The 49498-nt window shown below is 55.9% G+C and carries 44 protein-coding genes, 1 tRNA gene and 1 riboswitch; of the genes, 29 read left to right on the forward strand and 16 right to left on the reverse strand.

Annotated elements, in window-relative coordinates; translation table 11 throughout:
* Positions 1-192: 192 nt before the first annotated feature.
* Positions 193-705, reverse strand: a complete 513-nt coding sequence (locus HMPREF2804_RS09695) for a mycothiol transferase (RefSeq protein WP_070628160.1) — start codon at positions 703-705, stop codon at positions 193-195.
* Positions 706-934: 229 nt separating this feature from the next.
* Here HMPREF2804_RS09695 and HMPREF2804_RS09700 point away from each other — a divergent pair, with 229 nt between their 5' ends.
* From HMPREF2804_RS09700 to HMPREF2804_RS09720, 5 genes are all read left to right on the forward strand, one after another.
* Entirely contained in the window at positions 935-1195 is a 261-nt protein-coding gene (locus HMPREF2804_RS09700) for a HigA family addiction module antitoxin (protein ID WP_013397843.1), read from the forward strand.
* Between the two features lie 267 nt (positions 1196-1462).
* On the forward strand, positions 1463-2875 hold the full coding sequence (locus HMPREF2804_RS09705) for an FAD-dependent oxidoreductase (RefSeq protein WP_070628162.1): 1413 nt from the start codon (positions 1463-1465) through the stop codon (positions 2873-2875).
* Positions 2876-3068: 193 nt separating this feature from the next.
* Positions 3069-3767: an isochorismatase family protein gene (locus HMPREF2804_RS09710; RefSeq protein ID WP_070628164.1), complete on the forward strand. Its 699-nt coding sequence runs from the start codon at positions 3069-3071 to the stop codon at positions 3765-3767.
* Positions 3764-4531 (forward strand): SDR family oxidoreductase, encoded by a 768-nt coding sequence (locus HMPREF2804_RS09715; protein WP_070628166.1) that lies wholly within the window; start codon positions 3764-3766, stop codon positions 4529-4531. The genes HMPREF2804_RS09710 and HMPREF2804_RS09715 overlap by 4 nt, the downstream gene beginning before the upstream one ends.
* A 21-nt stretch (positions 4532-4552) precedes the next feature.
* Positions 4553-5683: an isochorismate synthase gene (locus HMPREF2804_RS09720; protein ID WP_070628168.1), complete on the forward strand. Its 1131-nt coding sequence runs from the start codon at positions 4553-4555 to the stop codon at positions 5681-5683.
* Here HMPREF2804_RS09720 and HMPREF2804_RS09725 read toward each other — a convergent pair.
* Positions 5646-6704: a 4'-phosphopantetheinyl transferase family protein gene (locus tag HMPREF2804_RS09725; protein ID WP_070628171.1), complete on the reverse strand. Its 1059-nt coding sequence runs from the start codon at positions 6702-6704 to the stop codon at positions 5646-5648. The genes HMPREF2804_RS09720 and HMPREF2804_RS09725 overlap by 38 nt on opposite strands.
* A gap of 107 nt (positions 6705-6811) precedes the next feature.
* Between HMPREF2804_RS09725 and HMPREF2804_RS09730 the strand changes: the two genes are divergently transcribed.
* The gene (locus HMPREF2804_RS09730) at positions 6812-8125 is read left to right on the forward strand and encodes a ribonuclease H family protein (protein WP_070628173.1); all 1314 of its coding nucleotides are present in this window, start codon (positions 6812-6814) and stop codon (positions 8123-8125) included.
* Positions 8126-8299: 174 nt separating this feature from the next.
* Here the strand turns inward: HMPREF2804_RS09730 and HMPREF2804_RS09735 are convergent, their stop codons facing one another.
* From HMPREF2804_RS09735 to HMPREF2804_RS09750, 4 genes are all read right to left on the reverse strand, one after another.
* Positions 8300-8590: a WXG100 family type VII secretion target gene (locus tag HMPREF2804_RS09735; RefSeq protein ID WP_004005567.1), complete on the reverse strand. Its 291-nt coding sequence runs from the start codon at positions 8588-8590 to the stop codon at positions 8300-8302.
* A gap of 271 nt (positions 8591-8861) precedes the next feature.
* On the reverse strand, positions 8862-10352 hold the full coding sequence (locus tag HMPREF2804_RS09740; protein ID WP_048754133.1) for a sensor histidine kinase: 1491 nt from the start codon (positions 10350-10352) through the stop codon (positions 8862-8864).
* A gap of 6 nt (positions 10353-10358) precedes the next feature.
* Complete coding sequence (locus HMPREF2804_RS09745; RefSeq protein WP_013397834.1) at positions 10359-11063, reverse strand: response regulator transcription factor; 705 nt, start codon at positions 11061-11063, stop codon at positions 10359-10361.
* A gap of 60 nt (positions 11064-11123) precedes the next feature.
* A complete protein-coding gene (locus tag HMPREF2804_RS09750) occupies positions 11124-11390 on the reverse strand; it encodes a hypothetical protein (RefSeq protein WP_013397833.1) in 267 nt (88 codons plus the stop codon).
* Between the two features lie 175 nt (positions 11391-11565).
* On the opposite strand from HMPREF2804_RS09750, the gene HMPREF2804_RS09755 reads away from it, so the two are divergent.
* The 5 genes from HMPREF2804_RS09755 to HMPREF2804_RS09775 all read left to right on the forward strand — a co-directional run bounded on the left by HMPREF2804_RS09755 (position 11566) and on the right by HMPREF2804_RS09775 (position 16013).
* Positions 11566-12105, forward strand: a complete 540-nt coding sequence (locus HMPREF2804_RS09755; protein ID WP_239664661.1) for a DUF3027 domain-containing protein — start codon at positions 11566-11568, stop codon at positions 12103-12105.
* A 229-nt stretch (positions 12106-12334) separates the two neighbouring features.
* Positions 12335-13039 (forward strand): iron-dependent transcriptional repressor DtxR, encoded by a 705-nt coding sequence (locus HMPREF2804_RS09760; RefSeq protein WP_013397831.1) that lies wholly within the window; start codon positions 12335-12337, stop codon positions 13037-13039.
* Between the two features lie 666 nt (positions 13040-13705).
* Positions 13706-13889: riboswitch (cyclic di-AMP (ydaO/yuaA leader) on the forward strand.
* Positions 13890-13891: 2 nt separating this feature from the next.
* Positions 13892-14545, forward strand: coding sequence for a C40 family peptidase (locus HMPREF2804_RS09765; protein ID WP_048754131.1), 654 nt, complete (start codon positions 13892-13894; stop codon positions 14543-14545).
* A gap of 284 nt (positions 14546-14829) precedes the next feature.
* Positions 14830-15627 carry an L-threonylcarbamoyladenylate synthase gene (locus tag HMPREF2804_RS09770; protein ID WP_053089321.1) on the forward strand — a complete coding sequence of 266 codons (798 nt, stop codon included), beginning with the start codon at positions 14830-14832 and terminating at the stop codon, positions 15625-15627.
* Positions 15628-15764: 137 nt separating this feature from the next.
* The gene (locus HMPREF2804_RS09775) at positions 15765-16013 is read left to right on the forward strand and encodes a hypothetical protein (RefSeq protein WP_048752649.1); all 249 of its coding nucleotides are present in this window, start codon (positions 15765-15767) and stop codon (positions 16011-16013) included.
* Between the two features lie 18 nt (positions 16014-16031).
* Here HMPREF2804_RS09775 and HMPREF2804_RS09780 read toward each other — a convergent pair whose 3' ends face one another.
* The gene (locus HMPREF2804_RS09780; RefSeq protein ID WP_070535395.1) at positions 16032-16994 is read right to left on the reverse strand and encodes a DUF4031 domain-containing protein; all 963 of its coding nucleotides are present in this window, start codon (positions 16992-16994) and stop codon (positions 16032-16034) included.
* A 64-nt stretch (positions 16995-17058) separates the two neighbouring features.
* Between HMPREF2804_RS09780 and HMPREF2804_RS09785 the strand changes: the two genes are divergently transcribed.
* The 4 genes from HMPREF2804_RS09785 to HMPREF2804_RS09800 all read left to right on the forward strand — a co-directional run bounded on the left by HMPREF2804_RS09785 (position 17059) and on the right by HMPREF2804_RS09800 (position 20372).
* A tRNA-Arg gene (locus HMPREF2804_RS09785) sits at positions 17059-17131 on the forward strand.
* A gap of 313 nt (positions 17132-17444) precedes the next feature.
* Positions 17445-18275 (forward strand): DUF6318 family protein, encoded by an 831-nt coding sequence (locus HMPREF2804_RS11140; protein WP_065425141.1) that lies wholly within the window; start codon positions 17445-17447, stop codon positions 18273-18275.
* Between the two features lie 197 nt (positions 18276-18472).
* Entirely contained in the window at positions 18473-19309 is an 837-nt protein-coding gene (locus HMPREF2804_RS09795; RefSeq protein WP_246824259.1) for a DUF6318 family protein, read from the forward strand.
* Positions 19310-19532: 223 nt separating this feature from the next.
* Positions 19533-20372, forward strand: coding sequence for a DUF6318 family protein (locus tag HMPREF2804_RS09800; protein WP_048754128.1), 840 nt, complete (start codon positions 19533-19535; stop codon positions 20370-20372).
* Positions 20373-20481: 109 nt separating this feature from the next.
* Here the strand turns inward: HMPREF2804_RS09800 and HMPREF2804_RS09805 are convergent, their stop codons facing one another.
* From HMPREF2804_RS09805 to HMPREF2804_RS09815, 3 genes are all read right to left on the reverse strand, one after another.
* The gene (locus HMPREF2804_RS09805) at positions 20482-21183 is read right to left on the reverse strand and encodes a TANK-binding kinase 1-binding protein (TBK1-binding protein 1) (protein WP_239664660.1); all 702 of its coding nucleotides are present in this window, start codon (positions 21181-21183) and stop codon (positions 20482-20484) included.
* Between the two features lie 189 nt (positions 21184-21372).
* Entirely contained in the window at positions 21373-21906 is a 534-nt protein-coding gene (locus HMPREF2804_RS09810; protein ID WP_070535398.1) for a GNAT family N-acetyltransferase, read from the reverse strand.
* A 235-nt stretch (positions 21907-22141) separates the two neighbouring features.
* A complete protein-coding gene (locus HMPREF2804_RS09815; RefSeq protein WP_070628174.1) occupies positions 22142-22990 on the reverse strand; it encodes a VOC family protein in 849 nt (282 codons plus the stop codon).
* Positions 22991-23136: 146 nt separating this feature from the next.
* Between HMPREF2804_RS09815 and HMPREF2804_RS09820 the strand changes: the two genes are divergently transcribed.
* The 3 genes from HMPREF2804_RS09820 to sucD all read left to right on the forward strand — a co-directional run bounded on the left by HMPREF2804_RS09820 (position 23137) and on the right by sucD (position 28351).
* A complete protein-coding gene (locus tag HMPREF2804_RS09820; protein WP_070628176.1) occupies positions 23137-26010 on the forward strand; it encodes an ATP-dependent helicase in 2874 nt (957 codons plus the stop codon).
* A 227-nt stretch (positions 26011-26237) separates the two neighbouring features.
* Positions 26238-27404 (forward strand): ADP-forming succinate--CoA ligase subunit beta, encoded by a 1167-nt coding sequence (sucC, locus tag HMPREF2804_RS09825; RefSeq protein WP_070628178.1) that lies wholly within the window; start codon positions 26238-26240, stop codon positions 27402-27404.
* Positions 27405-27433: 29 nt separating this feature from the next.
* Positions 27434-28351 carry a succinate--CoA ligase subunit alpha gene (gene sucD, locus HMPREF2804_RS09830; protein WP_037236873.1) on the forward strand — a complete coding sequence of 306 codons (918 nt, stop codon included), beginning with the start codon at positions 27434-27436 and terminating at the stop codon, positions 28349-28351.
* 368 nt (positions 28352-28719) lie between these two features.
* On the opposite strand, the gene HMPREF2804_RS09835 is transcribed toward sucD, so the two are convergent.
* The 4 genes from HMPREF2804_RS09835 to HMPREF2804_RS09850 form a co-directional block, all read right to left on the reverse strand.
* The gene (locus HMPREF2804_RS09835; protein WP_070628180.1) at positions 28720-29928 is read right to left on the reverse strand and encodes a VIT1/CCC1 transporter family protein; all 1209 of its coding nucleotides are present in this window, start codon (positions 29926-29928) and stop codon (positions 28720-28722) included.
* Positions 29929-30212: 284 nt separating this feature from the next.
* Complete coding sequence (locus tag HMPREF2804_RS09840) at positions 30213-30713, reverse strand: Dps family protein (RefSeq protein WP_048754123.1); 501 nt, start codon at positions 30711-30713, stop codon at positions 30213-30215.
* 275 nt (positions 30714-30988) lie between these two features.
* Positions 30989-31648: an HAD family hydrolase gene (locus tag HMPREF2804_RS09845; RefSeq protein ID WP_070628182.1), complete on the reverse strand. Its 660-nt coding sequence runs from the start codon at positions 31646-31648 to the stop codon at positions 30989-30991.
* 22 nt (positions 31649-31670) lie between these two features.
* Entirely contained in the window at positions 31671-32348 is a 678-nt protein-coding gene (locus HMPREF2804_RS09850; protein ID WP_070535412.1) for an NAD(P)-dependent oxidoreductase, read from the reverse strand.
* A 176-nt stretch (positions 32349-32524) separates the two neighbouring features.
* Here HMPREF2804_RS09850 and HMPREF2804_RS09855 point away from each other — a divergent pair, with 176 nt between their 5' ends.
* The gene (locus HMPREF2804_RS09855; protein ID WP_070628185.1) at positions 32525-33124 is read left to right on the forward strand and encodes a hypothetical protein; all 600 of its coding nucleotides are present in this window, start codon (positions 32525-32527) and stop codon (positions 33122-33124) included.
* A gap of 225 nt (positions 33125-33349) precedes the next feature.
* Entirely contained in the window at positions 33350-35947 is a 2598-nt protein-coding gene (gene clpB / locus HMPREF2804_RS09860; RefSeq protein WP_013397814.1) for an ATP-dependent chaperone ClpB, read from the forward strand.
* A gap of 336 nt (positions 35948-36283) precedes the next feature.
* Here the strand turns inward: clpB and HMPREF2804_RS09865 are convergent, their stop codons facing one another.
* Positions 36284-37288, reverse strand: coding sequence for a zinc-binding alcohol dehydrogenase family protein (locus tag HMPREF2804_RS09865; protein WP_246824260.1), 1005 nt, complete (start codon positions 37286-37288; stop codon positions 36284-36286).
* A gap of 189 nt (positions 37289-37477) precedes the next feature.
* The gene (locus HMPREF2804_RS09870; protein WP_070628187.1) at positions 37478-38014 is read right to left on the reverse strand and encodes a PadR family transcriptional regulator; all 537 of its coding nucleotides are present in this window, start codon (positions 38012-38014) and stop codon (positions 37478-37480) included.
* Positions 38015-38165: 151 nt separating this feature from the next.
* Here HMPREF2804_RS09870 and HMPREF2804_RS09875 point away from each other — a divergent pair, with 151 nt between their 5' ends.
* The 9 genes from HMPREF2804_RS09875 (at position 38166) to HMPREF2804_RS09915 (ending at position 49410) form a co-directional block, all read left to right on the forward strand.
* Positions 38166-39134 (forward strand): Sir2 family NAD-dependent protein deacetylase, encoded by a 969-nt coding sequence (locus HMPREF2804_RS09875; RefSeq protein ID WP_048752674.1) that lies wholly within the window; start codon positions 38166-38168, stop codon positions 39132-39134.
* A 329-nt stretch (positions 39135-39463) separates the two neighbouring features.
* Complete coding sequence (locus HMPREF2804_RS09880) at positions 39464-40528, forward strand: excalibur calcium-binding domain-containing protein (protein WP_070628189.1); 1065 nt, start codon at positions 39464-39466, stop codon at positions 40526-40528.
* 503 nt (positions 40529-41031) lie between these two features.
* Entirely contained in the window at positions 41032-41628 is a 597-nt protein-coding gene (locus HMPREF2804_RS09885; RefSeq protein ID WP_070628190.1) for a DUF4956 domain-containing protein, read from the forward strand.
* A 195-nt stretch (positions 41629-41823) separates the two neighbouring features.
* A complete protein-coding gene (locus tag HMPREF2804_RS09890; RefSeq protein ID WP_070554592.1) occupies positions 41824-42660 on the forward strand; it encodes a polyphosphate polymerase domain-containing protein in 837 nt (278 codons plus the stop codon).
* Between the two features lie 170 nt (positions 42661-42830).
* Positions 42831-44417 (forward strand): carbohydrate-binding domain-containing protein, encoded by a 1587-nt coding sequence (locus tag HMPREF2804_RS09895; RefSeq protein ID WP_070535428.1) that lies wholly within the window; start codon positions 42831-42833, stop codon positions 44415-44417.
* Between the two features lie 266 nt (positions 44418-44683).
* Positions 44684-46450: a carbohydrate-binding domain-containing protein gene (locus tag HMPREF2804_RS09900; protein ID WP_070628193.1), complete on the forward strand. Its 1767-nt coding sequence runs from the start codon at positions 44684-44686 to the stop codon at positions 46448-46450.
* A 342-nt stretch (positions 46451-46792) separates the two neighbouring features.
* The gene (locus HMPREF2804_RS09905; RefSeq protein ID WP_013397806.1) at positions 46793-46999 is read left to right on the forward strand and encodes a DUF3073 domain-containing protein; all 207 of its coding nucleotides are present in this window, start codon (positions 46793-46795) and stop codon (positions 46997-46999) included.
* Between the two features lie 352 nt (positions 47000-47351).
* Positions 47352-48002 carry a TetR/AcrR family transcriptional regulator gene (locus HMPREF2804_RS09910; protein WP_246824261.1) on the forward strand — a complete coding sequence of 217 codons (651 nt, stop codon included), beginning with the start codon at positions 47352-47354 and terminating at the stop codon, positions 48000-48002.
* Between the two features lie 244 nt (positions 48003-48246).
* Positions 48247-49410 (forward strand): phosphodiester glycosidase family protein, encoded by a 1164-nt coding sequence (locus HMPREF2804_RS09915; protein WP_246824263.1) that lies wholly within the window; start codon positions 48247-48249, stop codon positions 49408-49410.
* Positions 49411-49498: the final 88 nt, after the last annotated feature.

The following is a 49498-nucleotide window of genomic DNA, read 5'->3' on the forward strand; positions in this document are numbered from 1 at the left end:
AGACCCCAACTACACCCCCAATTATGAAGAGCCAGATAACTGAGGATTAGAGAATCACACAAAAAGTGGTGTGGCGCTTACATTAAAAATGTAAGCGCCACACCACTTTTTGTGTACAAGAGAGGGCTGTGATGGCTGCGCCTCTATACCTGTTACAAGCTCTGATGGTCTCAGCTCTCAGGGGCATTCACCCTACGAACCACCCTCAAGAACACCCGCCGCATAGGCTGCCTGCCCCACGTGCTGGGCGGCATCGTCGATCACACTCACCAGCCGCACCCCGCGCGTCACGTGCGGAGTCCACGACGTATCAATCACGTCATCCAAATCAGCCTCGCTCAAACCCGCGATATACTCGCTCAACGCCGCGGTAGCCGCACACAAATATTCGACCAGCAACGCGGCATCCTCCACCACGACGGCACGCGCCTGCTCAGCGGTATGTCCGTAGCCCACCGTGTCGCCCAGCTCGCCCAAGTTGAAGCGGGCGTTGAACCCTTGACTATGCCACACTTGCGACTTGCCGTTCAGCTGCGCGAGCTGCACATCCATCTGCCGCCCCGCATGCCACAGCAGCCAGGCGATCGAATTCGTATGCCCACCCGCGTGCGCGTTCAACGCTTCTTTGGGCAGGGTTTTTACAAGGGCTTTCGCTTCGGCGGCGGGTCGGCTCGCAGCTTCGTGCAGAACATTGCGGGCATCCATAGCGGCTCCTTCATTCGGGGTAAACACGTCTACCACCAGTCTAGATTTCAAAGCGCAGAGGCACATCTATTTTGAGGCTATTTAAGCTGCGAAATGCAAAGCAACCCGCAGGAAGGGATGCACTTCTGCCAGTTACCGCGCCGTTTCATGCGTAATGTGCAGCAATATAATGGCCAGTGGAGAATATGTTTTAGGTGGACCGATTCAGGACCTGAGGAGGTAGAGATCGTTGACTATCACTGACAAAATTGCGCCAATTCATCCCGGAGAAGTCCTGCTGGAAGACTTTATTGAAGGGTTTGGGATTACCCAGAATAAGGTGGCGGTGGCGATTGGCGTGCCGCCCCGGCGCATCAATGAGATCGTGCACGGCAAGCGAGGAATCACAGCCGATACAGCTGCGCGCCTTGCCCGTTATTTCGGCACAACACCGCAGTTTTGGCTGAACCTGCAAACCACGTATGAGCTCGATATGGTGGAAGACCTCTGAATACCAGCTGGCAGGCGATGTGCTGACGATGAATGCTGCCGGGTGTAAAAAGAGCCTTTATGTGAATAAAGTGGGATTTCCAACGCTTTATTCACATAAAGGCTCTTTTTAGGCTGCATAAGATAAGGTAAGCAGCCCCAGCGCAGCGTCAAAAAACTTAATGTTTTCTTGCAAAAACCAGGAATAAATGCCACACGCCGCCCGTTGAAGTTTACCGGAACACCAGACACGAATTATAAACACCTCAAACTTCACCGGGAGAACACTATGACTACCGCGCGCCTTCACTTCGATATGGTCGTTATCGGCTTCGGCAAAGGCGGCAAAACCCTTGCTGGCGCCTACGCGAAAACAGGCAAGAACGTTGCCCTAATCGAGCAGTCCTCGAATATGTACGGCGGCACCTGCATCAATATCGGGTGCGTACCCACCAAGGCGCTTGTGCACCGGGCTGACGAGTTCCGTGCCCTCGGCGAACACAACGCCGACGCTGCGAACGCCGCCTACGAGAGCGCCGTGATTTTCCGCGACAAACTCACCGGTGCCATGCGCGCGAAGAACCGCGAAATCCTCGAATCGAACGCCACCGCCAAACTCATTGACGGTCACGCACGGTTCCTTTCAGACACCGAGGTCGAGGTCACCGCGGGCGAGGACAAGCTGGTCGTCACCGCCGACTGCTTTATCATCAACACCGGTGCCGTGGCGACTATCCCGCCCATCCCGGGCGCCCGCGAATCGAAGCGCGTGCTCACCTCTACCGAACTGCAGAAGATCACCCCGCGCCCGAAGCGCCTGGGCATTATCGGCGGCGGTCCTATTGGTGTCGAGTTCGCCGGTATTTTCTCCTCCTACGGCACCGAAGTAACCCTGCTTGAAGGCGCTCCCGCGCTTTTCGGGCGTTACGATGACGATGTCGCCCAGGCGGCACGCGAGATTATCGCCGACCAAGGCATTACCGCTCACGCGGGCGTTCGCGTAGAGACCGTTACCGATAACGCCGACTCCGTGACCGTGAACTACCTGGACTCCGAGGGTGCGTCCAAGCACCTTGAGGTGGATTACGTGATGGTCGCAACCGGGCGCAAACCCGCCACCGAGGGGCTGGGGCTTGAGAACACGAGCATCGAAACCACCGAGCACGGCGCAATCGCTGTCGACGAGCACCTGCGCACCACGGCACCGAATATTTTTGCGCTTGGCGACGTTAACGGCGGCCCGCAGTTCACCTACATTTCCCTGGACGACTACCGCGTGGTGCTCTCGCAGCTGCTCGGTGACGGTTCCCGCTCCACGAAGGACCGCCAGGCGGTTGCCGCAACCATCTACATGAACCCGCCGCTCTCGTCCGTCGGCCTGACTGAGCGTGATGCGCTCGCCGCCGGTCACACCATTAAGGTTGCCGCCAAACCCGTTGCCGCTATCGCCGCCATGCCGCGTGCGAAGACCCTGGAGAACCCGCGCGGCATCATGAAGTTCGTGATTGATGCCGAGACTGACCAGATTCTCGGCGCTCAGCTGTTGGTGGTCGAGTCTATGGAGGTTATCAACCTCGTGGCGTTGGCAATGCGCCACAATATTACGGCATCGCAGCTACGTGATGAAATTTACACTCACCCGTCGATTACTGAAGGCCTGAATGAGGTTTTGGCGAATGCGGTGCCTGTGAATTTGAAATAACAGGAGACTTTGGGGTGCCTGTGAGCTTCCCAACCCGTGCTGTCATGATGAGGCGGCGGGTTGGGAAGCTCATTTAGTTACGGGGTGTCTATATCTGTTAGCTAAGGATGACCTAATATAGTACTTGCAGACAGGCAAACGTTCTATTAAGAACCCCCTAAGCTGTTGTAACCCAATGGCAGGAGAAGATCATATGGCGCTACCCAAGATTGCCCCCTATTCGTACCGCGAACAGGAGCATCAAAACCGTGTAAACTGGCGGGTCGATCCCGCGCGTGCCGCGCTTCTCGTGCACGATATGCAGCGCTATTTCGTGCGCGCCTTTGAGCTGGAACGCGACGGACAACCCCTCCCAGACGCCCAAATCAACATTGCCATTGCCAATATTCGTCGCCTACTAGATGCAGCACACGCGGCGAACATCCCGGTCTACTACACCGCCCAACCACCCCGCCAGAATCCCGCCGACAGGCGCCTGCTGACCGATTTCTGGGGCGATGGCCTGCAGGACGACGAAAACGCCCAAATTCTCGACGAACTCGCCCCTACCGAAGCCGATACCGTGCTCACCAAATGGCGCTACTCCGCCTTCGTGCGTTCCCCGCTCGAAGAACAGCTCAAAGACCTCGGGCGCGATCAGCTCATCATCGGCGGCATATACGCACATATCGGCTGCCTGACCACCGCCCTTGAAGCGTTCATGCGCGATATTCAGCCCTTCATGGTCACGGATGCGCTCGCCGACTTCACCGAAAAAGAGCACCGTATGGCCTGTGAATACGCCTCGGGTCGATGCGCCCGCGTGCTTAACACCGCCGAGGTGCTGGAGCACATCAACGCCGGTGCTCTCGTCACAGCAGATGAACCGGAACTCCTAAAGGTATGCGCATGAGCTGGGTTATCGTGACCGGCGCAAACGGCGGAATCGGCGTGGCAACCGTGCACGAACTCATCAAGAATAACTATTCGGTGTATGCCGCCGATCTGGCGGAAAAACCGCACGAATCATTCGCCGCCTACGGCGACGCCATCCTCCGCTACCGCTCCGTCAACGTGAGCGACGAAGAATCGGTGCGGGCGCTCGCACGTGCCGCCGCTGAAGTGGATGAACCTATCCAAGGCGCCGTCTTGGCGGCGGGAATCGTGCACAGCAAACCGCTCTTAGACACCTCTTTTGAAGACTGGAAACGGCTGCATGCGGTCAATGCTGACGGCGTTTTCCTGTGCCTGCGTGAGTTCGCGCGCGTTATGATTGAGCAGGTGCAGACATCACCCGAGAACACGCGCTCGCTGGTGACGGTCGCCTCCAACGCCGCCCGCGTGCCCCGCGCCGAGTTCGGTGCTTACGGGGCCTCGAAAGCCTCAGCGGTGCGGGTATCGTCAAGCTTTGGGTTGCAGCTGGCGCGCCACGGCATTCGCGTGAACACGGTCTGCCCTGGCACCACCCGCACCCCCATGGTGACCGACGCCTGGAATGGCGAAGACCTCAGCGCCCTACCCGTGGCAGGTAGCCCTGAGACCTTCCGCCTGGGAATTCCGCTCGGGCGCATCGCCGAACCCGCCGATATTGCGGCGGTGAATGCCTTCCTCATCAGCGATGCCTCACGGCATATCACCATGCAAAATATTGTTGCCGATGGCGGCGCAACCTTCTAACAGACCCGAAAGGCGTTATCAGTGAGCAATAATCTTCCTGATTTTATGTTTGCCACCGGCACCCGCGTGATGCGCACCGCCGGTTCCCTCCGTCAGGTCACCCTTGAGGATGCGCGCGCCACCGCCGAATCCGCCGGTACCGCCGTGGTCGGTCTGATTCCTTTCGACCCGAACGCTCCTGCGCATCTTTTCGTGCCCGAACGTCTGCAGATCGACGACATTCCGGTGCCCGAGCACGAGGTTACACTCGCCGAACCAACGCAGATTGAGGGCCGCGAAAACCCCGGGTATCGGCAGGCGGTGGCGACCGCCGTTGAGCGTATGAAGGCGCATCAGCTGGATAAGGTTGTGCTCTCTCGCCTGCTGCGTGCCGATTATGCGCCGGGCGCCCTCGACCTTGCCGGGGTGTATAACAACCTGCGCGCCCAGCAGCCCAACACGTTTGTTTTTAGCGTTAAGCTGCCGCAGGACCACCGCGGGTTGGAACATCCATATCTGATGGGTGCATCGCCGGAACTGATTTTCAGTACGGAACCCGATACCGGGGAAGGCAGCGCCTTCAAAACGCACCCGTTGGCGGGCAGTGCGCCGCGCATCGCCGAGCATGGAAGCGCCGAGGATGAGGCTCTTGGGCAGCGGCTTATGGCTTCGCGTAAGGACCGTGGCGAGCATGCGACCGTTATCGCCGATATTCGGGCGCAGCTGGAACCCATGACCCGCCAGCTCACTATTCCGGAGGCGCCTTCGCTTCTGCAGACCCCGCAGCTGTGGCATTTGGGAACCCCCATCTCGGGCGTGCTTAAACAGGGTATGACCTGCCTGGATGGTGCGCGCGCCATTCACCCGACCCCCGCGATTTGCGGCGCCCCCACCGAGGCCGCGCGGTGTATGATCGCCGAACTTGAGCCGTTTAGCCGGGACTATTTCGGCGGGCTCATCGGCTATATGAACGCAGACGGAAGCGGCCAGTGGGCGCTCGTGCTGCGCTGTGCTGAGGTTGATGCGCAAACCGCCATCCTCTACGCGGGCGCGGGCATTGTGGCTGAGTCAGACCCGGTGCTGGAACACACCGAAACCGGCACGAAACTGGGCAGTTTCGGGCGCGCACTGGGCATTAATACGCTGCCGCAGGCGGTTCCAGCAGACGCTTAACATCCAGCGGTGTGGCGACCGAGTGCACATCCACCACGGGAACAGTGTCTTCGGTTGCCACCGCCAGCAGGAACCGTTCGGGATGCTCCGCCCGCCCCGCCGTATCCGCCGTTGGATGCGCTACCGGGCTGAGCGTCAGCACCGACCAGGTAATAAAGAACGAGCGTTCGCTATTCGTAGGGGCGTTTTCGCCCGATATATCGCGGTTTTTCGGGGTTTGATGCTTACCGGCGTCCTCACCGTCCGACGATGTTTCCTTTGTTGACGTATCTGAGTCTTCGGGCAGAGTGAGCGTGGCACGCACACTTACCCGCGGACTCACCGAAAGCTCATGTTCGCAGGGGCGATCCTGTCTGCCCGGCGCATCCAGCGGGTTTGCCGGTTCACACAGAGCGCTGACCATCGCCAAAGTCGCATCGTCGCACTCAATCTGCACCGTCTGCGGTGAAACACTTAGCCCGTGCCCGGTTGCCTTGAGCACTGCCTCCTTCGCGGTCCAGATGGCAACTCCCGCCGCCTGCTGCTGGCCTGGCGGCAGAGACTCATAGGCGGTACGTTCGTCGATGGTGAGCGCAACCCGCGCGAAACCCGGGAAAAGTGAGGCCTGAACCGCCTCAAGATCAATGCCGAGAACCACCTGCTGCTGCGCACAAAAACCACCCGCCGCCAGCGAGGGAACCTGTGACATATTGAAATTTACGCCCGCAATGCGCGGCTTACCGTGTGGTTTACCGCTCGCGCAGAGCCGACATGACCGATCCACCGTAATCGTGCGTGCACTCCGCCCCGAAATACCCAGCCGAGGCGCAGCCAGCGCCCGCATGAGGGCTTCAGTCGCCAGGTAGCTCACCGAGGCCGACGGGCTGTGTATCGACGCCGCTTTGCGCCGAGCCTGCTCGCCCACATAGTCAAGCCACGTGAACCTTAACCCGCCGGTAAAGGTGCGGGTGGGTAGGGTAAATACACTGATGTGCGTGCGTGAAACATCCGCATCCCCGGAAGATATAGAGTGGATGGTCATACCCTAAGTCTACCCGCCTGGAACCTGCGTGACGTGACGAAACCTCTAGCTTCATGAACTGGCGCCACACTCTGCGCTTTACGAGTGTGTAAGGTAAAGTCGAGAGCATGCAGAATCAGATTATTGCGGCGGCTGACGGCTCCGCGCTTGGTAATCCCGGGCCTGCCGGATGGGCATGGTACATTGACGAGAACCACTGGGCGGCAGGGGGCTGGGAGCACGGCACCAACAATATGGGCGAGATCAAGGCGGTTCTCGACCTGTTTGAGGCGACCGCCCACCGCGCCGAGAGCAAACTTCTGATCTACTGCGACAGCCAGTACGTGATTAACTCCCTCACCCAGTGGATGCCCGGGTGGAAGAAACGCGGCTGGAAAAAGGCCGACGGTAAGCCCGTGCAGAACCGTGACCTGCTCGAAGCCCTTGATGCCGCAAGCACCGGCAGGGACTACGAGATGGTCTGGGTTAAGGGGCATGCCGGGCATGAGCTGAATGAGGCCGCAGACTCCCGTGCGAACGCAGCCGCACAGGCCTTCAAAGAGGGACGAGAACCCGAAACCGGCCCGGGATTTCCCGGTTCGCCGCATACAGCAGGTGAACAGAGCCTCCAAGCCGCCCAAACTCGTGAAACCGAGAACCATGCTCACGCCCAAGACCCCGATACTCTCACTGCGGATGCGCACCTGAGCCTCGAAGACTTCACCGAAACCGAGGTGGAACGCGCACGCCAGGGGTTCGACTCCCTGAAACTTAACGGGATTCTCAAGTCTGCATCCGCCATTGCCGCCCCCGATCCGCAGGCGGTGCAGGAGCGGAAAACGAAACTTGCCGAAGCCTCCGCACGTGCCGCAGAACGCGAGGCGCAGGCACAGCAGCGGGCGCTCGCCGAGCAGGAACTCGCCGAATCAGAAGCCGAAGAAAACGAAGAATTTGAAGGCGAAGGGTTCGAGGAAGCCGAGCAGGAGAGTAACTCTCAGGGAGGCACCACAGAAAATGCCGTGCCCGAAGAGCCTGCATCCGCCCCCACGGGAACCGCCGCACCGGAACCTACACAACCGGATCCTTCCGCCCCGAACCCCGAAGATGCCGTGCACGCCGAACGTGAGCTTGAGATGCGCGGCGGGAGCATGAGCGAACCCGAGATTTCTGCGCTGCTGCACGAGCGTCTGGTGTGGGTGACCGCAACCGGTCGTTCCGTCAGCCGTGCCGACACCATCGCGTACCGTGCGCGCGCCTTCACCCAGCAGGGCAGCCCCGCCAAACAGGGCGTGCAGGTTGTCGATGATCATAATGTGCTCATCATGGCGGCAGTGCAGACGGCACGCGGGCGGGTCAATCGTTCGAGCCTGTGGCATTACGACACGGCAGCAGCCCTGAACGGGTGGCGGCTGCGGTTTAGGCAAGAGACCACCGCATCATAAGCCCGCACCGCATATCGCCCGAATAAATCGGTACAGTCCGCGCGGGAACTGACGTCACCAGATCATTTGCGCCTAAGAAAAACCGGGGCTGCCGTGAAGTCCGCTATCAATCCTTCACGGCAGCCCCGCGTGCTATCTCGTTAAAGTTCAGTGCACATAGTGCGACTCTGGAACCTAGCCCACGAACATCGCAGCGTTCGCGTTTTCAGTCTCCGCGTAGTTCACGCCCGCCCGGTCAAGAGCCTCGTTAATCTGGGTAATCGACTCTTCCACACGCTTCTGGGTGCCGCGCCAATTATCAAGCACCGCCTGAAAGTTCGTCGATGCCGAGCCCGTCCACGAACCCTGCAAATCCTGTAGGGATGCGGTCATCCCGGTAACCTCGGCGCTAATGTTAGCGACTTGAGTTTTCGCCTGAGCTGCCTTCGCCGCAATGGTTTCTGAATCGACGACGAACTGTGCCATGATATTCCTCCTGGGTAGGGTGTAAAGGTTTTTTCGAAAGCTGCCGGTCACGTGAATTCTGCCGTAGAATTCAGTGCCGTACAGCGCTCACCATCTACCCTAGAGAAACGCCTGCCGCGATGCGCCCGCGAACCTTACTGTCTGTGGATAACTGCCCGCGCGGGACATAAAAACCGGTTATCCACAGTCCGAGAGCGTCCTAAAACCGGTATGGGACGCGGTTTCTCAGCTGCGCCAACCGAACTATGACAACTATGTCCCCGCCCAGCGGTTACTGCGAAACACCGTTATCGGTCATTACCGGCGCCGGATAGAACGGCAGGCTAATCACAAAGGTCGCACCGCCTCCGGACGTTTCCTCAATATGCACAGAACCGTCGTGCTGCTCCAAAATCGCCGCCACAATCGACAGCCCCAGCCCGGTGCCGCCGGTCTCACGCGAACGCGAGGTATCGGTGCGGTAGAAACGCTCGAACACGCGCTCGCGGTCTTCACCGTGAATACCCGGGCCGTGATCGCGCACCTCAATAACCGAGAGCGGGTATCCGGGAACATCTTCGCGCACGCCAACCGCGATTTCTAGGGGCGTGCCTGCCGGGGTGTAGCGCATCGCGTTGGTAAGCAGATTGGCGACCACCTGGCGCATCCGTGATTCATCGCCGATCACGGGTGCACTTGTGGGGGCCACATCGTCGGTGAGGCCCACAAGCGAGACTTCACGATCCGGCGACGTTGCGTAGGCGTCGTTGCTGGCATCAACCGCCAGGTGGAACAGATCGAAGGGGGCGAGTTTAGATTCGCGGCGTTCGTCGATGCGCGCCAGCGTGAGCAGATCCTCGACCAGCTGGCCCATGCGCTTCGACTCGGATTCGATGCGCCCCATCGCGGTTGCCACGGCCTCCTCATTGGGCAGGGCACCCTGGCGGTATAGTTCGGAGTACCCGCGAATACTCACCAGCGGGGTGCGCAGCTCGTGCGAGGCATCTCCCACGAACCGGCGCATCTTCGCCTCTGACTTCGCCTGCGCATTAAACGAACTCTCAATCTGCGCGAGCATAGTATTCAGCGAGATTGCCAGGTTGCCGATCTCGTTGCTGGGGTTGTAATCCTCGATGCGCTGCGAGAGATCCCCTGCGGCAATCTTCGCGGCGGTCTGCTCCACGCGCGCCAGCGGCTCGAAGGTGCGGGTCACAATAACCCAGGTCATCGCGATCGCGGCGGCAAGTGTGGCAAGCCCGAACGCGAAGGTCAGCACCCCAACCAGCGCGACCACCTGGTTCGTCTGCTTCAACGGCAGGGCAATCACCATTGAAGAGGCCTGGCCATTGGTTGAAGACTCCAAAGAAATCGGCATAATACGCCAGTCGTTAGAGCCTGTCCGCGAGTTCACGGTCGTGCCGGTTTCGTGGTATTTCTTGACCTTTTCGGAATCCCAGCCGGTAAGAACCGGCTCGTTTTCCGCCTGTTGATCGGCTCCCGCTACCGAGTACAGCACGTTTCCGCGCTGATCAAGTATATAGACCCGGTACGAGCCGACCGCCCCGTCCTGCCGGGTCTGCGAGGTCCCGACGGAGGAAACGAGCGAGGAAGAACTCGCCTTCATCTCTTCGTCGAGCTGATGCACCATTTGGGCGCGCAGCGCCGAAATCGCCACGAGCGAGGTGACCGCGATAGCAAGCGCAATGAGCACCGAGGTCACCACCACCAGCTGAGTTCGCAGCGACAGCGAGTGAGGAAGACGATCAACAGGTTTCAGTGGCACGAGATACTAGCTCCGAGAACCGCGAATCATGTAGCCCACACCGCGTTTGGTGTGAATGAGCGGTTCGTGTCCTTCGCGGTTGTTGTCAATCTTGCGGCGCAGGTACGAAATGTACGACTCCACAATGGAGGAATCTCCGTTGAAGTCGTACTCCCATACGTGGTCGAGAATCTGTGCCTTCGAAAGCACGCGGTTTGCGTTGAGCATCAGGTAGTGCAGCAGGTTGAACTCGGTGGGGGAGAGGTCGATTTCCTCGTCTCCCAGGAAAACCTCATGGGTGTCAATGTTCAGGCTCAGGTCGTCCACGCGCAAAATCGCGTCGTCTTCTTCCTGAGCGTTGCGTGACCGGCGCAGAATAGCGCGGATGCGGGCGATCACCTCATCGAGCGAGAACGGCTTGGTGACGTAGTCGTCACCGCCCGCGCCCAGACCGGCAACCTTATCTTCGGTGGCGTCCTTCGCGGTGAGGAACAGCACCGGGTACGTGCGCCCCGCATCGCGCAGACGGCGAGTGACCTCAAAGCCGTCCATCCCGGGCATCATCACGTCGAGGACGATGAGGTCCGGCTGTTCGTTTTCCGCCTTTTCAATCGCTTCGCGACCGTTACCGGCGGTGACAACCTCAAACCCCGCAAACCGCAGGGATGTAGCCAAAAGCTCTAGAATATTGAACTCGTCATCAACGACGAGCAGTTTAGCTTCTGCAGACATTGTGTACTCTTCTTTCACCAGAAAAATTATCGGAAAATCTTATGTACCGGTATGCGCGTCTTAGCTTGCTCGCCTGCGCAGAACCGCCAGCACAATACTGACCATGAGCGCAAGAAAAGCGACCGGAAGCAGAATCAGCGGAATCTGACTCATGAGCGCTGGCGGATGCGCCCCCGCCCATTTCATGAGGAGCATGACGACGCCGCATATTACGCATACTACGGCTAGAATACCGCCGCCCGCACCTAGCCAGCGAATCGCTCGGGTGTAGGGAAGGGCAGCGGCGGCCTCTACGGGCTCAGAGGAAGATACGCTTTTGCTACTCATGGCATAACCGTATCAGGTTTATGGGCCTGCTCCCGCCGAAAAACGCAATATTGCGCTGTGACGGGCAGTATTCACAGCGTTTGCGCAGGTTAGGGTCTGACATGGGCGCATACGGACGAAAACATCACACGAACTCCTCGCCGTCATCGCGCTGGGAGATGCTTTAATAGGTAGTATGTCTGAACAGGTGAACCAACAGCCCGACGAATCTACCGTGCCCACGCTTGAACATGATGCCGAGACAACGGCAGCTGCGCATGACCCTTTCGTCGTTAAGGAAGATGAACTTCCTACCGGGGAACCCACCCTGGGGCCTGCGCATAGGCGCCGTCGCACCACGAAGGTTGACGATATTCTTGCGGAGGCAAAAGATATTGCACTCACCGGGGTTGAAGCTGTTGCACCGCATAACTCTATCGGTCTGGTGCATCATTTGCGCGGCGAAGAAGAGCGCTTGACTACACATCTTTTTGAGTGCACGCTGCCGGGGTACCGCGGGTGGTTTTGGTTTGCGACTCTGTCGCGGGCACCTCGATCTAAGGTCGCGACTATCTGCGAGGTCGGTCTGATTCCCGGTGATGATGCGCTTCTCGCCCCCGAATGGGTGCCGTGGGCGGATCGCCTGCAGGCCAGTGAACGTGATAACAACGGTGCTGAGGAGGCGGGCGCATCCGCTGAGGATCAGCAGGACGCCGAGGATGCCGAAGAGGTTTAGCGTGAGCTTTTGCTGAGAGCCGCCTTGATAGTTTTGCTTTTCGCGGATGTACTCGGAACGATTTTCGAGATGGATTCTAAGGCGAAAAGTTCGCTTCAAGCGACGCGCCGGGGTAATCCGTGGCAAAACTACTTAAAAAGGTACATAATAGTTACTCAGATATAGGTTCGATATAAGGCTAGGCTACGTTTGCTTGGCTGCAGGTTGTATATAAGGGGAATAAGACGGTATGACCGATCTGATTGATACCACTGAGATGTATCTGCGCACCATCCTCGAACTTGAGGAAGAGGGCATTACCCCCATGCGTGCGCGTATTGCGGAACGCTTAGACCATTCCGGTCCGACCGTCTCACAGACCGTGGCGCGTATGGAAAAGCACGGACTACTCACTGTTGAGCCCGACCGTCACCTCGAATTGACCGATGAAGGTCGCAAGAAGGCCGTTGAGGTTATGCGTAAGCACCGCCTTGCCGAGCGTCTGCTCTCTGATGTGATCGGTCTGGATATCGAGTATGTACATGATGAGGCTTGCCGCTGGGAGCACGTGATGAGCGATCACGTGGAGAGGCGCATTCTGGATATGCTCAATCAGCCTAAGTTCTCTCCTTACGGCAACGCTATTCCCGGTCTTGAAGAACTCGGCATCGACAGCGAAAAGAACGACGAACGTACTGTTCCTATGGCGCTTGCTGCCCGTGATTCCGGACCTGAGGATCGCTTCACGATTTCACGCTTCCCCGAATCTATCCAGACGGATATTGACCTGCTCAAGGTGCTTGCCGACGCCGGTATTACCTTTGGTGCTTCGGTGTCTGTGGTCGGCGGCGACAATAACGATGTAATTGTGCGTGCCGATGGCGAAGACGCCTCTATCTCGCTGGATTTGGATGTTGCGAACGCTATTGTGGTCAAGCGCGCATCTGCACTCTAAAGAATGTATCGTTCGCCAGCCGGGCGGTTGTAGAAGGCGGCTGATAGCGCGCCTTCCCGTATAGATCTCATAATTGACCGTGGGGCTTACCGTAGGGTGAGCTCCACGGTTCTGTTATGTCCTGAAATCTCGGGGGTGAGCGGGTGTGAGCCGCGGTTACTCCTTAATATATAGGGGGTGGCTGCCGGATTATACTCTTCGGGACGGTATATCTGTATCGTCGAGAATTTAGCGTGTCATAGTGCATCCATGCCGGATATGCCTTTTGCAGATGCGATGTTCAAAACCAGGTTTTGGGGGATACATCCCAGATATAGCGCGGAAGCTGCCGTAAAACGACAAAACTTTACGGTGCGACTATCAGGAGAAAATTAACGTTCGCGCAGAAAAAAATTTTAAGAGATGTGGATCAACCTTAAAGAAACCTGGGAATGCTGGATATTTGTGCCGATAAAACCCCTAAAATCCGCGGAACGCTGTATAAAACTACTAGTCAGAGGCTTATTTTAGAAGAACAAGTGTTCTTTTCGTAAAGTATTACTAGCTCGGTGTTACGGACTATTTGACACTATTGGGGTGAAAAAGGTGGCGACAAGAGGTGACAACTGAGAGTTTTCTGTGTATTCTCGTTCTGTGTCCAAATCCTAATCGTAAGAGGACACCTTTGGAGTGAATCCGCCGAGTTCTGCCAGCACTTCAAGGAACGTCTACCCATATACGGCAGAAGCGGGGGAACCACTTTTCGGTTTCTCCTTAGGGGAGAGGCCTAGGGGCTAAGTCGCGCAAGTGACCGAGTGAATCCATGCTCGCGCCCGACAGCTTACCTCGTCAGGCAATGGAGGAATATTACTAATGGCTAAGAAGATTGTTCGTAACGCAGGTATCGTTGCTGTTGCTGGTGCTGCTGTTATCGGTTCCAACATTCCCGCAAACGCATTTGCTGAGGTTCCTGCAGCAACCGACTTGAGCTACGACTACAGCAGCTACGAGTACGATTACAGCAGCTACCAGACCCCCGCAACTTCCTACGTTGCACCTCAGGCTGAGCAGCAGACCGAGTACGTTGCACCTGCACAACAGACCGCACAGGTTGAGACTACTTCTGCACAGGCACCTGCTCCTGCAGCAGATAAGACTCCTGCACCCACTACCAACAACGCAAGCCGCGACGCTATCGTGTCTGCAGCTAAGGCTGCTCAGGGTACCGGTTACGTTTGGGGCGGTCGCTCCTACGGTGCATGGGACTGCTCCGGCTTCGTCTCCTACATCTTTGCTCAGCAGGGCATCAAGCTGACTCCTTACACCTACACCATGTCCACTGAGCTTCGCGCAACCGCGAACCCCCAGCCTGGCGACATCGTGTTCACCAACGGTTACAACCACGTTGGTATCTACGTGGGTAACGGCCAGATGGTCTCCGCTCTGAACCCCTCGCAGGGTACCCAGCTGACCCCCGTTGATGGCAATGGTTACATGCCTGTCGATGGTTACTACACCGCTTTCTAATCTCATCTGAGATAGAGAAGACTTAGACAAAGACGGCACCCGTCCAATCGGATAGGTGCCGTCTTTGCGTGCTCTGGAAGGCGTATACATTCTTCTGCCTCCGGTGTCAGACTTAGTGCACACTCATGGCTTGCGTGCGGATTCTAGACGCTTAAGCCCTCACACTGCGGCTCTATGGAAGAAAAACGCGGGAGAGACCGCATCGTGGTCATGTGAGTATCTCATGATGTGACTATATAAAGATAGGCTTGCCTTATCTTCTAGGCGAGTACAATACTTGAACTATGGAAAATACATCATCATCAACTCCCATCCGCGAAGACTGGACGGGCGAGGCATCTCCAACAGCTGTAGCGACCCTCTCAGGTACCGGCGGCCTGATCGTCGCCCCCACAAAGGTTGGCTATATCCTCATGGCTACTGATGGCGAAGGCCTCGAACGTAAATTTGATGCCAAGCTCCGCAAGCGCGAAAAGCCCGGTGTCGTGCTGTGCGCATCCTTAGAACAACTCGATAAACTCGCCCAGATGACCCCAGAAATCCGCGAATTCTACCGGAAACACTGGGACGACGACATTCTTTTAGGATGCATTCTGCCCTGGCGCGAAGACGCTGAAAAGTACCTGCCGGATGAAACGACGAAGGAACTTGCCCGCGATACGCGCGCAACCAGTTGCTTCGTGGTGCGTTTTGGCACCCCCGCAGAACAGATTGTTCGTGCCCTCTGGGAGAATGAAGGGAAACTGACCTTTGCGAGCTCGGCAAACCCCTCGGGCATCGGGAATAAGGGGCGTGTGGCGGGCATTGGCGACCGCATTGAGAACAGCGTAGACGTGATTGTGCGCGGCGATGAATACGTGAAATCCATTCAACCCGATAAGACCGACGAAACACGCCACGAACAGGGCGTGATGGTCTCGATGGTCGATGCCGAGGGCAACCTAGTGCCCGAACAGCACGGTGAACGCGGCGTGACCCCCGCCCCCACCCTGATTCGTAAGGGTCTAGACTATGAAGAGATTATGCGCCATCTGAGCGACTCATTCCCCAGCTGGGATTATCGCCACGGCATGTACTACTAAGCCCGCCTCAGGCTATTTTTGGTAGGTTATACGGGGCGTGCGTCTGATGGTCGATCAGGCGCACGCCCCGTATACGTCTCTAGGCGTGAGGCGAAAATGCATTCTTGCGGGGCAGGATATGCGGGTACCATAGAAGAATGCCAACACAGTTTGAAAGCCCTAAGAACAGCTCCGACCAGGAATTTACGTACCTTGCCATTGGCATGGTGGCGGGTGCGATTCCGGGCATTGTGATCGGTCTGCTCGTCGCGCTGCCGCTCGGCAACCCGGCCATGTGGGTGTCTGTCGTCGGCGGCATAGGCATTATTATCGGTATGGTGAGTGCCCGTATGATCTACCGCAAGAAAACGAGGGCACGAAAAAATCCCCGCAGTGAGCAGGAATAGCTCATCGGTGGGCACAATTTAGTGTGCCTCCTTGGTTGGTTGTTCGCTCAACGCTGGGCGGTAGCCCTCCAGCTCGGTACGGAGGTTCAGACGCGCAGGCGCATCCCAGAGAAGATGTGCGGTGTTTGAAGCATAGATCGCTGTGCGGTTCAGAAAACCTTGCAGAATCGCCGTTCGGCCGCGAGTGAAGGCATCCAGAGTGTAATGAGCGTACTCGGCGCGAACCCCGGCGACATAGCGGGTATAACGCGGGCTATCGGCGGCGAGAATCGCAAGGTCAGCATCAAGGAAGAATGCTGCATCGGCACGGGTAAGCGCGCCAGAGGTATATTCTTCAATACCATCGGTTAATTGGTGAGAAGCCGTGAGCTCTATCAGGTGCGCAATAGCGGTAACCTCGCGGTTCGTGAGGAACCCAGTGCTTGCCAGGGGAGTGAGGGCGGTGCGTGCGAGGTCGGCACTAGCCGCCTCGTCATCGCCGGGGTTTGCCTCGTAGACGGCATCATGAAACCATGCCGCCAGAAGTACCGCCCGCGGGGTTGCGGTGTGGTGTCGTTTGTAAAGGGTCTTGAGCGCGGTGAGCATTTCCGAAAGATGCACGCTCGTGTGGTATTTCCGATGCGGCTGCTCGTAACGCTCTAGCAGATCTTCGCCCAGCGCCGTGTGTCCTGGCAGCAACGACTCCCAGGCGCGCATGAGACGCGGGCGTATTTTGTTAGGGCGTTCCCGCAATGGCACCCGCAGCCCGCTGCCTATCAGGATGCGCGTCAGCTGCGACCCGTTCACCTCGCGCGCACCTGCACGAACCAGCCCCTCGTACCGATACGCGGGAACGTCGTAGTGGTCGGCATCGAAGGCACGCGGACTTATGCCGGTTTTCGCCGCAAAATCGTGAAGTTCCGCCAAAGAAGTGTCAGAAATTAGGTGCGAAAAGACCGTGCCGTGTGCGGGCCAGACGGGCGGGTCAATAAAAATACTCACTCGTCTATTCTAGGGGCGTGTAAGATGCTAAAACCTGTGTGATGCCCGTATAATGGAACGAGTTGCCCCCGTAGCTCAGGGGATAGAGCACTTCTCTCCTAAAGAAGGTGTCGGACGTTCGAATCGTCTCGGGGGCACGGGTAGCGAACCTGCTTGATGCAGCTTCCTCGCGGAGGAGCATCAAGCGGGTTTTATTTTATCTGCAGGGCGCCGTTGCCCGTGTTGAGGGTGCAGAACACCGAAGTATAGACTTGCTTGTACGGTGTTTAATATAGCTGGAACAAATCATTCAGAATATACATTCAATATCTATTACAAGTTAGTAGAACTATAAGGTAGTGTTTTAGATATTATTAATATCACACATGAGGTTGCTGGAGTGAGCTCAGACATAATTCTATGCTAGAAGTGACCGGTTGAACATTGATGTCTGAAAGGAGACTGGTCTCTATGTCCTCTATTGTGAACCGTCGTGCGGTCTTGGGGGTGCTGGGTCTTGGCGCCGGTACCGCCTTCCTTTCTGCCTGTGGTAACTCGGTGACGGGCGGTCAAGGATCCGCTGAATCATCTTCTAGTTCTGCATCGCCAAGTCCCGCACAGTCTAGTTCTTCATCAAGCTCATCGTCGAGTTCAAGTTCCTCAAGCCCAGCAAGTTCGAGCTCCTCCAGCTCGTCAAGCTCAAGCTCATCATCCAGCACGAGCGCCCGCTCCGATTGGAGTGGTGAACCGAGGCTGGATTATGACAGCTACGAGAGCGCAGGCGTGAGTGAGACTGCTACAAAGGAACACCCGGCTCGGAACCTGAAAAGGCCCAAGAAGCCGGATAATATGAACCTGGAATCCACCGAAGGATTCTATTACAGCTTGGCGTATGCTATTGCAGCTATCGACTATGCCCTGAATATGGGGGACGATACCTATGTGCGGATGTCAGGGATGACCGAAAGCGAGCAGGAACAGTTCGCGCGGGAGCATCCTTTAGAAGATATTCGTAACCACACCTACTGGGAAAATGATCCAAGCTACAAGTACACCTTCTTGGACCCGCAGCCTCAACAGAATGGGAGCGAATACACCTGGGACTATAAACTGACTGTTAGCCGCGGTGGTTACTACGTAAGTAACGGCCAGGTGCACGATACCTCGTACTCATCAACGCCAAAGCCGGACGATAAACCTGCCTCGGAATACTACCGGGGAGCGATCACCGGAAAATACACTAACGGCGCATGGGTTCTTAGCGGATTCTTCAACGGTGAGAAGAAGGATTCTTCCTCCTAAGAGATTGATGAAGCGCTAACGAATCTGCGCTGTTCTTTGACAGGATGCTCCTGATCATTCGATGGTCGGGAGCATCTTTATGCGGCGTGTAGAACATAAAGATTCCATAACATTTTGCCGCAAATCCTGAAGTAGGCAGCCCTATACGCTTATTCTGAAAGTGACCGATAAACACCCATACATATCTATGAGAGGCAATGATGTCTTCTATTTTTACCCGCAGAAATGCATTGTTCGTGTTCGGAACCGGAGCCGGTGCGGCACTACTGAGCGCGTGCGGTGGTAATTCCACCGCTGAAAGCTCCGGGTCGGGGAGCGCATCGTCGTCTGATGTATCGCCGAGTGCCTCTTCAAGTTCAAGCTCTTCATCGTCGAGTTCAGCCTCGGCCAGTTCCTCGTCAGCTTCTGAAGCATCAAGCCCAGAGTCCTCACCATCGCAGTCTGGTGCAACCGATATTGATATGAGCGGCAGCTATGGCGGAAAAATTAATTTTGAGTCCGTTCTGGAATACGAGAAATCCGGTACATATGAGCCCGCTACGAAGGAGCATCCGGCAAAAAATGTTCCTAAACCCAAGAAACCTGCCGGTGCGGATGAGAAGTCGCTCAAAGGCCTCCACCTGAGCATCGCGTTTGCGGTTGCCGCAACGCAATACGCCTATAACACGGGGGATTACTCCCTGCTGGAGCAAAGCTCTATGTCGGAACCAGAACGCAATTACTTCTTGAGGGAAGAGAAGGAAAGACTCGATAAAACCCGCGAAGGCACATTCTGGCCGGATAATATTACGATCGAGTATACGCTCACCGAAGAGAGTCCCCGGCTTGAAGGCGATGGCGAATACATATGGGATCGTGAATTTATCGTTGAGTACGGTAAGTTCGAGGTTGTTGACGGCAAGGTTGAGTACCCTTCAGACGAAGACCACGACATGATATATCGCGATAAATTTATAGGTAATCTGACGGCGCAGTATATTAACGGAGCTTGGATAACCAGCGCGGTTGCCAATCAACCGAAGTCTAAGAGCTAAAACGTAAGTGCCCTTGCCTCTGTAAAGGTATTTATCTCCGAAGGGCTCTGTTGATCCTTTCGGACTACCTAATGTGCGTGCTGTACTGCTCTATACTCCTGTGCGACGAGTATTGCTGATGATGACGGGAACTTGTGCACTGTGCTGCGCAAAGGGGCAGTGCAAGCCTAAACTTAAACATATACCGATTTGTCCTACACTTCCGATAAGGAGAACTCTACTCATGTCTTCTCTGTTCGATCGCCGAACCGCCTTACTGGTTCTGGGCTCTAGCGCCGGTGCCGTATTTTTATCTGCATGTGCCCCTAAGGTGAATGGGATTGAGGCGACGTCGCCCGCATCCTCTAGTTCATCGTCTTCTTCCAGCTCGTCGAGCTCTAGTTCCTCGTCGAGTTCTTCAAGCTCCAGTTCGTCGGCATCACGTTCAGCGTCGTCAAGCCCGAGCCCGAGTATCGATATGAGCGGCAGCTACAAGGGCGATATTAACTTTGAATCCGTGCTCGAATACGAGAAGTCGGGTACCTTTGAGCCCGCCACCAAGGAACACGCTCAGAGAAACACCCCCAAACCCAAGAAACCGTCGACTATGAACGAAAAATCCGCTAAAGGACTGAGAGACAGTATTGCCTACGCGGTGGCGGCGGTTGAGTATGCGATTAATACGGGTGATTATTCTCTGATCCAGCAAAGCAACATGGATAAAGTGGAGCAGAACTATTATTTAGACCCAGAGACCAAAGAAAAGCTCGAAAAAGTACGCAACGGTAAACGGTGGGTTGATAACGCTAAATTCACATACACCCTAGATACCGAAGTGCCAGATTCTGAGGGTGAGTACTACTCGTGGGACCGCACTTTTTCTGTTGACTATGGTGCGTTTGAGGTCAATGACGGTAACGCAGAAGAACTTGTGCCCGGCGGCGCTAAAGTTACCAAAAAGTTTACGGGACGTCTGCTTGCCGAGTACAAGCATGGTGTGTGGGAGGTTCTAGGGGTCGTTACCCAGATTAAAGAGGAAGGTGAGGAGAGCACAAGTAGTCCATCAGCTTCGTCAAAAGTTTAGCCAACGCTGATCTCGTCTTCCGCGCGGGGTTCTGCGTGAGCCCTCTATAAAAAAGGAACCCTAATCGTGAATTAGGGTTCCTTTTTCATACAGTGAAGACGAGGGGGAGTTATTCTTCGGGTTTACCGTCTGCCTTGGCGTTTGGCCCGCCCGCGATAAAGGTGGAGGCCGCATCCTTAATGCTGCGCATCAGCTGGTATGCGATACCCGCCAGAGACAGAAGCAGCAGCGCCCAATCCACGGGTAACAGCATGTTCAGGGCGCCGGGCTGGTGCGCGGGGTCGGCGAGCGCCGCATCCAGCATAAAAATCGTGGCAATGTGCACGAGCAGGTAGCCCACCGGAGCCGCCGTGAACAGTGCCCGTAGCACCTTTGACAGGCGTGACGTGTACGCCAGAAACGCCAGCGAAAGCCCAAAAAAGAGCGCAAAAACTATGCCCACCGAACGATGCGCATACGTGTAGGCACCTAGATTGTCGCCCAGTCCGGAGGCGAAGGCGGATAGGGCTTCGGTTGAGGTGACGGGGGAGAGGTCGGGGACTTGGGCGTTCGCCAGCCTGCCGTAGCTTGGCAGCACCCAGAACGCCACATAGGCGCCCAGCAGCAGGGAAATCGTGACTGCCACGTACAGAAAGGTCTTCGAACGCTGCTGTTCGGCGGGTGCGTTCGCGCGCACGGCACGGTCATCCATGACCTGTTTGAGCTCATGAATTTTATGCTCTTGGGGTTTTCGCCCGGACTGCGGTCGGTTCTGTCCCTGCTGCGCCTGCTCGCCGTACAGGCGTTTCTTCTGACCTTGTGATAGACCCATACCTTCCATTATTGCGCAGAGCGACTGGTTGTGTCAGCGTGGGGCCTTTACCAAAAGAATGGGATTATATGCGGGGCAGGCTTCTTGATCTTCTGCCGCGCGACATTGCTTATTTGCTACCGGAAACTGACAGTCGCAAAGTCGGTTATATCCTGACATACCATACCTAGTTTTCTTTACTTGCGCGTATTACTCACCCAGACTCGCAATTGTCCTCTCTCCGCTTTCCCAGTCACTACGGATCACCGCATATCCCATGACATCGCACCTGATACCCTGAACGGTAACTCCAGCTTCTCGATAATGCGCCTCGTGAACCCAACCTGCAGAGTTAAAAGCACGACGCATAGCAATATTGTCGCTTCGTGTATTGCCCTCAACGCGGATAATGGAGCATTTGGATTCAAAAATAAGGTCAGTTAGCTTAATGAGCGCAATACTCCCGAGCCCTTGATTTCTATATTTCGCTGCCATACGCATATCTATTTCTGCTGTGGAATCTTGCAGTCCGTGCACTATGGCAATACCGACGTGCTCTCCATCGTTGTGAATAAAGGCAACACGGTTATTAGGTTCCGAGAATTCCTGCTCTTCAAACCGGCGTATGAGGCTCTCATGCGATACTTTATGTTCAAGATGGAATGGCCAATCGCTGCCGCAGAAAACATTCTCAAATGGTTCCCATTCGTGCTTTATATCTGCCCAACGAACAACACAGTTCATGTTTTTCCTAACTTATTTTTCAGCTCATATTTTGTGTTTCGAGAACGTATGAATCTCATCTTCAACACTGAGCTCACATAATAAAACATAGGAGGAATCAACCGTAATAATCTGATAGTACAGGGTATTACTTTCGGAACTTATACCACCGATTACGCCAAGGGGTTTCATGGTGGAAATTCCTTTTACTATTTACTGAGGAGTCCTCACAGTGGGGTCAGATGATGTCAGTACCCTATAGCTTGGCCAGGTCGATCTTGCCCATGTGCAGGATCTTATCGCGTGTGGCGGCGTTGGCCATGAGTTCGGCGATGTTGTGGGGGACGACCTGCCACGAGACACCCCAGCGGTCGATGCACCAGCCGCAGCGCTCAACCTCGGGCACGGCGGAGAGCCCCGCCCAGTAGCGGTCGATCTCTTCTTGGTCGCGGCAGGAGACGATGATGGAGACTCCGGGCGTGAAAGTGAAATCGTGGAAGGCCCCAGAGTCCGTGGCTGCCATCCAGGTGCCGCGCAGGGTAAAGTCGGTGAACATGACCGTACCCGCATCCAGCGGTCCGCCTTCCTCGTAACGGTATAGGGCGCCACGGCGGGAGTTATCAAACAGGGTGATCCAAGCGTCTGTGGCTTCCTCGGCATGAGCGTGGTTAGTACCGCCGAACATGAAGGATGGGATAATAAAGGGGCGCGGATCGCCGTCCGGGTCGGTGAGCATGAGCTGCCAGGTCATGCCGAAACGGTCACGAACCCAGGCATAGCGCGGGGAGAAGGGGTACTCGCCCAGCTCCATGAGTACGCCGCCGGTGCTGAGCCGCTTATAGAGCTCATCAAGGTAGGTTCGGGCTTGTTCCTCTCCGCCGAATAAGAGCGGATCAAAGTTCAGGATGCAGCTGATCGACGGGTTCGGGGCGTACTGGTTACCGCCGTTGATGAGCGAGAGCCTGAAACCGTGGATGCTGACCGTCGCCGCGATCCCGGGCGCCTGCTCGGCAATGGATGCATCGCGGAAAACATCGGCGTAGAACTGCGCTGCTTCGTCGGCGGTGCCGTCGCACCAAATAGCGGGAGTGATAACCTGATCCATCCGGTCATCGTAACATGTCTACACCGCGCGGTAGGGTACCGCTAAGAGCGAATTATGCGCGGCAAACAGGCGCGATGGGTGGGAGCGAGAGGGCAAATACGGTAGCATGGAATATCGAACGTGTATTCTAGGCAGCGAGGTAGATCATGAGCGAACCCACCAACTCCGCATCCGGCGTTGAACCTGCCGCAGATACCCTCTTTGCCGATCTCGAAAACACGCAGCCGCCCTACGATCCCGAATATGATGCCCATATTCCGCCGGAAGATACCTCCGCACCCGAAGAAGACCCCTTCGCTCACGAATCTTTTATGCCAGAGTTCAACCCTGAAGCGGTGAACGCCCAAACCGTCACCGCTCACGAGGATGCGCTCGGCGAGTTCATGCCGCCCGCCTACCGAGTGGGTGGGTACGGAAGCGAGTACAACCCCGAAGACCCTTACGGGGAGCGCACATATTCGCTCAGCACAATCGACCCCGCAACCCTGATCGACGGGCTTAACGACCGGCAGCGCGAAGCTGTTTTACACGCCGGTTCGCCTTTGCTGATCGTCGCCGGGGCCGGGTCTGGCAAAACCCGCGTGCTGACGCACCGCATCGCCCATCTGCTCGCAACCGGGCGGGCAACCCCCGGACAGATTCTCGCCATCACCTTCACAAACAAGGCCGCGGCGGAAATGCGTGAGCGCATCCAAGCGCTGATCGGCCCGCGTGCACAGCACATGTGGATTTCCACCTTCCACAGTTTCTGCGTGCGCGTGCTGCGCCGAGAAGCCAAGGCACTCGGGCTCAAATCCACCTTCACGATCTACGACTCGGCGGATTCGCAGCGCCTGCTCACGCTCATTATCAAAGAGCTGAACCTGGACACCAAAAAGTTTGCCCCCAAGGCCGTGGGGCACAGGATTTCTGCCCTCAAAAACGAGCTGGTGAGCGCCGAAGAATACAGTGCGGCGGCCGCGAATAACCCGTGGGAAAAGACTATCGCGCAGATTTACACCGTCTATACTCAGCGCCTTCGCGCCGCGAACTCTCTCGACTTTGACGACCTCATTGGCAAAACCGTGTTTTTGCTCAAGAAGTTCCCCGAAATCGCAAACTATTATCGTCGCAAATTTCGGCATATTCTGGTGGACGAGTATCAAGACACCAACCACGCCCAGTATGCGCTCGTGCGGGAGTTGGTGGGGGCGCATCCGCAGGGAAACACTCGTGAGCAGGGGCCGTACCCGGATGCTCCGCCGCCTGGCGAACTGACCGTCGTGGGCGACTCAGACCAGTCGATTTACGCCTTCCGCGGCGCTGACATTCGCAATATTACGGATTTCGAGAGCGACTACCCCAATGCGCACATTATTCTGCTGGAGCAGAACTACCGTTCCACGCAGAACATTCTCTCTGCCGCGAACGCCGTGATTGAACGCAACCCCAACCGCCGCCCCAAGAAGCTGTGGACGGCATCGGGGGAAGGCACCAAAATCGTGGGGTACGTCGCCGAATCCGAACATGCGGAGGCGCGCTACATCGCCCAAGAAATAGACCGGCTTGCCGACGAACACGGTATCAAACCCTCGGATGTGGCGATTTTCTACCGCACCAATGCTCAATCCCGCGCCCTTGAAGAACTGCTGATGCGCGCCGGACTGCCGTACCGCGTGGTCGGCGGCACCCGGTTCTATGAGCGCAAAGAAATTAAGGATGCGCTCGCCTACCTGCGCGCCCTCTCAAACCCGGACGACGACGTGAGCGTGCGGCGTATTCTCAACGAACCTAAACGCGGTATCGGTGCGAAATCTGAGACCGTGGTTGCCGATCACGCATCGGCACAGCGAATTTCTTTCTTCGCCGCCGCCCGTGCCGCTGCCGCCGAGCCGGGGAGTGTGCCGGGTTTGGGCGCTGCCGCCGTGAAAAAGTATGCTCAGTTCGTCAAGCTCATGGACGACCTCGCCCAGATTGCGCGCACCGAATCAGCCGCCACAACCCTAGAGGCGGTGCTCGAACAGTCCGGCTATCTCGCCGCCCTGCGCGAATCTAAGGATATTCAGGACGAATCCCGGGTGGAAAACCTCTCGGAGCTGCTGGATGCGATGGTCGAGTTTGAGGCGGAGAACCCCGGCGCAGACTTAGAACAGTTCTTAGAGCATGTCTCGCTGGTGGCTGATGCCGACTCGATTCCGTCCCGAGGCGCCTCCGCCGACGGGCAGACCCCGTCTGCCGCGCAGATTGCCGCCGAGGCCGCAGAAGCGAAGGCACAGGGCATGATTACCCTGATGACCCTGCACACCGCCAAAGGCCTGGAGTTCCCGGTTGTTTTCCTGACCGGGCTGGAACACGGGCTGTTTCCGCATCAGCGGGCGCTGACCGACGAGGGCGAGATGAGCGAGGAACGCCGCCTTGCCTACGTGGGGCTCACGCGCGCGATGCAGCGGCTCTATATCACCCGCTCCGAGACCCGCACGATGTGGGGCAAAAGTCAGTTCAACCCGCCCTCACCCTTCCTGGAAGAGATTCCCGAGGAGCTGATCGAGTGGCGCCGCCTGGGCGGTTTTGCCGGGTTTGGTGCCTCCGGGATGGGGGCATACGCCAACGGTGCCAGCGGCTATGGAGGCTACGGGCAGGGCGGCTATCGCGGGGCGAGCGGATACAGTTCCGGCGGTGGGCGCAATGCTGATGGGCGCGGGTTAGACGGGCGCAGCACGGGCGGCTACGGCACAGGATACGATGAATCCCGCACCCGAGCGAACCGTGAACCATCAACCGCTGAGGTCAATGGTTCGGCAAGCTACGGTTTGGCGGCCGCAGCCAGCGCATCCGGAGCGGTGCGCAACCGTTCGCGGGTGCATCAAGGCAAGGAAATTCCGCTGCTGAAGGTGGGCGATACGGTGCGCCACACCAAGTTTGGAGAGGGCCGAGTTCTCGCTCTGGAAGGCACCGGCGATAAGACCGTGGCGAAGGTGCGTTTTGCCTCCGAAGAGAAGCGTTTGCTGTTGCGGTATGCGCCGTTGGAGAAAGTCTCGTAGACCCCGACCCGTAGGGCGCATCTGAACACGTGATGCCACCCACAAAAACCGGGTTGATGTGCACCCATAAGTGCACACTAACCTATATTTCCGATAAAGTAGAGATGAGAGGATTTCGAAAGCGTTTTCGCGCGCCCGCACGGGTGCCAAGGCGCATCGTATGAACCTCATGAGACCAGGCCGTTGCACACCATGCGGCGGCATCACTTCGACGAAGAAGGACACCTGTGGACCTTTTCGAATACCAGGCGCGCGATCTCTTCGCAAAGCACGGTGTACCCGTGCTCAAGGGTATTGTTGCGACCACTCCCGAAGAAGCAAAGGCAGCAGCTGAGGAAATCGGCGGCCTGACCGTCATTAAGGCTCAGGTTAAGACCGGTGGCCGCGGTAAGGCCGGCGGTGTGAAGCTCGCTAAAAACCCTGACGAGGCATACGAGTACGCTCAGCAGATTCTTGGTATGGATATCAAGGGTCATACCGTTCACCGCGTGCTGGTCGCACAAGGTGCTGATATTGCTGAAGAATACTATTTCTCGATTCTGCTTGACCGTGCAAACCGCTCGTACCTTGCCATGTGCTCGGTCGAGGGCGGCATGGAAATTGAGCAGCTCGCCGCTGAACGCCCCGAGGCTCTCGCTAAGGTTGAGGTGGACCCGCTGGTGGGCATCGACTCCGCTAAGGCACAGGAAATTGTTGAGGCCGCCGGGTTCTCTGCTGAACTGCAGCCCAAGGTGGTTGAGGTTCTCGTGAAGCTGGGCGATGTCTTCAAGAAGGAAGACGCAACCCTCGTTGAGGTTAACCCCCTCGTGCAGACCCCCGAAGGCGATATTCTGGCTCTTGACGGCAAGGTCTCTCTCGACGATAACGCGGAATTCCGCCAGCCCGATCACGTGGCGCTTGTTGATAAATCCGCCGAAAACCCGCTGGAAGCTAAGGCTAAGCAGCACGACCTGAACTATGTGAAGCTCGACGGCGAAGTTGGCGTTGTCGGTAACGGCGCCGGTCTGGTGATGTCTACCCTGGATGTGGTAGCATACGCTGGCGAAAAGCACGGCAACGTGAAGCCCGCCAACTTCCTCGATATCGGTGGCGGCGCATCCGCTGAGGTTATGGCTGCGGGCCTTGAGATTATTCTGGGCGATGAACAGGTTAAGAGCGTTTTCGTGAACGTCTTTGGCGGTATCACCTCGTGCGATGCCGTGGCTGAGGGCATCGTGAAGGCGCTTGAGATTCTGGGCGATTCCGCAACTAAGCCGCTTGTGGTGCGGCTGGACGGCAACAACGTGGAGGAGGGTCGCCGCATCCTCACTGAGGCAAACCACCCGCTCGTGGTGCAGGCAACCACCATGGATTCAGGCGCCGACAAGGCAGCAGAGCTCGCTAACAAGGCGTAATCGCCACCGAAGGATTTATAGGAAAAACTATGTCTATCTTTGTGAACAAAGACTCTAAGGTCATCGTTCAGGGCATCACCGGCGGCGAAGGCACCAAGCACACCGCTCGTATGCTCGCAGCCGGCACGAACATTGTGGGCGGCGTGAACGCCCGCAAGGCTGGCACCACCGTTACCCACAAGGCAAAGGACGGCTCCGATGTTGAGCTGAAGGTTTTCGGTACTGTTGCCGAGGCTATTGCCGAAACCGGTGCAAATGTTTCGATTGTTTTCGTGCCGCCCGCCTTCACCAAGGCCGCCGTGCTTGAGGCCATTGAGGCTAAGATCGGTCTGGTCGTCGTCATTACCGAGGGCGTGCCTGTGCAGGATACCGCTGAGTTCTGGGCTGCCGCGAAGGCTTCGGTGGACGAGAACGGCAAGCAGATTACCCGTATTATCGGGCCGAACTGCCCCGGTATTATCACCCCTGAGGAGTGCCTGGTCGGTATTACCCCGGCGAATATCACCGGCAAGGGCAAGATCGGTCTTGTCTCTAAGTCGGGTACCCTCACCTACCAGATGATGTTCGAGCTCGCCGACATTGGGTTCACCACCGCTATCGGTATTGGCGGCGACCCGATTATCGGCACCACCCATATTGATGCTCTGGAGGCTTTCGAGGCTGACCCGGAGACCGAGGGCATTGTGATGATTGGTGAGATTGGTGGCGACGCGGAGGAGCGTGCCGCCGAGTACATCAAGGCGAACGTCACCAAGCCCGTGGTCGGTTACGTGGCTGGTTTCACCGCTCCCGAGGGCAAGACCATGGGTCACGCGGGTGCGATCGTCTCAGGTTCTTCGGGGACCGCACAGGCGAAGAAAGAGGCCCTGGAGGCTGCTGGCGTGAAGGTTGGCAAGACCCCTTCCGAGGCCGCTAATCTGATGCGCGAGATTTTCGCCAACAAGTAGCATCCCGCCCGGTTCGGGCAGCTAATAAGACCCCCGGCGGTGCGAGTATTACGCTCGCGCCGCCGGGGATTCATATATAATCAAAGTACTAATTCGCTCCTGTCAACGGCCCTCCACTATCGGGAGAGTGCCAACGGCAGGAGTTTTTCTATTGGGCTTGCGAGGGAGTGTAAAACAAAGAACCAGTCTCTCCATTATGATTACTCTTTGCGCAATGCTGTATAGCCGATGACCTGATATGCAAGTAGCTAAAGCTGAAAGACTGCTTGGATGCGCCAGTTCCGGATGTCACGCTCATGGGCGTGGCATTTCGTGTATTGCAAGGGGGCAAAGCCGATGGCTTAGAGAAAGTATGGGGCGGAATAGACCTACCCCAGCGTGGTGCCGAAGGCTAGGCCCAGCAGGTAGGTGATGCCCGCCGCGCCCAGTCCGATAAGGATTTGACGCAGCCCGCGGCGCATCGGGGAAGACCCCGAGAGCAGACCCACAATACCGCCGGTGAAGCCCAGCGCCATGGCGACGAACAGGAGCGAAAGCGCCATCGCCCAAACGCCGGAAAGCCCGAAAATATAGGGCAGAATCGGCACGAGCGCCCCGGACGCGAAGAAGCTAAACGATGCCGCCGCCGCACCAATATCCGTACCCAGCGCTACATTCTCTTCCTCGCCCTCTTCATCAGCACGATGCGACAGCGACGGGTCGCAATCACAGTCGAGGTACCCGAAACGTTCCAGTGCGCGATGATGCGCCGCCTCCTCATCCATGCCGCGCGCCCGGTAGATAAGCTCAAGCTCGTTCGCATCAATATCAAGGTCACCCGCCACGCGCAAGGTCACCTGGGTCGGCTGGGAGGCATCCAAAAGTTCACGCTGGGAACGCACCGAAACGAACTCGCCCGCCGCCATAGAAAGCGCACCCGAGAGCAGCCCGGCAACCCCCGAAAGCAGCACCATAGAGCTGGATGCGCCCGAGGCCGTAATACCGATCGTCAGCGCCAGATTCGAGACCAGCCCGTCGTTCGCGCCGAACACCGCCGCGCGGAAGTTACCCGAGAGCTTTTCACGTCCGCTGGTGGCTAGGGCGCGAATGATTTCTTCGTGAATAGCCTCGTCAGCCGCCATTTCTTCGGTGGCGTCCGGGTCTTCGGCGTAGGGGGAGCGGGATTCGGCCATTTGCGCCATTGCCAGAATAAAGACCGACCCGAAATGCTTCGCCATGAACTGCAAAATCGCCGAAGACAGTGAGGGGCGTGAGGGCTTGCCAGCATGTTCGCCGAGCATATCGCGCCAGTGCTGTTGATGGCGTTTCTCAGCCTCGGCAACCTGCATCAGAATCTCACGCTCTTCGCCCTCGGCGCGCTGGGCCAGATAGCGGTAGATGCGTGCCTCCGACTCTTCATCAGCGAGATAGCGCCGCCACCGCCGGATTTGTGCCTCACTCGGCTGGGTGACGGGGTGGTGCCGTGCCGGTGCGTGCCCGACCGCCGGGGAAGAATCTTCGGATGCGGTGCGAACCCCCTCGGCCTGGGCGGTGAGAAGATGCTCGCTCTGAGTTTTATGCGATTCGGCCGATGTCATAAATATCCCGGGTAGATTGGTGTGCAACTCACCAGCATAGGGGGTTCGTACTCGAAAATCTAGGAAAAGGTGCCGGTGCTTCTATGTTCGCTGCATCGAAAAATATCTTTCCCAGTACCCTCATTGGTACGTTTCTTCATGCGAAAAAGAATTTACAAGTAGCGTGAGAAACGGCTGTTAAGAAAACCTGAGGAAAATCAATACAGGGGATAGTTAGGACAATAAAGGTGCCGCCTCCCGCGTAGGGGAGACGGCACCTTTCGTTCTAAAATCCTGCGTGCGGATTACTTGATTTCGCCTGCGCTGTTCTCTAGGAATGCGCGAACGAACCACTGGAACTTCTCAAGCTCAGCGGTCTGACCGATCAGCAGATCCTCGGTAATGGGATCAACTTTACCGGCGAACTCGATAGCCTTGCGATGGTCTTCGATCACGCGGGTGTAGACGTCGTTGAGGGCATGCAGGTGCTCGGTCACGCGAGCGCGGCCTACGGGGTAATCCTCGTGGTTGCGTGCTGCGACCAGTGCACCGGGGAGACCGTTGGGGGCTGCACCCAGGGTTGCCATACGTTCTGCGATGTCGTCCACGAAGTTGCGAACGGTGTCGACCTGCGGGTCAATCATTTCGTGTACGGCGATGAAGTCGGGACCGGTTACGTTCCAGTGTGCGTGCTTTAGGGAAAGATGCAGTTCGTTGAGGTCGTGCAGACGAGCCTGTAGAACCTCGGAAATTTCTTTGCCTTCGTCAAGTGTAAGACCGGGTGCAGTGTATTGTGCGAATGTCATGTGAGACTCCTTCTTAGTGCGTAGATGCTGCTTCAAGGGGTAGATGGCGGGGGATTCTCACCCGCTATTTCCCCGCAAAAGCATTATCCTTAGTAAATCATTTTTACGCCCCGGAGTCAAGTTTATTTTTAGTAATTCATAATAAGGGTGGCTTTGGATGCGGTTCTGACAACGCTAAAAAATAGCCCAGATAAGGCTTAGCACACCCTGCCACAACCCTGTGCAATCAGCGAACCATCATCGTGAATACGGCGAGAAATGCGAAAATCGGGCGGCTAATCGCCTAAGGCGCGCACCGCATCCAACGTTAACTCGGTATGTAACATGCGGGCATGCCCCAGCTCGGCAGGAACCTCAAGCTCACCCGGCACTACAATCACCTTCATGCCCGCCGCCGTTGCGCTGCGCACCCCGGATGGCGAATCTTCAAGCGTCACACACCGGCTGGGTGCAACCCCCAAACGCTGCGCAGCCAAAAGGTATGGCTGCGGATCCGGCTTTGGATGCGTCGTCTCATCGTTGCCAATAATGACCGAGAACGTTCCCTCTGGGGCGGCATCGGCTGTACGCTGAGCGATCGACGTGGTTGCGTTTGTAACAATTGCCGCCGGAATCTGGGCATCGCGCACTTGGTTCAGGAAACGCTCAATACCGGGCAGAAACTCCACCTGCTGATGCGCCAGCGCCTCACGAACCTTGGCAACCAGGCGCTCATTAATCTGCTCATCCGGCAGATCAACCCCGCGTTCGCGCAGGCGGTCAAGCGTAAATTTCATGGAAAGCCCCAGGCAGTCCAGGGTGTCCTGCTCGGTCCAGGTGCCGCCGAACTCGGCCACCAGAGCAACCTTCGCGGCAGCCCACACCGGCTCGGTATCCACAAGCGTGCCGTCATGGTCGAAAAGAATTGCGGCGGGAAAAGAAGAATTATTCGTCATAGATTAAGCCTACCGGGCATTTCTAGGTAGCCCGTAGGACAACGTCATCAATCGTCACCAAAAAATCTGTCCCCGCGTTCAGTGGGTTTCCCGCAATACTGAGCAGAGCATCAGCAACATCTTCACGAGCAATCATTGGGATACCCGGAACTCGCGCAACACTCGCCACATCAAAGACCTTGACCCCACCCTTGCCAGGCTTATCTGTCAGCAGACCAGGATGCACCCGCGAAATATACGGCTGATACTTAGCAACCATTGCGTCGGCCTTTGCGCGATCCGTAAAAATGCTGCGCATCATGATCTTGCACCCTACACGCATGAAAAAAGATGCGCTCCGCAGCGTATCGCCCACTCCGTAGGCGCTCATAATAACGCAGTGCTTCACACCCGCACCCACTACCGAATCCATAATGAGCGGCAGGCGCTCCTGCATGAACGTGGTGGATAGAAACTCTCGCACCGTAGCTTTCTGCCCCAGGATGCTAACCATTACATCCTGTCCGGAAGAAATTGTGGCGAGCCGTTCAGAATCGTTCAGGGCACCGGGGACAATCATGAGGTTCTGGTGTTCCCCCAAAAGCTCCACCGTCTTATCGGGGTTACGCACATAGGCGGTAACCATGTGCCCCTCCTCTAGCGCTTTGCGGGTGAAAATGCTTCCGGTGCGACCGCTTGCTCCTAAAACCAGTATTTTCATGTAGGCTCCTATTATTTACCGCTAGGGGGCATGAGTACCCGCAAGCCCCCAATGTGCTCAGTATAACAATAAAGTTTTTGGTTAAAGTTTAGGTTTATGTGGGATTTACCGCGGAAAGCCCGCTGACATGGTGAGTGCTGTACCAGTCCGGGGCACAAACCGTTTAAGATGGCACAGTGAACGAAAAATCAGAGCACTCCGGATCGCACCCGCATGTAAACTCATTAGCTGTACGCACACCTGCCCTCATACAGGTTGCAACCCTCTACGCCGCCTACCCCATGGCATTCGTCTCTGCTGCTTGGATTACCGTCGGCCGTGCCCTCTTTGGTGCCGCTGGTGATCTCGTGCCCATTTTTGCTATCTCATTCGGTCCCGCGCTAGCCGTGATTCTGTGCCTGGGCGCGTGGTGGATGTTTCGCGATGCGCATCGTCGCGTTACCAGCGGCGAGTATGCGCGGGTTGGTGCATCCTGGGGATTCGTATTGTCCGTATGGGCCTGCTGGGTGCTCGCATTTCTCTTTGGGATGTTCATTCCCGACTACCGTGCCGGGGTGCCGGTGTCAGGAATTGGTGCGCTCGCGGGTGCCGATTATGTGGGCTACGGTGCAGGATTCGGGAATACCTTCGGAATTTTGACCTTTGCTATGGCTATTACCGCCGCCGTGGTCGCTTTCAATGCTAATAGGCGCTCGGCGCGCATGCAGCAGGGTGTTACCGACGAGGTTTTGGAGGAGCAGGCGCGACAACAAAGCCCGTATGACTTCTTGGACTGAGGCCTATCTGATTCTCGCCCCCGCGCACTAAAAAAGGCTCTTTATGTAAATAAAGCGTATTTTTCACCGCTTTATTTACATAAAGAGCCTTTTTTGGTACCGAATTTTGGTCCGGAAAACCTGCATTAACCCCTTGCATCCAAACATTGAGTGTAGTAGACTCAAGTTAGCTGTAAAAAGAAGGCGCAGGATGCGCCCCGCACAAGACACGAAAGGATAAGATTTATGGACGCAAAATTCACAACCAAGAGCCAAGAAGCGCTCTCCGCCGCTAATATGAACGCGCAGACAGCGGGTAACCCCAGCATCGAACCTGCGCACATCCTCAAAGCACTGATGGATCAGCGAGAAGGCGTTGCCGTAGCGGTTCTCAAGGCCGCAGGGCTCGATATCGACGCCATCTCGGAAGCCGCATCCGCAGAGATTAAAAAGCTGCCGAAGGCATCTGGCGCATCGGTGCAGAACGCAAACTTCAGCCGCAGCGCCCTCGCCGCTATTCAGAGCGCGCAGACCCACGCCCAGAAATTCGGTGACACCTACATCTCCACCGAAATGCTGCTGCTGGGCATCGCAAGCGGCGATAGCGATACCGCTCGCGCACTTGAAAACCTGGGCGCAACTGCCAAAGTTATCGAAGAGACCATTCCCCAAGTACGAGGAGACCGCACCGTGGATACCCCGGACCCCGAAGGCACCTTCCAGGCCCTTGAAAAGTACGGAACCGACCTGACCGCGCTCGCCCGCGAAGGCAAGCTCGACCCCGTGATCGGCCGAGACTCCGAAATCCGCCGCGTGGTGCAGGTACTCTCACGGCGCACCAAGAATAACCCCGTGCTTATTGGTGAACCCGGCGTCGGCAAAACTGCTGTGGTCGAAGGGTTGGCTCAGCGCATGGTCTCCGGCGACGTTCCCGAATCCCTGCGAGGTAAAACCCTGATCAGCCTTGACCTTGGATCCATGGTTGCGGGCGCTAAATACCGCGGCGAATTCGAGGAACGCCTCAAGGCCGTGCTCGAAGAAATCAAGAAATCCGAAGGTCAGATCGTCACCTTTATCGACGAGATGCACACCGTGGTTGGTGCAGGCGCATCCGAAGGTTCCATGGATGCGGGCAATATGCTCAAGCCCATGCTGGCACGCGGCGAGCTGCGCATGATTGGCGCTACTACACTCGACGAGTTCCGCGAGAATATTGAGAAAGATCCCGCTCTGGAACGTCGTTTCCAGCAGGTGTACGTGGGTGAGCCTAGTGTTGATGACACTATCGGTATTCTGCGTGGGCTCAAGGAACGCTACGAGGCGCATCACAAGGTGCAAATCTCGGATGCCGCCCTAGTCGCCGCCGCAGCACTTTCAAATAGGTACATTCCCTCACGTCAGCTGCCCGATAAGGCGATCGACCTGGTGGATGAGGCCGCATCGCGCCTGCGCATGGAGATCGACTCGGCCCCCGAGGAAATCGACCAGTTGCGCCGCGCCGTAGACCGTCTGACTATGGAAGAACTGGCCCTCAAGAACGAGACCGACCCGGCGTCGAAGGAACGCCTGGCGGCGCTGCGTAAAGACATGGCTGACAAGAAAGAACAGCTGGATGCGCTCAACGCCCGCTGGGAAGCCGAAAAGGCCGGTCTGAACCGCGTGGGCGATCTCAAGAGCGAAATCGACGAGCTGCGCTCACGTGCCGAGGTGGCACAGCGCGAGGGTAACCTGGCGGATGCATCCCGCCTGCTCTACGGCGAAATTCCCGCCAAGGAGAAGGAACTGGAGGAAGCTCAGCGCGCCGAAACTGAGGCTCATGGCGAGGCTATGGTCTCTGAAGAGGTCACGGCTGACGACATTGCCGAGGTTATCTCTTCCTGGACGGGTATTCCCGCCGGGCGCATGCTTCAGGGCGAATCCGAGAAGTTGCTGGAGATGGAGAAACGTATCGGTGAACGCCTGATCGGTCAGGAAGCCGCCGTGGTTGCCGTAGCGGATGCGGTTCGCCGCGCCCGCGCCGGAATTTCCGATCCGAACCGCCCGATTGGTTCCTTCCTGTTCCTGGGGCCGACCGGTGTGGGTAAGACCGAGCTTGCGAAGGCTCTCGCGGAGTTCCAGTTTGACGACGAGCATGCTCTGGTGCGTATCGACATGAGTGAGTACGGCGAGAAGCACAGCGTTTCCCGCCTGGTGGGTGCGCCTCCCGGATATGTGGGTCACGAAGAGGGCGGTCAACTGACCGAGGCCGTGCGCCGTCGCCCCTACTCCGTGGTGCTGCTGGACGAGGTTGAGAAGGCTCACCCCGAGGTCTTCGATATCCTGCTACAGGTGCTTGATGACGGTCGTTTGACCGATGGTCAGGGTCGCACCGTGGACTTCCGCAACGTGATTCTGATTCTGACCTCGAACCTGGGTTCCCAGTACCTGGTCGATCAGGAGATGCCGTTTGAGGAGCGCACCGAGAAGGCGATGCAAGTGGTTCACCAGGCGTTCCGTCCCGAGTTCCTGAACCGTCTGGACGACATCATCATGTTCGAGCCGCTCTCTTCCGAGCATCTGGGACAGATTGTGAACCTGCAGATTCAGGGCATGGGCAAGCGTCTGACCGACCGCCGCCTGACCCTGGATGTTACCCCCGCCGCCCTGGAGTGGCTGGGCTTGGCAGGGTACGATCCGGCCTTCGGTGCCCGCCCGCTGCGTCGCCTGGTACAGCGCGAGATCGGCGACCGTCTGGCGAAGGGCATCCTCTCTGGCGCTATCCACGATGGTGACACCGTAGAGGTGGATGTGAACCCGGATGTTGCAATGGACGGTCTGTCGGTGACCTCCAAGCGTGACGACTAAATCATCACAGCGCGAAACAGAATGCTAAGTTGCAGCGGGAGCGTAAACCACGCTCCCGCTGCAACTTTCCACTCTCGGAGGAGTTCGTGCTTGCAGAGCTAAGGACCGATACGCCTGTTTGCATAAGCTTCTAGATATTTCAAAATGCTGTGAGAATAACGCTGACGTTTACAACAAGATGATTGAGCCTTTACAAGTTCTTCGCCAATGGTCTGAGGCTCATAAACAAGAAGTACTTGACGCACAAGACGTGTACGATACAACGACATGGCGGCAGAATATATATGAGGAGGGGTTATCGTCTGCACGATAGCCCCTCCTCATGTTGACGGGAGTTTAAGAATAAGAAATAACGAGTTTTCCGATCATATGGGAGCTTTCAACTTTCTGATGTCCCTCACGGAAAGACTCAACACTAAGTCCTGTTAAGATCTCGGTGAGAGTACCCGTAATCTGTCCCGAGTCGATCATGTCAGCTACTTGCCTCAGCAGATCAGACTGATACGCCATATCCTCTGTTGCAAACATGGAACGAGTGAACATAAATTCTGGCGTCACAGAGATCGACTTAGGTTTAAAAGCGCCAATGTTAAGAGTCTGAGGATCGTCAATAAAAACTAATTGGCTCTGCGGATTCATGGCAGAGGCAATATCCTCTTCACGATGTTCAGTGTATGCAGAGAAAACGTAGTCGGCGCCGCCAAGATCCTGAACTTGCTGTCCCAAATCTTTGCTGTGATCCACAACGTCATCCGCTCCCAGCTTCTTGCACCATTCAACGGATTCTCGGCGTGAGGCTGATGCAATTACGCGAAGAGAAGTTCGTGCTTTTGCAAGCTGGATCACCATAGAACCGACTCCGCCTGCCCCTCCAATCACCAAAAGATTACCCGAAGTATCTTTGGTGAGACCCATATGATCAAAGAGCGTTTCCCACGCAGTGATTGCGGTAAGTGGAATGGCAGCCGCTTCCGTGAACCCCAGCGATGCAGGTTTCTTAGCGACAATACGGTAATCTACCGTCTGATATTCTGCGTTTGAACCTGGGCGTGTGAGATCACCAGCATAATAAACCTCATCGCCAGGGACAAAACCAGACACATTTTCCCCTACAGACTCGACGATACCTGCCGCATCCCAACCAAGAATTTTAGGATCTTGCTGAACTCCTGCACCCGTGCGTACCTTGACATCCACGGGGTTGATAGAGACAGCTTTCACTCGAACCAGGAGATCCTGGGCGCCCGGAACAGGGATGGGCATTTCAGCCTCAATGAGCGCTTCTGGATCAGAAATTGGTAGGGAACGTAGCATAGCAATTGTTTTCATAGTGTTTGACATAAAAATCATTCTACTGCTCGCCCTACAGACACTTTCAAGGAGGGCTAGTTACTCCGAGGAAACCACGTCATACCTATGGATGAAACATAATTCATAAGGTTTCGTGCCGAGCTGTGTTTTTATCTTTGCCCGAGGCGGGAGCATAGTTTATGCTCCCAGAACTCACTCTTTAGCGCGCGGAATCGGCCCTTACTTCTTGCGATTCTGGTAGAAATCCTTCTCGAATTTGCGTGCCCAGTCCGCAATGAGTCGGTAGGTGTCGGAGCACAGCTCTAGGGTTGCCTTCGCCTCTATCTGGTCGTCGATGGATGTGGCAGCCTGATCAAGCCGATCTGCCCACTCGCTGTAGGTATCGGCAATAGACTGCAACAGCTCGTGCCCCATCTTCTCATCCACCATGCGGATATTCGCGATGACGGAGACGAAGTTGAAGTCTACGCGCGCCGGGCTGGAGGCAATATCGTAGAGAAGCTCATGAAGACGTTCCTTGCCTTCGAGAGTAATGGAGTAGACCGTGCGCTCAGGCATAGCACTGTCTTTGACGGTGGTGCTCTCCACATATCCCTGCTTGTAGAGCTGCACCAGGTTGCGGTATACGGAGGGTGAGCTGATGCGCGCCCAACCGCGCACTCCGCGCTGGTCCATCATTTTGTTCATTTCGTAGGCGCTCATCGGGTGCTCATGCAGAGCCCCCAGGATCATAGCGTCGATAGTTGGGGTTGCCATGATACTTCCTTTCACTACTGCTGTTGCTAATAATACTATCAGTAATACTAGTCTTGTATATAGGAGTTTGTGATCAAGAGAACCCGAACAGGGAAGTAGGTTGCCCGTCCCTAACTGGGGGAGAGAAACATCCCCGACATACACTAGACACATGGAAAAATGGACCGATACGCAGAACTTTGCAGACGCGGGCGAGAAAAGCACACTCATCGCCTCCGCGCATCGCGCCGCCATTCGCTCCATTGAACGAGTCGTCACCGAAACCATCACCCCGCACGACCCTCTATACGCCGCCGAGGGCATCGAAAAAATGCTCCGCACCGGCGGCGTTCTGGCGCTTACCGGCGCCGGGGTCAGCACCGAATCTGGCATTCCCGACTATCGCGGACCCTCCGGATCGCTCCTGGACCACCGGCCCATGACCTACCAAGAATTCCGTTACGACAATGCCGCCCGACAACGCTACTGGGCTCGGTCTTACGTCGGATGGAGGCGCATGCGCCGCGCATCCCCGAACCGGGCTCACTATGCGCTCGCCGAACTTGAGCATGCGGGCGCGGTGAACGGCCTTATTACCCAAAATGTTGATGGCCTGCACGTGAGTGCCGGAAGCAAGAACGTGCTGGCGCTGCACGGCGATTTATCCTCAATTCTGTGCCTGGACTGCGGAACGCGCGAGTCGCGTGAGAGCCTGGATATCCGCCTGGGTGCAGCAAATCCGGGGTATCTAGAACGTCTCGAAAGTACCGAATTGCAGGTTAATCCTGACGGCGATGTTGAGCTCGACAACGACTATATTCGCAGCTTCCAGATGGTGGGGTGTACGGTTTGCGGCTCGATGAAACTCAAACCGGATGTTGTCTATTTTGGTGAATCCGTGCCCGCCGACCGGAAGGCTCGCCAGCAGCAGATGCTCGCGGATTCTTCGGGTGTACTGGTGGTGGGCTCCTCGGTCGCGGTTATGAGCAGCTACAAGATTGTGCTTGATGCCCTGCGCGCGGATAAACCCGTGGCGGTTATGAATGGTGGCCCCGGGCGTGCGGATGCGCGCGTCACCTATTTGTGGCGCACGGGCGTGGGGGAGGCGCTGGAAGAAATGCTGGACCGCCTCGATATCTAATCTGCTAATCTTCGGATCTAATAAAAAGACTCTCTTTATTTGAATGAAGAGGGATTTCCAATGCTTTATTCAAATAAAGAGCCCTTTATGATGGAGGGATAGGGGTTCGCCGAAGGGTACAACATTGCAATAGCAGCTTAGGGGTGGGTGTAAGAAACTGTCCACATAGCATTACAAAACTCCAAAGTTAAACATGATATTTAATGTTACGCGTAGAAATCTAATGTGCGAGTATCAAAATTCTCACCGTTATTATTTTCATTTTTAAAACTCTAAAATTCCACGTTATATTGACCCAGAAATAGTCATTAAGGAGTAACATATAAATCATGAGAACTAAAAAAATTGCTACTTTCGGTGCCGTTGCAGCTCTGAGCTGCGGATTGGTAGGCGGTTTTACTACCATTCCGGCAGCCTTTGCGGATCAGTCGGTCCCGCAGTCCGTATCTACCCCGACCAATGCAGGTCATTCCTACAGCGATGGTGCTGTTATCTCTTTCCCCAGCGAATGGAAAGAAGGTCAGCCGCTGAACTTCCAGGGTTCCGGTTTCAAGACTACAGACGGTAAATCTGGCTCTGTTCTGGCCATTAAGGTCAATGGTGGCGGTGCTCCGACTAAGGTTGAGGCAGACGAAAACGGTAACGTTTCTGGCTCTATCGCATGGCGTGATGACCTCAAGGTTGGCGATGAGGTTGAGATCAACGTGCTCACCGGTTCGCTCAAAGAGGGCGACGTGAAACGCGGCGGTACGGCTGCAATTGTCAAGGTCGTTGCGACAGGCGACAACAACCAGCAGGCAAACGACCAGAGTTCTTCCTCTCTGCCCGGCGGTGGTAATGATAATACCGACCAGGGTGATAAGAAAGAAGGCGGTAAGGGCGGTCAGGGCGCCACCGGCGACGTGCAGAATAAGACCGAAGAGCAAGGTACCCAGGCCGAGACTGCCAAGCAGGCATCCGACTCTGACGGTTCTAACAAGGCTGAGACTGCTAACCAGAGCGCAGATGTGAACACCCCCGCCGCAGCTACTAATGCTGAGGCAGCTAACGGTGCTCACCAGTTTGCTACTTGCGATGAGGCTCGTGCAGCAGGCAAGCACGACATCCAGCGCAGCGACGCTGCATATGCCGAGCACCTCGACAGAGACAATGATGGCGTAGCTTGCGAAAGTGACGGAGGCAATGGCGAGCATGGTAGCGCATCCAACGGTAACGGTGGCGCAGGTTACGTCTCGGATAACAATGGCGGCTCCAATAATGCTTCCTCTAACAGCAATGGCAAGCTGGCTAACACCGGTGCAAACGGTGCTCTGACCGTAGCAGGTCTGGGTATGGTTGCTCTGGGCGTGGGCGGTGCAACCGTAGCTGCTCTGCGTAAGCGCAAGCGTGCCTAAAGATTAGATGATCAAGTCCTCGGGGCGGCTCTAGAAGCTGCCGGAGGCTACAAGAATCCCTCGTTCCTCATGATTGAGGAGCGGGGGATTTCGCTGTTTAAAACCTCAAAATCTAGGAAGATAGTTTCCACGAAAAAGCTGCCGATACCGCCCTCTGCAGCAAGACCCCTCACGGCAGTAATAACGCTCGAAAAGCGTACCAATCAGGATTTGCATAGGAGACATTATCTAAGTCAGAATGTGAATTTTGCGCATTCTCAAAGTCCTTAGAGATATGCCATAAGACCTGTATATGCAAATTCTGAATTTTTATGATTTAGCACCATATTTTTGGGTATTTGGTCAGCGTTTCCCTCGCCGTATTCCCTGCAATCGCGGGGAACTTTTAGATATGCACGAAATACATAACTACAAGTTAAGACAGACACAGGAAGAACACAGGAACGGGCGCGAACCTAGAAATACAAGAACATAACGGCACACAAAACGGAACGGAGAGTCCAATGGATATTTTGATGATGGGACTGGCAGACCTAGTAGCAATTGGCACACTCTGCACCCTGTACATGATTCGTCATAAGACCCGTGAACTCATGATTTCATACGCGGTTATCAACGCCGGTGTTTTCACCGTAACGGTCGCCCTGGCACATGCCGGAAGCACCGCGGGCGCTATGGGTCTAGGACTCTTCGGCGTTCTCTCCATTATCCGCCTGCGGTCTACCTCCCTAAGCCAGCGTGAGGTCGGGTACTACTTCGTATCTCTCGCCCTAGGTCTAATCTCCGGCGTGCGGCTTGCCCCGCCATATATCGCCTTCATCCTCATGGTGGTACTGGTCGGAATTATCGCACTACTGGATTCACCGATCTTTGAAGCGAAAAACCAGCCGCGCACCCAAACCGTCACGGTGGATCGCGCTATCAGCGACGAAGGAACCCTAAAAGCCTATCTGGAATCACGTCTCGGGTACGAGGTCGTCTCCGCTAAGATCCTGGAGCTTGACCTGCTCAACGACACTACACAGGTGACTATCACCTATAAAGAGCTTCCCCAACTCCAAGAACACCTTAACGCGAACTACGAATACTACGCTTCCTAGGCTTTATCTCGCGGATATCCCCTAAAACTACACCTAAAAACTCACACGTTGAAAGGACCTACCATGAGTCCCCAAGTACCTCAGCCGTACACCCCGTTTCAGGGTGGCGCCGCACAGACTTTGGAATCTACGCACACCCCTGCGGTAGATAATACTCCGTCTTCTCACCGAAGCGGGCACCGAGAGGAAAGTACCATGTCTATCGTGCCAACCTATTGGCAGAGCATCAGCCTCGATGAACTCAACGAAAAAGCCGCTATGCAGACCCGTGTGGATCGCAAATACATTGTGGACGCAGATTATGCGGCATCTATCCTAGCTGAACTTCCCGCCGACGAAGCGGCCGTCCTAGAAATCGACGGTCAGCGTGAATTCGCCTATGACTCTGTATACTTCGACACCCCTGACCTGGTGAGCTATAAGGCTTCCGCCATCGGCAGCCGTAACCGGTTCAAGGTACGTACTCGCAGCTATCTGGATTCTGACCTGAGTTTCTTGGAAGTCAAGACTGAAGGGGCTCGTGAATTCACGGTCAAGGAACGTATTCCGTACTCTATCGAAAACCGTGACATGCTCACTGCAGAAGGCAAGGAATATGTAGCTACCGCGCTTGAGCAGCTGACGGATGCGTCTGTCGATGACCTGGAGCCGGTTATCCGCACCGGGTACCGTCGTACGACTGTATATTTGCCCCAGTCCGAGCAGAATCCGGTGGATTCTCGCCTCACGATTGATACTTCGCTCACCTGGACTCCGCTTTCAGAAAACGCGCTCATGTACACCGCGGACGGCGGTGAAGGGCCAACCAAGTATCAGGTCGGTACCGAATATACTGCACCCGGTACGGTGATTATCGAAACGAAATCCGGCAGCGCACCTTCAGTCGCCGATAAGTATCTGTGGCGTGCGGGCATCCGACCCGTCAAAATTTCTAAGTTTGCTACGGGTATGGCTGCGCTGAATCCTCAGCTACCGGCGAACAAATGGAAGCGCACGATTCAACGTTGGATGCAGCTTGAACCTGCCGCTTAGATCTAGACCCTGAGCGGGTAACGTCTTAGAACGCGGTACAAGAATAGGGTGGGGTTTGCCAGAGGCTCACCGTGTTAGGGCATTCTGGAAACCCCACCCTCTCGCGTAGGATGGTTGAGGCAATCTTTACCGAGATACTTAATCCCTACAGACAAGGAACCCCGTTCGAGATGTTCAAAAACCGGTTTACATCTGTTCTTACATGCACCTTTGCAGCATCGTTGGCACTTGCCGGATGCGCGATTAGCGGGAACCCTGATAACTCCAAAGCCACTGTGACCGCACAGGAACAGGGGAAGGAACTTAAATCTGGCGTATACACCTCGAACACCAAAAATGGTGAAAAGATTAATGCGCAAACTCACTTTACGCAAGAAGACGTGACCTGGAACCAGGACGCTGTTCTTCCGCTCAATCTGGCAGATCCCACCGCAACCGATGGGGTCAGCGAACAAAACGGCACGATTACGATTACGAAGGGGGGAACCTACCGTATGTCTGGCGACTATACGGGGCAAGTGAAGGTTCAAGCCCCTAAGACAGATAAAGTTCAGCTCATTCTTGACGGCGTTAATATCACGAATGAGACCGGATCTGCTATCAACGTTGCCTCTGCCGACGAAGCCGTCATCTACACGTCTCGGGGCAGCACCAATAACCTCAGTGACGGCCCAGAATACGCAGTTCAGGGCAAAAAAGAGGCAGATTCTACGATCTATTCAACCGCTAACCTAACCCTTGCGGGCGATGGAACGCTGAACGTCGCCGGTAAATTTGACGAGACGGTGCACACCACCAAAGGACTGGTTGTTGCCGGCGGTGCCCTCAACGTTAATTCCTCGAAGACCGGGCTTAAAGGCAAGGACTACGTGGATATTCAGGGCGGAACCCTGCGTATTGAAGCCGCAAAAGACGCGATTAAAGCCACCAACACCGAAAAACAAGGCCTTGGATGGGCGCGCGTGGCTGGCGGTGACACTGTTCTCCGCGCTGGCGACGACGGCATCAAGGCGTTGCGCACCCTTGAGATTCTGGACGGGAAGCTCACCATCGAAGGGTCTGAAGAAGGGCTTGAAGGGCAATACGTCAATATTCATGGCGGCAATACGCTCATCAACAGCAATAACGACGGCGTGAATGCCTCGCTCAAGGACCAGCTGCCTAACGATCAAGAGTATGAGGATCAGAAGGAAGACAGCGACCAGCCGGATGCCAGCCCCGTACCCTTGGGTGGTGCCCGCGATACCACAGAGGTTATTGATACCGTGATCAACATGACCGGTGGAAATGTAACCCTCAACGTGGGTGCCGACGGCATGGACTCTAACGGACACGAGTTCTACACAGGAGGCGAGTTGCTAATCAACGGTCCTCAAGACGATGCCAATGACCCTATTGATCCAAATGGTGACATTACTGTAAGTAACGACGCCAGGATCTCATTTGGCGGCGGTGGTGTAGAGCTTTTCAAGCGCCCGATCGACGACTCCACAAATGGGTATCTGCGAATTGCAGATAACGATACTTTCCCACAAGAGCAATCTGTTCAGGCAGTAGATTCTGCCGGACAAGTCGTTGCAAACTACCGGGTGATTACTCCGGGTGTTAAACAAGTATTTTTCTCGAATCCCTCTATCGTGAAGGGTCAAGAATATACTCTTTACCTAGCACCCACGCTGGTGGATCCGAAGACCACCACCCTTGCACCTGGTGCCGTTGAACGTGGAACTTTCACGGCATCAACCCCCGATCTATAAAACATAACGAGAGGAGAGAATCCTATTCCAACCTTTAGCCTGCGCAGGATAAAACCATCACACAAAACTCCGGCGCGGGTGGCGGTGCACGCCACAAGTATGCATCAGAAAATCCAATTTCTATCACACGACACATACATCAGGAGCCTGCAGGAACCCGTGAATTTGATGCGGCTGGTACCCGTTACCCCGTAGAATTCGGATGTAAACCCTGAAAATACTCACAAACTGCTCAAACAGTGTAGATAGAAAGTGATTCTTTCCCCATGAATAAAAAAATACTGACTTCGGCAACCTCGGTAACTTTGCTCGCAGCACTTGCGCTCACCGGATGCTCAACTACGAGCAACGCCCTCGCCTCTGGCACGGCGGCGGATAGCTCAGTCGGTACGACAGCGACAACATCCTCGGCGACCGCCACCGACACTGCCACCAGCAGCTCGTCATTCTCGACCAACGTGAAAAGCGGCGAAAAACTCGACGTCGATACTCACTATTCGGAGCAGGATCTCAGCTGGGACACTTCCTCCGAAACCGCGATTGACCTGTCAAACCCCACCGCAACGGACGGCGTTACCGTTGAAGACGGAACGCTGACCATCACGAAGGCTGGCACGTACAAACTCTCCGGCGAATACCAGGGGCAGATCAAGGTTGAAACCGCTGACAGCGACGCGGTTCGGCTCGTTCTCGATAACGCAAACATCACGAATTCCAGCGGTGCCGCGCTGAACGTGGTAAACGCTGACGAGGTTATTCTTTACAGCGCATCTGGCACCACCAATACGATAAGCGACGGTGCAGACTACACCGCAACGGGGGAAGATGATCCGGATGCCGTGGTCTATTCCAAGGCCGACCTGACGATCGCGGGTGAAGGCACCCTGAAGGTGAACGGCAACCACGAAGACGGCATTCACACGAATGACGGCCTTGTGATTGCCAGCGGCACTCTTGAGGTCAATGCGGCGAACACCGGTATCAAGGGCAAGGATTATGTGGATATCCTAGGCGGCACTATTAACGTGACCGCGCAGCAGGACGGCATCAAATCCACTAACGATACCGACGAGGGGAAGGGCTGGACCCGCCTGAGCAACGGTACCGTAACCGTGAATGCGGGCGATGACGGTTTCAAAGCCTCTCGGGTCGTCGAAATTTCCGGGGGCTCCCTGACGGTTGAACAGTCCGATGAAGGCATTGAGGCACAGTACATCAACATCTCTGGCGGCGATGTAAACGTCACGAGTGCGGATGACGGCATGAATGCCTCGCTGAAGACAAGCGATTCTGAGAGCACGGATTCATCCGCGAACACCTCTGATACTGCCAATCAGCAGCAGGGCAGCCTGCCGGGTGGGCAGCAGAACGGAACCTCCAATCAACAACAGCAGGGGACGGGTCAGCCTCCGCAAGGACAACCTCCTGCGATGTCTGGAACCTCGCAGGACGGCACGTCTCAGAATGGAACTACAGGTACCGGCCAGCAGGGGACGGGTCAGCCCCCGCAGGGTGGTATGCCCGGTGGTGGTGGCGGAACCTTTGAGGTTATTGATGCTGCAATCAACGTGAGCGGCGGTAATATTACCGTCAATGCTGAGGGCGATGGCATTGATTCGAACGGTGTCACAACTCTTTCTGGAGGAACGCTGATAGTGAACGGCCCCAGCCAAGGCGGTAACGCTGCGCTGGATACCAACGGCGACTTGCTCCTCAACGGTGCCACGGTTCTCAGCGGCAGCACGGCAGATATGTTCGAGGCTCCCTCCACCAACTCGACGAGCGGCTACCTGAAACTGACCAATAGTTCCGGATTTGAGCAAGGATCCACGGTTCAAGTAGCGGATTCATCTGGTAAGGTAGTGGCTAACTATAAAGTCACCAAGTCGAATGTGCAGTTGGTTCTCGTCTCTAGCTCATCGATCGTCAAGGGTCAGAGTTACACGGTGTACACTACAACATCGGCTGTGGACTCCAACGCAGCGTCGTTGGCATCCGGTGCGACCGAGCTAGGTAGCTTTACAGCCAGCTAGTGCGGGTTGTTCCCAGGGACTTGGGGATAAAATCTTTGAGTCTCGGGCTTGTAGAGATGGGTTGCTACGCGCGGCTCTTATAGAAGGCTCCTACAAAGGTTTGGGCTCCACATCAGCGTATAATGCGCGAGGTGGAGCCCAAACCTTATGCATAATTCGCCGGAGTTCAGGCGAAGAAACTGAAGATTCGATAGATTTTCTGAGCATGAATCTGTCAATCAACAAGACATTGAGGGGTAAAACAAGGTACCCTAGAACATAGGAAAGACTAGAGAGCGATCCGTGGGTTATGCGCGCCTTGGGTGTGGTGGCTGCGGACATGAGGAAAGAGGGGGTCACGCCATGGGGCGCGGCCGTCAGAAGGCTAAGGCAACACGGCAGGCTCGGGAGATGAAGTACTTCAGCCCCGAGACCGACTACAGTGCACTTGAGCGCGAGCTCAACGCTAAGAACACTAAATCCTCCGAATCATCTTCTCGTCGCTATGATGATGAGGATGATTACTCGGCATACGCGGAGAAATATGCCAAATATGATGATGAGGTGTAGCGGCAGAGCCTAGCGTTACGCTCATACGCGAACCGGCTTAAGCACCCTACAGGGTGACTTGGGCCGGTTTTTTGTATACTTTGCGGGCGTGCTTGGGCGGTCTACGGGTTTTCATGTTGGTTTGTTTGCGCATCTGCTGATGCTGGCGGGCATCCTGCGGTGTGGATACGATAGTGTCACCGACGAAATGTACAATACCCGAATAAGGTCCGTGCCCCCCTGGATATTCCCGCCAATGAAATCGCACTCGCGGGAATTGTCCTCGGTTACCGCAGTGATGACAAGGCGAATCGCATCGCAGCCCCCGCTCCAACGGTCGAGGGGATTTTAACGATCACATAAGGAGAGAATGATGGGAACTAAAGATGATATTGTGCGCATAGCCACCGACTATATCCAAAGGAACGGCGTCAACGCTTTTAGCTACGCAGATATAGCGCGCAAAATGAACATCAAAAAACCCAGCATTCACTACTATTTCCCTGTGAAATCCGATCTCGTGCGTGCAGCCTTCGAAAAGTACAGCACAGACTTTTTTGAGACGCTGCGCCAAGGTGTGGATGCGGCACACAGCCTCCGCGAAGAACTCGAAGCCTATATGAGGCCCTACCGTGCGAACCTGGAACAGGGCTATAAACTCTGCCTTTGCTCAATGTTGGCGCTGGAATCCCTGGGGCAGAGCGCATCCGCTCACGATGCTGAAGTGAGCAAGAAGACGGCGAAACGGGGAACGCATATCAATGCCACGTTCGTGCCCCTGCGCGCCCAAGCTGAAAACCGTGAGCCTGCCGAGATTAATACCGCAGATTTTCAGACTAAGAATATTCGCTGGCTCGCCGAGCGTTTTGAGCACGCCGGGTACGATCCCGAGCACGCGCAGGCAGAGGCGGAGTCCTTATTTTGCACGGTGCAGGGCGCGCAGCTGATAGCACGCTCCGCACAGAGCCTTGATCTTTTCGACTCCGTCACCAAGCGGCACCTCGATAACCTCACCGGCGCGTAAGCGTGTATCACGCAGAGGCGGCAGGTTTATTGCGAGTTATTGTGCATTTTGTGGTTATTTAAGTCGCCCGATGCACAATAACTCGCGAAATAGAAATCGGACGAAGACGGTCTTGCGTCTAAAGCATCAAGCTGTGTGAAGTATATGCGCATGGTGAGACAACCCCCGGAAATGAATACTCATACATAGCTAAAACATAGCTTCTTCATGTTTTAAAACGAGAAATGCCACGCATTCTAGAATCATGAAGAACGAAAATACTACTGCAACACTGCCAGCCGAACAGGTCGAAGAGACTTCTGAAACATCCCAGAAACCCAAGAAAAAGAAAGTAACTAGGCGCGTTCTCTTAGGAGGCGGCCTCGGCACCCTTGCCGTCGCAGGTGTTGGTGCTGGTTGGGCATATAATCGTTATCTTGCCGAGCATACGCAGATTGATGACACCGTAGCCTATGAAAAATCACAACAAGCAAAGAATAATAATTCATCATCTGACGGTACCTCAAGTCCCAGCGAACTCACCAACGTTAAGGTCACCTCTGACGGCTTGAGCGCCAGTGAAGGCTCTATCACCATTACCAAATCCACCGAAGGAAGCGGGAACAACGCGGTCGTTTCCTTTGCCGCCGAGATCAAACTCAACGCCATGACCCTGCTGCGCGGAGCCTTTGCCAACAACAAATTCGGGCAAAACATTATCGATACGCCCTCCAATATCGCCGCGCAGCACAACGGCATCTGGGCGATTAACGGCGACTACTACGGGTTCCGTGACACCGGCATCGTCATTCGCAACGGTGTGGCATACCGCGATTCTGGCGCGCGTGAAGGACTCGTGTTCTACCAAGACGGCTCCGTCAAACTCTACGACGAAACCGGCACGAACGCGCAGCAGCTCCTCAACGAAGGTGTCTGGAATACGCTTTCCTTCGGGCCTGCACTCGTGCGGGACTCAGAGGTTGTCAGCGGCATCGACCAGGTTGAGGTCGATACCAACTTCGGCAACCACTCCATCCAAGGCAACCAGCCGCGTACCGGCGTGGGCGTGCTCGGTCAGAACCACCTCGTATTTATCGTGGTCGATGGGCGTTCCGACGGTTATTCGCGCGGAGTTACCATGCCCGAATTTGCCTATATGTTCAAGGAACTCGGATGCGTGAGTGCCTATAACCTAGACGGCGGCGGATCCTCGGTGATGGTCTTCAACAACCAGCTAGTCAATGCTGATGGAGGTTCTCACCGCTCTCGGGGTCATGCTCATCGTGGCGAAGATCCTGACCGAGCTGACCTTGATTCCCCTCAGTTTCGCGGTACAGCGTCGGTGGGTTTTCCTGCCAGCACCGCCTCCGCAGACTACGGAGCAAAACGAGCGCTCACGCGAGCTTGCCACGCATTCTTCGTAACATGATGCGAATTTATGGGTACGGCGAATCGGGTAAAATCCTTGAGCTGTGAAAATACACATATGCCCGTTGGGAAATATTTCCCAACGGGCA

This window comes from Rothia sp. HMSC065G12 (assembly GCF_001811455.1).
In the GTDB taxonomy this organism is placed as follows: Bacteria; Actinomycetota; Actinomycetes; order Actinomycetales; family Micrococcaceae; genus Rothia; species Rothia dentocariosa.

Excerpts from the sequence above, each read along its gene's own strand:
- HMPREF2804_RS09695 (WP_070628160.1), bottom strand. The coding sequence starts at position 705 with ATGGATGCCCGCAATGTTCTGCACGAAGCTGCGAGCCGACCCGCCGCC.
- HMPREF2804_RS09705 (WP_070628162.1), top strand. The coding sequence starts at position 1,463 with ATGACTACCGCGCGCCTTCACTTCGATATGGTCGTTATCGGCTTCGGC.
- HMPREF2804_RS09710 (WP_070628164.1), top strand. The coding sequence starts at position 3,069 with ATGGCGCTACCCAAGATTGCCCCCTATTCGTACCGCGAACAGGAGCAT.
- HMPREF2804_RS09715 (WP_070628166.1), top strand. The coding sequence starts at position 3,764 with ATGAGCTGGGTTATCGTGACCGGCGCAAACGGCGGAATCGGCGTGGCA.
- HMPREF2804_RS09725 (WP_070628171.1), bottom strand. The coding sequence starts at position 6,704 with ATGACCATCCACTCTATATCTTCCGGGGATGCGGATGTTTCACGCACG.
- HMPREF2804_RS09730 (WP_070628173.1), top strand. The coding sequence starts at position 6,812 with ATGCAGAATCAGATTATTGCGGCGGCTGACGGCTCCGCGCTTGGTAAT.
- HMPREF2804_RS09735 (WP_004005567.1), bottom strand. The coding sequence starts at position 8,590 with ATGGCACAGTTCGTCGTCGATTCAGAAACCATTGCGGCGAAGGCAGCT.
- HMPREF2804_RS09745 (WP_013397834.1), bottom strand. The coding sequence starts at position 11,063 with ATGTCTGCAGAAGCTAAACTGCTCGTCGTTGATGACGAGTTCAATATT.
- HMPREF2804_RS09750 (WP_013397833.1), bottom strand. The coding sequence starts at position 11,390 with ATGAGTAGCAAAAGCGTATCTTCCTCTGAGCCCGTAGAGGCCGCCGCT.
- HMPREF2804_RS09755 (WP_239664661.1), top strand. The coding sequence starts at position 11,566 with ATGTCTGAACAGGTGAACCAACAGCCCGACGAATCTACCGTGCCCACG.
- HMPREF2804_RS09760 (WP_013397831.1), top strand. The coding sequence starts at position 12,335 with ATGACCGATCTGATTGATACCACTGAGATGTATCTGCGCACCATCCTC.
- HMPREF2804_RS09765 (WP_048754131.1), top strand. The coding sequence starts at position 13,892 with ATGGCTAAGAAGATTGTTCGTAACGCAGGTATCGTTGCTGTTGCTGGT.
- HMPREF2804_RS09770 (WP_053089321.1), top strand. The coding sequence starts at position 14,830 with ATGGAAAATACATCATCATCAACTCCCATCCGCGAAGACTGGACGGGC.
- HMPREF2804_RS09775 (WP_048752649.1), top strand. The coding sequence starts at position 15,765 with ATGCCAACACAGTTTGAAAGCCCTAAGAACAGCTCCGACCAGGAATTT.
- HMPREF2804_RS11140 (WP_065425141.1), top strand. The coding sequence starts at position 17,445 with ATGTCCTCTATTGTGAACCGTCGTGCGGTCTTGGGGGTGCTGGGTCTT.
- HMPREF2804_RS09795 (WP_246824259.1), top strand. The coding sequence starts at position 18,473 with ATGATGTCTTCTATTTTTACCCGCAGAAATGCATTGTTCGTGTTCGGA.
- HMPREF2804_RS09800 (WP_048754128.1), top strand. The coding sequence starts at position 19,533 with ATGTCTTCTCTGTTCGATCGCCGAACCGCCTTACTGGTTCTGGGCTCT.
- HMPREF2804_RS09805 (WP_239664660.1), bottom strand. The coding sequence starts at position 21,183 with ATGGGTCTATCACAAGGTCAGAAGAAACGCCTGTACGGCGAGCAGGCG.
- HMPREF2804_RS09810 (WP_070535398.1), bottom strand. The coding sequence starts at position 21,906 with ATGAACTGTGTTGTTCGTTGGGCAGATATAAAGCACGAATGGGAACCA.
- HMPREF2804_RS09815 (WP_070628174.1), bottom strand. The coding sequence starts at position 22,990 with ATGGATCAGGTTATCACTCCCGCTATTTGGTGCGACGGCACCGCCGAC.
- HMPREF2804_RS09820 (WP_070628176.1), top strand. The coding sequence starts at position 23,137 with ATGAGCGAACCCACCAACTCCGCATCCGGCGTTGAACCTGCCGCAGAT.
- sucD (WP_037236873.1), top strand. The coding sequence starts at position 27,434 with ATGTCTATCTTTGTGAACAAAGACTCTAAGGTCATCGTTCAGGGCATC.
- HMPREF2804_RS09835 (WP_070628180.1), bottom strand. The coding sequence starts at position 29,928 with ATGACATCGGCCGAATCGCATAAAACTCAGAGCGAGCATCTTCTCACC.
- HMPREF2804_RS09840 (WP_048754123.1), bottom strand. The coding sequence starts at position 30,713 with ATGACATTCGCACAATACACTGCACCCGGTCTTACACTTGACGAAGGC.
- HMPREF2804_RS09845 (WP_070628182.1), bottom strand. The coding sequence starts at position 31,648 with ATGACGAATAATTCTTCTTTTCCCGCCGCAATTCTTTTCGACCATGAC.
- HMPREF2804_RS09850 (WP_070535412.1), bottom strand. The coding sequence starts at position 32,348 with ATGAAAATACTGGTTTTAGGAGCAAGCGGTCGCACCGGAAGCATTTTC.
- clpB (WP_013397814.1), top strand. The coding sequence starts at position 33,350 with ATGGACGCAAAATTCACAACCAAGAGCCAAGAAGCGCTCTCCGCCGCT.
- HMPREF2804_RS09865 (WP_246824260.1), bottom strand. The coding sequence starts at position 37,288 with ATGTCAAACACTATGAAAACAATTGCTATGCTACGTTCCCTACCAATT.
- HMPREF2804_RS09870 (WP_070628187.1), bottom strand. The coding sequence starts at position 38,014 with ATGGCAACCCCAACTATCGACGCTATGATCCTGGGGGCTCTGCATGAG.
- HMPREF2804_RS09875 (WP_048752674.1), top strand. The coding sequence starts at position 38,166 with ATGGAAAAATGGACCGATACGCAGAACTTTGCAGACGCGGGCGAGAAA.
- HMPREF2804_RS09880 (WP_070628189.1), top strand. The coding sequence starts at position 39,464 with ATGAGAACTAAAAAAATTGCTACTTTCGGTGCCGTTGCAGCTCTGAGC.
- HMPREF2804_RS09885 (WP_070628190.1), top strand. The coding sequence starts at position 41,032 with ATGGATATTTTGATGATGGGACTGGCAGACCTAGTAGCAATTGGCACA.
- HMPREF2804_RS09890 (WP_070554592.1), top strand. The coding sequence starts at position 41,824 with ATGTCTATCGTGCCAACCTATTGGCAGAGCATCAGCCTCGATGAACTC.
- HMPREF2804_RS09895 (WP_070535428.1), top strand. The coding sequence starts at position 42,831 with ATGTTCAAAAACCGGTTTACATCTGTTCTTACATGCACCTTTGCAGCA.
- HMPREF2804_RS09900 (WP_070628193.1), top strand. The coding sequence starts at position 44,684 with ATGAATAAAAAAATACTGACTTCGGCAACCTCGGTAACTTTGCTCGCA.
- HMPREF2804_RS09905 (WP_013397806.1), top strand. The coding sequence starts at position 46,793 with ATGGGGCGCGGCCGTCAGAAGGCTAAGGCAACACGGCAGGCTCGGGAG.
- HMPREF2804_RS09910 (WP_246824261.1), top strand. The coding sequence starts at position 47,352 with ATGGGAACTAAAGATGATATTGTGCGCATAGCCACCGACTATATCCAA.
- HMPREF2804_RS09915 (WP_246824263.1), top strand. The coding sequence starts at position 48,247 with ATGAAGAACGAAAATACTACTGCAACACTGCCAGCCGAACAGGTCGAA.